The organism is Arthrobacter sp. NPDC080031 (genome assembly GCF_040702485.1).
In the GTDB taxonomy this organism is placed as follows: Bacteria; Actinomycetota; Actinomycetes; order Actinomycetales; family Micrococcaceae; genus Arthrobacter.
In genome coordinates, this window is sequence record NZ_JBFBLA010000027.1 from 1,758 (window position 1) to 59,428 (window position 57,671).

The window sequence follows — 57,671 nt, forward strand, 5'->3', positions numbered from 1 at the left end:
CGTACAAGGGCCAGACCATCGTGCTCCGGTTCAATGTCCACCTCGACGGTGCGAACCCCGCTGATGACACCTGGATGTACCTCGACGACGTCACCCTCACCAACGGCTGATCGGCGCGAAATAGGCCCTGCTAGCTGGCTCCGGTTGGCTTTGCCGGCCATTCCGCGTCAACTGCTAGCTCCATCGTCGTGAGCCGCAGCCACGTCGTAGGCCTGGGCGACCTCCGGGTCGAGATCGATCTGGTCGCCGTCGGGCCCTGACGCTTAATGCGGAGCGGCGGGCTGCGAACTTGGTTCGCGCCTGCCGCGTCCCTGATGAGCGCTTAGCCGTTCCTGGTGGGGGAGAGCTTGGGTTCGTCGTTTCTAGTTGGCTTCGAGGATCTTCTTGAGGTTCTCCAGGTCCTTGCGCATGGCCGCGCGCATCATTGGCGCCATGACGATGCCTGCAAGCGCAGAGAACCCGGAGGGTTCGCCTGTGTTGCGGAGGGTCATGCGGGTCGCGCCATTCTCATCGGACCAGGTGTAGGTGGTCCGCATCGGAAATGGACCTTGGCTTGTGCGCATGGTGAGTTTCTCGCCGGGGACAAGCTCGGTGAATTCGTAGACATAGTCCAGATTCCGGCCCAGGAATCGGGCGGTGAAGGCAACCCGGGATCCGACCGCCAGGGGCCGCGGCGTCTGCCACTGCGCAGATCGTATGTTCGCGTACCAGACCGGCGCGTTGTCCGGGTCGGAAGCATAACTTGCCACGATCTCGCGGGGCCGCTGGATCAGTATTTCGGTCTGGACGTTCACCATGTACCCAACTATCGCAGAACGTGCCTACCGGGCGGTAACCCGCAGCGAAGGAACTCAGGGCAGGCTGTCAGGTACGCTGGCACGCTGCCCGGCCTCTCCGGGGTGGGGTTCCATCTCCACGTAGTAGATCGCCCCTGCGCGAGGGGCATGGAGGCGGTGTGTTGCATGACGGGTTGGCCGGTACACGTGTCCGAAGGGATCGCGAACAGTGACACGTTCAAGGTGATCCAGCCGCGCGAGGAGGCCATCGACGTCCCGGAGCGTCGCGGGATGGGTCTCTTCTCCCGCTACATCCAGTATCCAGGGCGAACTGGTGGCGCTGCTGGCGAGTTCCAGGCTCAGGGTTTCAAATATTCCAGTCAGAAGGGCATCCAGAGTTGCAGGGTAGAGACGGAGCAATCGATGCGCTTGCGGTTCGCGGCGCCGGTTGTTGATCCAGGTCTGGCGGAGCCACGTAAATTCGACCCGGCCGAACGAGGATCCCAAGGTCAGCTTCCGGTCCGCCTCCAAGGTCAAGTGGAAGTTGTTGCCCGCCCGGTCCAAAATGCTGGCTGCTTCGTCAACATACTCAAGGTCTTCGAGCATGGCGGTTTTGGACGGATAGTACGTGAAGTCACCAAGTTCATCGACGACGACGTAGTCTATCGGGGTCGTGCCGGAAGGCTCGGAATCGTCTGCCGTTCCTTGGTTGAGGGGAGTGCGATTCATGGTGGTTTCAGCTCCTACGGAGGGTCAGCCCAAAGCCTCGATTGACTATCTTCATCAGACCACCAAACCGAGCGGTCGTCGTCGGTCCTTAATGGTTTCCTTACGCGGACATGTAGGTTGCAGTATTGGTCAAGGTTTTGCGGCCTGAAGATGGGTGGCGCGGTAGCCTCTTCGTCGTCCGTTCTCGTCGAGCAGTGTTCCGACCAGTTTTGTGGTGCGCATTACCACGGACCGGTCGGTGATGCGCACGCCGGGCAATTGTTCTTCTATGGCTGCTTCGAGCCGGGAGATGTCTTTGAGCGTCCTCATCCAGACGGTCATTGCGATGTTGTACCTGCCAACTATCGACACCACGGAGCGGATCTCATCAAGCCGGCTTAGTTGCCTGGCAATCCGTTCTGCCTGGGCAGCGGGCAAGGACAAAAAATACCAGGCGTTGACCGGCCAGCCTGACGCTGAGCGTATGACGTCGGTCCTCAGCCGAATTGTCCCCGCCGACAGCTGGCTGGCAATTGACTCGCGGACTTTTCGCGGGTTGGCTCCAATAGACGTTGCGATTTCCTTGGCAGTCGCGCGCCCGTTATGGAACAACTCCTTGGCAACCGCCGCGTCAAATTCCGTGGGCCGCCTCGTCCGCGCCGTCTCCGGCTTGAACGCCCGCAGGGTTTCCACTTGCTTCGTATCGAGCGCCCTCAGGCGCCATTGGCTGGCCTCTGCGAGGACATCGGAAATCGGATACGAATAAACCTTGGCTACGAAATCCAGTCTTTCCAGCCGCTCCAGCACATACCTGTAGAGAGCCTCGCTTGTAGGAGCGATCACGGAAAGCACCAGGTCCCGTGAACCTGCGGTGATGTCCACCGTTGCCACCTCAGGGTCCGGCAGCAAGGCCTCGGCCAGATTCATGAGCTTGCCAGGCGTCGCCTCGACTTCCACTATGGCCCCAGCCTGCAGTTTGGCGTCGGAGTAACCGGTCACCCATGCCAGGCCCTCGTTCGAGATCCGTTCCCAGCGGCGGCCCAAGGTCACCGGGTCCACCCCCAAGACCCGGCCCAAGGCCGCCCATGACGCTCGGGGCTGAATCTGCAGTGCGTTAATCAGCATCAGATCGAGTTCGTCGAACACCGTTTCCTGCACCAGAAGCATCCTTAGGGGTAATTTACTGCATTCCGTATCATTCCGTGCGTCCCAATCCTACTCTGGAGCAGTCATCCTGTGCGTGACCGGAGTCACCCATCTTTTCCTGGCGTCTGGGTTGACTGTGATGATTTTGACCCCCGGGAACCTCGGGGTTTCCGACCTTCCTCAAATTCCGTTCCCCTTTTTTCAAACTGATGAGGAGTAGCGTGGCTACTACAGTTGTCGATCCCGGCTCGACGGATATCCAGCCCCTGATCCATCACCCGGTGCTGTGGATTTGTGCCGCCGGCGTTTTCCTGGTGATCATTCTTCAGTCCGTGATTTATTTCAGGGCGATCAGGCAAGCCGCAGGCGATGCCGATCTCAGCCCCTCCCAGGTTCGGGGTTCTGTACGCACCGGAGCAGTAGCCGCGATCGGGCCGTCACTGGCTGTGGCTCTTATCGCGATCTCGCTGCTGCCCTTGTTCGGCACTCCCGCGGTGCTGACCAGGATTGGTTTGGTCGGCTCGGCGGCCTTCGACGTCGCGGCGGCAGGACTGGCCGCCGGAACGCAAGGTGCGCAACTCGGGGGTCCTACCTACACGCAAAAGATCTTCGCCTTGGGTTTTGCTGCGATGACCATGGGCGGGCTTCTCTGGATGCTCGCAACCTTGGTCCTCACGCCGATCCTGAGTAAGGGCGACGCCAAGCTCCGCCAAGTCAACCCAGCGGTGATGACAATCGTTCCTGCTGCCGCGCTCCTGGCAGCGTTTTTCACTTTGACATTCCAGGAAACCCTGAAGTCCCCCGTGCACCTGGTCACGGTGGTTTCGTCGGCCGCAGTTATGGGCCTGTGCCTCCTGGTCTCTAAACGCTTCCATCTCCCGTGGCTTCGCGAATGGGGCCTCGGCATCGCCATTTTCATCTCGCTCGCCGTCGCATACCTAGTGACCAATCCCGTGTCGGTCTCCTGATCCAAAGAAAGAAGCGTTCGATGTCAGCATCCCCCCATACCCGCCGCGGCTTTGCCGCCTTTGACCGGACCACTTCAATCTGGGGTCCCGTAACCCTCGGGCTCGGGCTCTTGATTTCCCTCGTGTCGGCGCTCTACGCAGCCTTCGGGACAGGACTCGGCATCACAGGTCTGGAACTGTGGGCAGCGGTCGGGGCCGTAGTGGCCACCTTCGGTCTCTTCGCGATCGTTGAACCCGTATCGTATTTCCCCATCCTTGGCCGCTCCGCGATGTATCAGGCGTTCCTGATCGGAAACATCTCCAACAAACTCCTGCCGGCGGCAATCGTCGCCCAAGCACAGCTGAATGAAAAGCCAGGCACCCGTCGGGCAGAGCTGATCGCAGGAAGCGCCATCATCGGAGCAGTCCTCGTCCACATCACAACACTCATCCTCTTCGTAGGCGTCTTGGGCACCCTCATCGTTGGACTGCTGCCCCCAGCGGTCATCAACACAGCACGGCTCTACATCCTGCCGGCCATCTTCGGGGCAGTCGTCCTCCAAAGCGTTCTGGCGCTAAAAAGCATCCGCACCACTATCGTCGCGGTGGCCATAGCCGGGCTGGTCGTGTTCATCGGACTGCCACTGGCTCCGGGAATCACTTTCCTTGCTACCGCCATCGCCGTGATCCTCACAATCACAGTTGCTTGGTTCACGCGTTCGAAAACGCAGCCAACCAGTGAGCCCGAAGTCCCCACAGCCGTCCCCCACTAAATGCGCCTTGCCACGCAAGGCCCGGCAGGCATGGACCATCTTTGCCGCACATGCACGCACTGAACCTTTATGGAAGGGAACGAACCATGGAACACCTGAATCCTTTAATTGAAGACGTCGAGGCCTTGGCCCCGGAATTCACCGCACTGTCCGACGCGATCTGGGACGAGCCCGAGCTGCGCTGGGAGGAACATACCGCGGTCACCCGACAGGTTGTCGTGGCTAAGAAGTACGGGTTCTCCATCACACGTGATGTCGCCGGGATACCGACTGCTTTTTATGCTGAAAAAGGCTCTACAGGCCCCGTCATCGCCTTCCTTGGAGAATACGACGCCCTGGCAGAGTTAAGCCAGGACAGCGGCAACCCCGAGCGCTGCCCCGACCCCGACAACCACTCCGGAAACGGGCAGGGCTGCGGCCATCACCTGCTCGGCGCCGGCTCGCTCCTCGCTGCCGTTGCCACCGCCCGGTATCTGGAAAAAAACGGGCTGCCAGGCCGGGTACGGTACTATGGGTGCCCCGCTGAGGAAGCAGCGGCCGGCAAGAGCTTCATGGTCAAAGGCGGAGCATTCGCCGGTGTCGACACCGCAATCACCTGGCACCCCTTCGCCAGCACGCTGTGGAAGCAGAACCTGATGCTCGCCTACACCCAGGTCTACTTCCACTACAAAGGTGTCGCAGCGCACGCCGGCGCATCACCACACATGGGCCGCAGCGCACTCGACGCGGTAGAACTCCTTAATGTCGGCACCAATTTCCTGCGCGAACACATGCCCGACACTGCACGGATCCACTACGCAATCACAGACGCCGGCGGACTATCACCCAACGTCGTGCAACCCCAGGCGTCCGTGTACTACATCATCCGGGCCACAGACGGGCAGCAAATGCGTGCCCTCTACGACCGGGTGCTCAAGGTCGCGCAGGGGGCTGCGCTGATGACAGAAACAGAACTAACCGTTGAATTTGATGGCGCATGCTCGGAGATCCTTCCCAACGCCGCCCTTGAAAAGGTTCTCTATCAAAATGTGAAGGAACTCGGCGGCGTTCCTTTCGACGCATCCGACCAAACAACCGCCGCCCGCTTCGCTGCAGGACTGGACCGCCGGGAGGTGCGCACAGCCAAGACCGCCATCGGATGGAGTGCGAACGAGGAGAAAGCCCTCCACGATGAAATCCCTGAACCCGACACGCTACCGCGCGCGCAACTGACCGGCTCAAGCGATGTCGGTGACGTTAGCTGGTCAGTGCCCACCGTTCAAATCATGGCCGCCAGCTTCGCCCTGGGCACTCCATTACACACCTGGCAGGTCGTCGCGCAGGGCAAGGTGCCCGCAGCGCACAAAGGCATGATCTACGCCGCAAAAGCGATGGCCGGCACCGCTCTCTCCCTCTTCACCGACCCTGCGCTCATGGCCCAGGCCAAGTCCGAGTTCGACGACCTCACAGCAGAAACTCCCTACATCTGCCCCATACCCGACGACGTCCTGGCACCACCAATCCGCCGCGCCAAAGCCGACGAAATCCAAACCGAGCTCGAAATGCAGAGCGTCTAATAACCGAGATTCATTCCCAAGCCCGTCAGGATACATTCTGCGTGGTCTAGAGTGCGGGGTCCGGGTGGGGAGTATGAATTCCCTATCTCTCACCACGGGCCCTCGTACTCTGCCCTTTCCACATCGCTAACTGCGAAAAGGGCGCACAGCGCCAGGAAACCCCCGACGTATTTCATTCTCCCGCCAGATTCAGCTACACCCCAGCCTGACGTCAGGAACAGCCGGAAATACTGTCAGATTAGAGTGGCCTTAGAGTTTTCTTGACACAAGTTGCCAGAAGACTTGGATTTCAATCTGACACTCTTCCTTGGGAGTCGAACATAGTCGTCCAACCTATCGGATACGTCAGGGTCAGCGGCCTGGACTAGAACAGCCAGGGCCAGTTGGAAGGCGTCCATGTGGGCAGGGTGTCCACGGACAAAGCGTCCGGCAAGGACGCTGATCCTCGATGACCTGCGCTCCGTCGTGGGACATCCGCAGAAATCGAGCGTTCCCTCGTCAGCGAACGCCAACCGAAGGCATCACCCTAGCAAAAGCGCTGAACCCGCCGAGGGCGCAATATGCCCTTTCAACGGCTCAGGCGGCAGAACTTGCAGGACGCGCCGCTGCAGGAGAACGTTTGTAACAGTCGACCCCAGCGTGCCCAGAATTACGCAACAGCGGCATGTTGTTATTACAGTAAGGATTGCCTTGCCTATCTCGCTACCGTTCTCCCGAGTCGTCGGGCTTGCTCTGCATGAAGGGTAGGGCTGCCCACAACTAGTCCGGTCCCGGCCGGAACCCTTGAAAGGCCCCCATGAAATTCGGCATCAAACCTGCTTCGGCCCTTGCCGCCGCCACGGCCACGCTGCTGGCACTCTCGGCGTGCAGCGGCGCACCAAGCGGTACCGCAAGCGGCGGTTCCACGGCCGGCGCGTCCGGCGACGGCATCGTCGTATACAACGCGCAGCATGAAAACCTCACCGGCGCATGGGTGGACGCCTTCACCAAGGAAACGGGCATCAAGGTTACGCTCCGTAATGGTGACGACCTTGAAATGAGCAACCAGCTCAGTGAGGAAGGCAAGAACTCCCCGGCGGATGTCTTCCTCACGGAAAACTCCCCGGCCATGGTCCGCATCGCGAGTGCAGGATTGCTCGCCCCCGTGGACCCGGCAACCCTCAGCCAGGTCCCTGCGCAGTACCGGCCCTCCACAGGCGACTGGACGGGCATCGCGGCCCGCTCCACGGTGCTGGCCTACAACAAGACCAAGCTCGGGGCGGGCCAGCTTCCCAAGTCCTTGATGGACCTCGCGGACCCGTCATGGAAGGGACGCATCGGTGCCTCCACTGGCGGAGCTGATTTCCAGGCCATCGTCAGCGCGATGCTTGCGCTCAAGGGAGAAGACGCTACGCAGAAATGGCTGGAGGCGGCCAAAACCAACTTCAAGTCCTACAAAGACGACACCCCGGTGCTCGCAGCTGTGAATGCCGGCGAGGTCGAAGCGGGAGTCCTGTACCACTACTACTCCTTCGTGGACCAGGCCCAATCCGGAGAAAACAGCAAGAACGTCGATCTCCACTACTTCAAGAACCAGGACCCGGGTGCGTTCGTCAGCGTCTCCGGCGGCGCTGTTCTGGCATCCAGCAAGAAACAGGCCCAAGCCCAGCAGTTCCTGAAGTTCATCACGGGCAAAGCGGGTCAGCAGGTCCTCCAGAACGGTGACTCCTTTGAGTACACGGTTGGCTCCGACGTACCGGCGAACTCCAAGCTTGTGCCCCTTAAGGATCTCCAGGCACCTTCAGTGGACCCGGCCAAGCTCAACAGCGAAAAGGTCACCGAGCTGATGACCAAGGTAGGGCTCCTTTAAGGCTTCCGGACCTCCGGCACGTTTTGACGCCGTCGAAGGGGCGGCCTCGAACCCCGCCCCTCCTGGGGTATCGCCCCTATAGCACTACGGCATACAAGCTGTTTGAAGGCCGCGGCCACTACACCTGCGGCGAGCAGGCCTGGGAGGCGGCCGACTTCGCCCTCGACTGGGCGCAGAAGCCCGTGGCCGGTGATCTTGGGGTGAGCTGAGAAATTAACAGTCCCGGCTGTCACACATTCCATCCGGCCGGTGTCTTCATGCCGTAAGGCAAGGAAACCGACCCCAGGAGGAATCATGACCACCCGGATCCCAGCCGCAGAGATCACCGGACTTTACGGCACCCTCATAAAGAAGTTCAGCGCGAAGATGTTCGGCAAGGTGCCGGAATCGCTGGGCGTCATGTGGCACAACCCGGCCGTGCTCAAGGCTTCCATGGGCATGGGGCAGAAGCTGCAGAAGTGGAACAGCTGCGATGAATCGCTGAAATCCTATGCCCACATGGCGGTGGCCTCGCTGATCGGCTGCACCTGGTGCCTGGACTTCAACTACTTCATGGCGCACAACAGGGGCCTTGACCTGGACAAGGCGCAGCAGATCCCGCGCTGGCGCGATTCCAGCGTCTTCACACCGCTGGAACGCGACGTGCTGGAGTATGCCGAGGCCATGAGCACCACGCCAGTGACCGTCAGTGACAAGCTCGCCGCCCGATTGCTGGAGCAGCTCGGCGCGGCGGCGTTGGTGGAGCTCACCAGCGTGATCGGCTACGCCAACCTCACCACCCGCGGCAACGTGGCGCTCGGCATCGAGTCCGAGGGCTTCTCTGATTCCTGCGGGTTGAAGCCCCTCGCGGCGCCGAGTCCCTCGCGGTCCCAGGCAGGCGCGCGGTAGCGTGGCCGGTATGCACAGCAGCGGCAGTTCCGGCACCACAGACCGCCTGGATCTTTTCACCACCCACCGCAGCCTGCTCTTCACCGTCGCCTACGAGATGCTCGGCTCCGCTGCCGACGCCGAGGACGTGGTGCAGGAGGCCTGGCTGCGGTGGGCCGGCCTGGATGCCGGGGCCCGTGCGGAGGTCCGTGACCCGCGGGCCTACTTTGTCCGCATCGTCACCCGCCAGGCGCTGAACCGCCTGCGGACCTTGAGCCGACGGCGGGAAGAGTACGTGGGCGAATGGCTGCCCGAGCCGCTGCTCACTGTGCCGGACGTCGCCGAAGACATTGAACTGGCCGAGAACGTCTCGATTGCCATGCTCACTGTCCTCGAATCGCTGACCCCGGTGGAGCGGGCGGTCTTCGTCCTGCGCGAGGTCTTCGACGCACCCTACGAGGAGATCGCGCAGGCGGTGGACAAGTCGACGGCGGCCGTCCGGCAGATCGGCAGCCGTGCCCGCTCGCATGTGGCGGCACGCCGCCCCCGGATGCAGGTGGACCGCAGCGAGCAGCAGGCCGTCGTCGAACGTTTCCTCTCGGCAGTCACCACCGGTGACGTGCAGGGCCTGATGGATGTCCTGGCCCCGGACGTTGTTCTCGTCGCGGACGGCGGCGGAATTGCGCTGGCCGCACGGGTGCCGGTGTACGGCGTGAAGAAGGTGATCAATCTGCTGCGGCCGTTCCCGCAATGGGCGGTCAATCCGAAAGTCGCCCTGCTGTGGCTCAATGGCGGCCTTGGCATCCGGATCGACGACGAAGCAGGCGGGCCGTCGCTCATCAGTGTGGTGGTCGAGGACGGGCGGATTGCGCGGATCTTCGCCATGCGGAACCCGGACAAGCTGGGCCGTGTGGATGAAGAGACCAGGCTGGCGCGCTAGCTTCCCCATCGAGATTGCGGCAACGCAACACGGCACGTCGGACTTCACTTCGGGGCTGCCGGTGCCGTGGAGGCGCTCCTGACCATTCTGAGCGTGGAGCACGGAGTCGTAGCGCCAACACGAAACCTCACAACCTCCGGGCTGGATCCGCTTATGGAGTTGGACGTGGCAACTACGCGGCGGGACACCAGCCTCCGGGCAGCCCTTAGCAATTCCTTTGGTTTCGGAGGACAAAACGTCTCGCTCCTCTTCACGCCCGCATGACTACGCCGTTGGCCTTGAAGAACACGATGTCGCCGGGATGACGAAGATCGGTCAGCGAGCGGATGACCGCAGCCCCTCACTGATCAGGGAGCAGCCAGCCGTCTGCGATCAGCAGTTCCCGGAGCGCGGGCCGGCTGAGTGGTTGCGGCCCGTTGTGGGCTTTGCGGCGGACAGAGACGAGGAGTTTCTTCACACCGTCGGCGCTGATGCCCAGGCTCGCGCCGACGTCGGCCATTGTCCCGCCCGAGCCGCCCAGGTACAGCGTCACGGCTTCGTGTTCACGCGGGGTGAGGCGGATCCGCGGCCCGGGGACGTCAAAGACGCCGGCAAGCTCTGGCAGGACGAACTTCTCGCCGCGCGCCGCGGCCAGAACGGCTGTGGTGAGCACCTCGGCCCCCGACGTCTTGGGTATGTAGGCCAGCGCGCCGGCGTCGAACGCTTGGCGGATCACCAGTGGCGTCGCGAGGGAACTGCAGACCACCACTTGTGATCCGGTCGAGAGAATGGCCTGGATCTTGGAGCGCAGCGGGATCCGGTCACCGAGGATGATGTCCACCAGGACAACGTCAGACAACTGTCCCAGCGAGGCGGCAAGCTCAGCCCAGGAGCCGAACCTGCCCACCACTTTCACGGTTCCGGCGTTGGCTTCAAGCCAGGAAGCAAGACTCTCCCGCAGCAGTGCGTGGTCTTCGAGGATGTCCACGTGGATCTTCGGGGCTGCCGCTTCGAACCGGCGCCGGAACAACCCCACCTGGTGGTCTCCTTATGGCCGACGATGCTGATCGTCAACCACTCTGCCGTCCCAGTTTCAAGATCCCGCACTGAAGAGGAACAAGAAATCCTCAAGATTCGGGCACCCGGAAACACTGAGACTTCCGGTGATCCTTGCGCCCCCGAACCCTACACCGTAGGTTTGAGGAAGCGGACGTATGCGTCCGGGGGCATCGGGTTTGAAGCCGATGGTCAGTCAGATTCAGAGAAGGAACATGGCCGTGGCAACAGGTATTGTCAAGTGGTTCAACGCCGAAAAGGGTTTCGGCTTCATTGCCCCCGACGACGGTTCGGCGGACGTTTTTGCCCACTACTCGGCGATCGCCACGAGCGGGTACCGATCACTGGACGAGAACCAGCGGGTCCAGTTCGACGTTGTGCAGGGCCCGAAGGGCCCCCAGGCGGAGAACATCCAACCTCTCTAAAGAGGGGACCACTTACGAATCAAGGCAGTTCTGCAAGCAGCCGGCCCCACTTGGGCGCCAGTAAGGGCGCTCCGGCAAGCTGGAGGCAATGCCACAACGTCACGGCTACGGAATCAAGCACCGGCACTCCGGTGGCTTCCTCCACTTCCGCGGTGATGTTGGCGCCGTAAAGGTTCGTGCACAAGTAAATGAGCGCGTCCGGGTTCGAGGCGGCAAGTTCCAAGGACCCGGGCAGCATTTCCTCGTCCGTGACCCGGGCGAAGGATTCGTTGTTGCTGAGGTCCAGATGGCGGTGGTCGACCGTCTTGATTCCTTCGCGCGCATACGACTCGATGACGGCTTCGTTCACGTCTCCGGTATACGGCGTGAACAAGCCGATCCTGTCGGTGCCGAACGCCTTGAAGGCCTCCAGGTAGGCCAACGTGGAGGTCGTGGCCGGGATCCCGGTGGCCTCCGTGATTTCACGGACCAGGGCCTCGTCATGCGCGGCGCCGAGCCAGGAACCCGAGGTTCCGTTCCACGCGATGACGTCCACGTCCGCCGTCGCAAGCAATGCGGCGGCCTCCCGCATGACGGCCGAATCAAACTGTTTGTCCGAGGAATCATCAAGCGCGATCCGGGTGACCGGAATCCGCGTGAAATGGATGGTGACGTCCTGGCGGTCACCCAGGATCCGGTAGCTCTGCGGCTCCAGGCACGTGTTGGACGACGGCACGATCATGCCGATACGGGTGGGGCGGTGTGCGGAAGGCATGGCTCTCCTAAGCAGAAACGGTGGCGGGAACGGACGGCGATTTTCGAACGGACAGTGCATCGCGGTGGGCGGCGAAGCCGTTGCGGGCAACGAAACGGCCCACCGGGCCGGGATCGTGGAAACCGCCGTCGTCGACCACCACGCGTCCGGCTGACACGACGACGGCGGGCCAGCCGCTCAGCGTCTTCCCTTCGAACGGCGAGAAGTCAGTTTCCATGTGGAGCGCGCCGCCGTCGACCTCGCGTTCTTCGGCGGGATCAAAGATGACGAGATCGGCGTCGAACCCTACAGCGATGGCGCCCTTGCCGGGCACGGAATTGATCCGCGCGGGGCCGGCCGAGAAGACCTCGACGAAGTCCTCCACGGTGCTGTGGGGCGCCATCGCCGTGAAGGTGACGGGCATGCGGGTTTCGACGCCGGGCAGCCCGTGCGGCATGAAGCGGACGTCGTCGGTGCGCTCGCGTTTCTGCGAGAGGTCGTAGCAGGAGTGGTCCGAGGACACGGTGTGGATCGCTCCGGTGGCGAGGCGTTCCTTCAGCGCGGCCACTGTTTCCGCGCTGCGCATGGGCGGGCAGCAGGCGTACCATTCGGGGAAATCGCTGCCATAAACCGTGTCATCCAGCGTCAAGTAGTGCGGGCACGTCTCGGAGTAGGCTTCCTGGCCGCGCCCGCGGGCCTCAGTGACAAGATCCACCGCGCCCGGAGTCGACTGGTGCACAAAGTAGACGGGCGCTCCGGTGTACTCGGCCATGGCGAGCGTCTCTTTGACGGAGATTTCCTCGGCGAGTTCGGGTCGCGTGGAGTGCAGGTGCTCGATGCCGATCCGGCCGTCCGCGGCGTGCTGTTCGGTGCAGTCGGCAATGATGGGATCGTGTTCGGCATGGATGTACGTGAGTCCGTCCAGGCGAACCATTTCGCGCATGACTTTCAGGATGGTGTCGCCGTCGGCCATGGTGGAGCCGCGGTTGGTGGTGTACATCTTCACCGAACGGACGCCCTCGGCGGCGAGCTGCTCGAGCTGCCAGGGCACGGTCTCGTCCCAGCTGACAACGGAGCCGTGCAGCGCGACATCGCAGCGCGACTCGGCGGCAAGTCGCTTCTTGTTCAGGACGGCATCCAGCGGGGATTCCTGGGCATCACGCGGGATACCAAAATCGATGATGGTGGTGGTGCCGCCCCACAAGGCCGCGGTGGAGGTAGTGCGGTAGTCGTCCAGGGTGCGGAATCGGCCGGTTACTTGGGCCACGTGGCAATGGCCGTCCACGCCGCCAGGGATGACCAACTTGCCGGAGGCATCGATGATGCGGGAGGCGGCGGGGACCGGTTCTGCGGCGTCAATGACGTGGGTGATGCGGCCGCCGTCGACCACGACGTGGGCTGCTTGCCGGGCCGGCCTAGCGGATTGACGGCTGTTGACGACGGTGCCGTGGGCGATGACGAGATCGGGAATGGTCACGGTGGTCCCTACTTTCCGGCCGGAACGGCGTGGGCAGTAACGCCGGCGGCGGTCTGGATGGCGGTCAGGGCGGCGTCGAGGTTTTCGGACAACCCCCGGCGGTTCTTGACGGGTGGCGGCGCAAAAGCGCCTTGGCGGTGGAAGCCGGACTGCAGGGCCACAACCGCTTCTGTCATGCGGATGCCGGCGGAGATTCCGTCCACCACTGGCACGGGGATCTGTCCTTCAAGCTCGCGCGCGAGTCCGGCAAGCGGGGCACCTGCGAGGATGACGACGTCGGCGCCGTCCTCCGCGACCGCCTGCCGGCTCAGCGCCAGGAGGGTTTCCTTGAAGTCCTGTTGTACGGTGGCGATGCCGTTAAGGCTCTGGTTGATGGACCGGATCGAGGCAAGCCGGTTGCCAAGTCCGAAATGCTCCACGCAGTCCCGGTACCAAGCGGTGATGCGGTCCGAAATGGCAATGATGGAGAAGCGTTGGCCCTGCAGGGCCGCGGCGACGAGGGCGGCCTCGGTGATGCCGATGACCGGCACGTCGGTGAGTTCCTTGAGCGCAGGCATGCCGGGATCTCCGAAGGCAGCCACCACGACGCCGTCTATCTGGTCCGCTGCGGGATCGCCGCCGGAGTGCTCGGCGATGATTTCGGCGACGGCCCCGGCTGCGATGAGTGCTTCAAAGCGGGTCTCGATGTATTCGACGCCATGGCCGGCGGTCCGGACGATCAGCTCGGTGTCAGTCCCCGCAGACCGGCGGGCTTCGGCGTCGATCAACGCAGTGACATCGGCGCTGATGTTGGGATTGATGACTAGCAATTTCATGTTCGTCTGCCTTGCAACTTGAGTTCGGGGGCGGGCGCGTCCTGAGGGAACTGCTCGCGGTATTTACCAATGTGCGACGCCGATTGCGTTGCGGCGCGCTCGGGATCGCCGCTGGCGATGGCGGCGTAGAGATCGCGGTGCTCCTGGATCAGCTCCGGCAGGTCGTCCACGTGGCGGAAAAGCCAGTGCATGCGGCCTTGGAGAGGTTCCAGCGCGGTGCGGAGAAAATCGTTGTTGGCGATGGCCGTGATGGCATCGTGGAATTCGCTGTTGGCGCGGTGAGCCTCAAGGATTGAGCCTTTCGCGAGGAAGCGATCCGCCTCGTCGAGGAGCCCCGCCAGGTGTTCGAGGTCCCTGTCGGTGGCGCGGGCCGCTGCCAGGCGGCAGGCGAGGACTTCCAGTGACTGGCGGACGTCGAAGAGGTCCTCGACGTCTTTGGGGCTCAGCCCTGCCACTTCGGAACCGCGGGAGGCCCGGTCCTGGATGAGGCCTTCCTGCCGCAGCATCCGGAGGGCTTCGCGGATGGGGAGCCGCGACACGTTGAATTCGGCGGCGAGGTCCCGCTCCACCAGCCGGGTGCCGGGCGCGTAGTGGCCCTCGAAGATTCGCGAACGGATGGCGTCCCGCACGGATTCCCGGAGGGGGCGGTCCGTGGTGGGGGTTTCATCTGCAATCAGCATCTTTGCTCCATTCGTGTTCTCTTTGGGTCATTGCGCCCGGCATTCCCGGAGGCGTACGGCCGTGCGGCGGTTCAGGACCGCACGGCCAGTCCGGTCAGGCGAGTTAGACCGGAAGCCGCTTGTTGTAGTTCAGGGTCAGGACGGAGACGCCCATGATGATCGCGGAACCAACAAAGTATAGGAGGGCCCAGGTGTAGGATCCCGTGGCCCCGACAATCAGGCCTACCACAATCGGGGTGACGAAGCCTGCGATGTTGCCGCTGAAGTTCATTGCACCGCCCAGGACGCCGGCGTTGGTGCGGCCGCCCAGGATGGCGGGGATGCTCCAGAACAGCCCTACCCAGCGGAGGAAGAACAGGACCACTGAAAGGAGCACGACGGCGGTGATCGGGTCCGCGACGACCGTTACGCCAACCAGACCTCCGACTACCACGACGCTTGAGATGCCCAGAAGGGTGCGCATAACCAGGTTGGCCGAGGCACCGGCTGCGCGCCACTTGTCGGCTATGGTTCCGCCGAGGATCTCGCCGACGAACCCTGCACCGAAGATCACGAACGTGGACCAGCCGATGGTGTTCAGGTTGAAGTGCTTGGCCTGGGCCAGGTAGAGCGGACCCCACGTCAGGAGGCCGTAGAACACTCCGTTGAATCCAAGCCAGCCAAAGCACATGGCCCAGAAAGAGCGGAACTTCAGGTAGGGGAGGAGGGCGCGCTTGCCCTTGACGCCGTCCTTCGTGGCCTCGGCGTCTTCCTCGGCGTGGGATGCCTCGATGTATTCGGCCTCGGCGTCGTTGACGGCCTTGTGGTTCCGGGGATTGTCGCGGACGTACCACCAGACGGCCAGGCCCATGAACACTGTCGCGGCTCCGGCGATGATGAACGAGTAGCGCCAGCTTCCCGTTGAGGCGATGAGCCAGGTGATGAGGATGCCGCCCAGGCCGGCGCCGAGCGGGGCGCCCGCATCAAGGATCGTGGCGCCGCGGCCGCGTTCCTTCTTGTGCATCCAGATGGCGTTGAGCTTCCCGCCGGCCGGCATGACTCCGGCCTCGGCGACGCCGATGCCCAGGCGTGCGATGAACATGCTGAGGAAGCCGCCGGCCAGGCCGGATGCTGCCGTGGCGGCACCCCAGCCGATGCACGAGGCAGTGACGACCTTGCGGGGGCCGAACTTGTCGATGAGCAATCCGACGGGGATCTGCATGAGGGCATAGGTCCAGAAGAATGCCGAAAGCAGGAGCCCGACGAGTTCCGGCGCGAGGTTGAATTCCTTTTGGATGATGGGCAATGCCACGGAGATGGAGCCGCGGTCGATGTAGTTGACGGCTACCAGGATTAGCAGCAGGACGAAGAGCCTCCAGCGGACACTCGTGCGTCGCTGCACGCTGTCCTTGCCGGCTTTTTCTTCTGCTGTTCCTTCGACGGCATGCGCCGCTGTTTCGGTGTTTTGGAGAGACACAGTTTCTCCTTCAGGGGGAGTTTGAGGAGCGAGGAAAGTCTTGAATTGTTGAGCTGGGTGCGGGTTCGTTGGGTTTGTTTTGGGATCCCGCTTTGGGATCCCAAAATCAAAATTAGATGTGACCCGGGGCACTGTCAAGGATTTTGGTATACAAAGCGAAGTAACAGAATGTGACCGAGGCCTGCATCCGGTGATTTGTTGGTCTTGGCGTCCGAGTCGGCGCCGGGATGGGATACCGAGCAGCTTCAGGGAGACCGATGGTCGAAAGTGGGATACCGGGCAAAACGGAGTCGGGGACGTGTCGCCAGGCGGTTAGTCCCGGCGGCTGTGCGCCAGGATTTCCGCAAGCTCGGCAAGCCGATGCGCGCGTGCTGATTCCGCCGGTGTGAATGGCTCGCCCGGCCGGGAGAACAGGAGGGGCCCGTCCCAGGCGGTGGGAATCTTGAGGAGGGTCGTGGAGGGCCCGACGGCGGCGCCCGCCTCGACGGCCGGACCTTCGGCTTCGGGGGTGACGATTTTCGCCGAAAGGAGTTCCGCAACCGCCAGCGGCAGTTCGTCCGGGTTGTCGGCGATCCGGGCAGCCAGGCTCAAGGCCTTGGTCTGGCCGTCAGCCATTGCGAGTGCGGTGGTAGGCCACACGCGCGAATCCCGGCCGCCGCCGTCGTCGAGCGCCGTCAGCAGCTCTTGCTCGCCGAGGTGGCCCGGAGCGGAAAGGACGAATTCATCCATGACGGCTCCGTCCATGGGGTGGACATGGATGCTGAGGATGTTGATGTCGGTCCGAGCCAGTGATTGGGTGATGCGTTGGAGGGAACCCGGCTGGTCGCGGAGCACGGTCCTCGCCCGCCAAAGAGCCTGGGAGGTATGAAGCTTCCTGCGGTGGCGGAGGGCAGGCGCGTGGATCCAGCGCCGCAGAATCCGTGCTGCGGAGGGCTCGGCGACCCAAATGACCAGGACTGTTGCGGTCACGGTCAGGAGGAGCACCTTGGCCAGGTAAGGCAATTGCGTTTCAACCACAATGGCGTGGACAAGAAGTTCGATGGGCAGCATCACTGCGATTTGGGCCACGGTGACGCGGGCCTTCGGAGCCTCGGGCATCTGGCCGCACACTTCGCAGGAGAGCTCGGCGGTAGCGGAAGTCCTCTTGTTCGGCTTCATGGCACTATCGTGCCCGAGCCCTGTTTCAGGTGGGTTGCGCCTGCGTCACGATCTAAGGCAGCACTGATGGGGGCCAGTTCGGCGCCGACCGGATGCGCCGAACTGGCCGTAATGTCCGAAATTTAGCGGGCGTTCTCGTTGCTCTTGTTGGCGGCGGCGAGCTCGGTCAGGAGGTCGCGGATTTCAACAAGCAGGGCGGTGTCAGCCGGAAGCGGTTCGTCTTCGGGCTCTTCGATCGAGGCGCGGCGCTTGGTCAGTTCGTTGATCTTGTTCATGGGCGCAACGAAGATGAAGTACACCACGGCGGCCGTGATCAGGAAGGTCACGAAGGCGGTGATGACGGCGCCGAAGTTGACGAAGGTCTTCGCGTTGTCGGGCCAGATGGAGAAGCCCAGTCCCTGCGCGTTGACTCCGCCGGCGGCGGCGATGACCGGGTTTACGATGTTGGTGGTGAAAGCCGCGACCAAGGCTGTGAACGCGGTGCCGATGACCACGGCGATGGACAGTTCGATGATGTTGCCGCGAAGAACGAAGTCCTTGAAACCTTTGAGCATGGAATTTCCTCCGGTGAATGGTTTGGGTGATGTGGCCGGATCGACGCCCGGCCCGGCTGGAAACAACCGGAATGAGACTATCAATCGAAGGTGGCGAGGCGTCATACTCCTGCGCGGCGGTTTGCCATTCAACGGAAGCTGATCGGACTGCCTGGAACCACCCGACGTAAGCTCGTAGCGGATGCCAGTGCCGCCGTCGGGCAGTATTAGTTGAGCAGTACAGCGCTCAAGAGAAGCAAGCGGAGGCAGGCAATCCATTGAACGCCCTGGCAGAGATGTTCAGGATCGGTCCCGGCAACAAGGACCATCACCCGGCTGTCCGCTGCGCGGTGGGCGTCTTCCTGCCACTGATCACCCTCGTGCTGTTCGGACGGCTGGACCTTGTGGTTTTCGCCAGCTTTGCTGCGTTCACCAACATCTATGGCCGCAACGAGCCCCACAGCCACCGTTTTCGAAGCCAACTCCGGGCCGGTTCGCTGCTGCTGGGCATCATCCTGCTCGCCGCCCTGACGGCCAGGTTTGGACAGGGCTCGGACGTGTACGTGTGGATCCTCACGGTTGGCACCACCTTGGTTGCTGCGTTTTGCTCCATAGTGACTGCGCTATGGCGGCTTCGCCCGGCTGGTTCCCTCTTCCACATTTTCGCTTTCGCCGCGATCGCCTCCGTGCCTCAGCAGCCGCCGCTCTGGGAAGGGATGCTGACCGCCGGTTTGACCGTTGTGTTGGCGTTGCTGATCGGAATGTCGGCACGGATGGTCCCGAGCCACCGTACGCCCTGGAAGCGACCGCCGGCGGACCGGTTGTTGCCGCAGGAAGTCCGGGCTGCGTGGCTGGAAGGCCTGGGCTACTTCGCGGCCGCCGGGCTGGCCGGAACGCTTGCCACCTTGGCTGGGCAGTGGCTCGGGTTCGGACACGGCTACTGGGCCATGGTGGCGGCAGTGGTTCCCTTGGTGGGGCGCAGTACCCGGCATCGGGTGCAACGGGGAATCCAGAGGATCGTTGGGACGCTGCTCGGTTTGCTGGTGTTGGCCGGAATCCTCTGGCTGGGCCCGGCGCCATGGCAGATGGTGTTGGTAATTGCCGCATGCCAGTTCGGGGCTGAGCTCTTCATTGTGCGCCAATATCTTGTGGCACAGATCTTCGTCACGCCGCTCGCGCTCATTTCCACCCTGCTGGTTGCCAACGTCCCGCCCGGGCTCCTGCTGCGGGACCGCATCGTCGAGACGGTGATCGGGGCCGCCGTCGGCGTTGCGGTGGTACTGGCACCCGCCGCATGGTCCCGGTTGCGGGCGGAGCGCGCGCGGCGCTGACGCTGCGCCGGGGCAGATTTCTTCGGCGTTGCCGCTGCCTGACAAGTCCCGCCTTCCGCTAGGCGTATCCTATTGGGGCGCAGTATGGGACGGTGGAGGGAAGGGACTTATTATTTCCATATGCCCCCGTCAGCATATTCACTTGGAGAACGCGCCATGCTCCCTGAAGATTCCGCCCCGACCACCAATGACCAAATCCAGAACCTGATCCTGGAAAGTGCCGATTTTGAGGAATTCCTCAACGAATTGGCCCGGTTTTCTGCCCACCAAATGGCGGGCGACGGCGATGATGCACTCTGTGGGATCACGCTGCTGCGCGAGCGGAAGGCACTCACGATTGGGTGGAGCAGCGATGTGGCCCGCGAAGTGGACGAGATCCAGTATTCCCTGGCCCAAGGACCATGCCTGACGGCTGCCAAGGAGGAGCGGGAAGTCTACGTTCCGGATCTCCTGGAGGAGAACCGCTGGGGCCCCGACTACGCTACTGCCGTTGCATCGTACGGCCTGAGATCAGTGCTCTCCTTGCCTTTCAACCTTGAGGGCGAGGCCAAGGCGGCCCTCAATCTGTATTCCGATGCCCCACACAAGTTCAACGAAAGGGCCGCGGACCGGGCCCGGGGTTACACCCGTGAGGTATCGCAGGCCTTGCGTCTTGCCGTCCGGTTCGCTGTTCATAAGGACAGCGCCAACAATCTCCGCGCGGCAATGGAATCCCGCACGATTATCGATATAGCCGTGGGAGTTGTCATGGCACAGAGCCGCTGCAGCCAGGAGGACGCGGTCCGGATCCTGACGGAAGCCTCGAGCAACCGCAACGTGAAATTGCGCGATATCGCAAAATCCGTAGTGGACTCCATCGACGCAGCGGGCACCCTGACCCACTTCGAAGAACCCGTCCAGGAGCCGGGCCGCAGCCGGGCCGGATGAGTGCGGCCCTCTGACGGGTCAGCGCACTGGGTGTAATGCCGAGCTCAAGTTGCTCGCGGCTTGAGTTCCCGTGCCTCATCCATTTGTGCCCGCGTGGATGAGTCTTCCAAGGCCTGTGCGCATTTGGCCAGGGCCTGGTCTGCTTCGTTCGAGCCGGGGCCCTGGAACGTGTCGCAACCCCGTATTTTGGCGAGCCAGTTGATGAGTTTGGCGTGGCTGAGCGCGCTTCGGGAGGGCACATCATCGGTTTGTATCCGGAGCATGCCTGCCTACCCTCCGGACGGGCTCCCGGGTGCCGCTCGGCTGGCGAAGCGTTGAGCAGTCTTAACCCCGCGTTCACCAAAGCATGACGCCCTGTTAGCCCCCTGAAGTCACGATCATTACGGCATCGATCTAACGACCGTTAGATTTGTCTTCCAACGGCGCATATTCCGAAGAGAGCACTCTGTGATGAAACTGAAGAACAAATCCGCGATGATTGCGGTTACTGCCATGGCAGCTTGCGCGGCCCTGAGTTTGTCCGCCTGCGGGGGACAGGCGGCTGGAAGCGCGGCTGGCCAGGCTTCCTCAACGGCGACTGGTGCCGCGGGCTCCGACCAGGCGCCTTTCGTCCTTTATTCGGCGATGGGGTACGACGCCCCCGTGGTGAAGGCCTTCACGGCGGCGACCGGTATCCAGGTCAAGCTGGTGGATGACAGCACGGGACCGCTTTTGACGAAGATCGCGGCTGAGAAGAACAACCCCCAGTGGACTGCTTTCTGGGCCGACGGCGACACGGCCTTCGCTTCCCTGGACCAGCAGGGCCAGCTGCTTCCCTACACTCCTGCCGCCTCGTACACCCCGGCCGGACAGTCTGTAGTACCCGGGGACCACAGCTACATCCCCACCGGCGTGACGACGGTCCCGGCGGTGATTTACAACGCCGCGAAAACCGCTGCGGTGCCCACCAGCTTGGCCGACCTCTCCGGGTCCCAGTACACGGGCAAGGTCGGAATGAACGATCCCTCCCAGTCAGGTCCGACTTATCCGCTGATCGCCGGGGTAATGAACCAACTCGGCGGAGTTGACCAGGGAAAGAAAATGTTTTCGGACCTGAAGTCCAACGGCATGAAGGTGTACCCCACCAACGGAGACACCCTGCATGCCCTGGAAACCGGGCAGATCCAGTACGGCATGATCCAAAGCTCGGCGGCCCTCGCTGAAGTTCTCAAGGTAAAGCCGACTGCAGATTTTCAGCCCAAGGTTGCCAGTCTCTCAGCCTCGACCCTGCTTCCCGGCGTCTTCGGCATAGACAAGAACGCTCCGGCTACGGCCCAAGAGCAGGCGAAAAAGTTCGCGGATTTCCTTCTTTCTCCGGCCGGTCAGGAGGCCATGAAGAACGGCAACCCCAACGGTGACTCGTTGTTCTGGCCCATCATTTCCGGAATCACTCCGGCTGCTGGGGTTCCGTCGTTCCCCGCCGGGTACCAGCACATCGACCCCTCCACATGGGGCCCGCGGCAGGCCGACATTGTCAGCTGGTTCGACTCGAACATCAAATAGATGACCGAGCGGCTAAGGCAACCGGTTCCGCCCTTCAAGGCGGGACCGGGTGCTGTTCCCGTAGCCGGGACTGGGGTTCCCGGTCTCGCGTCCGCCGGGGCCTCGCGTCGGTGGCGCTCGCCGGAGGGCCGCAAGACGTGGTCCGGTAGGTCCGCGCCCGTTCTGGCGTTCTGGCTCGCTATTGTCATGGTCCTGATCCTGCCCATCGGTGCCTTCCTGCTCGCTGCTTTCAGCCCCCGCCTGCTCGGTCAGGGCGATGAATGGTTTACCCTCTCAGCCTTCAGCGCCGCATTCAAAGGCACACTGCTTCAGGCGCTGGCCGACTCGACCGCATTGGGACTGGTTGCGGCGGCCGTTGCCGTGGGAGTCAGCCTCGCACTGGCGTGGCTCGTTGTCCGCACTGACGTCCCGGGACGGAAAATCTGGACGGGCGCTGTCTTTGCCCTGCTGTTGACACCCTCCTACCTGCTGTCCATGGGCTGGCAGCGCCTGCTCGAACCCTCCGGAGTCCTGGCTGTGGCCGGCATCGATTGCTCCTGGGCGCGCGATATCTACTACGGCCCGGTCGGTATCGCCCTTATCCTCAGCATCAAGGGGATCCCGTTCGGTTTCCTGGCTATCTCCGCCGCCATGCGCGGGTTGGGCAGCGAGTTCGACGATGCGGTCCGGGTTCACGGCGGCACCTTCATCGATTCGCTGCGCGTGACGGTCTCGCTTCTGGGGCCGGCCGTCTGGGCCGCTCTTGCCATCGTTTTCGCCGAGTCAGTCAGTGACTACGGCGTGGCCTCCACGCTGTCCAGCACTTCGCACTTCCCCGTGGCGACGTACGCGATCTTCGACGCCGTGGAAGCATTCCCGGTGCGATTTCCGGTTGCTGCGGCTGTCAGCTGGATGCTGTTGGGCCTGATCGCGGTAGCCCTGCTGCTCCAGTCCAAGGCGTTGAAGGGACGCAGCTACCGCGTGCTGGGCGGCAGGAGCCGGCCCGGGCGTACGTTGAGCCTCTCGCGCGGATGGAAAGCGGCGGCCGGAGGATTCCTGACCTTTCTGATCCTCATCGCACTGGGTGTTCCGGCCTTCGGCGCCGTGTCGGCGTCGATGATCGATGGTCTGGGATCGCTGCAAAGCGACCACCCCCTGTCCCTGACCAACTATGACCACGCCCTCCACAGCCCGAACCTTCTCGGACCGTTGGTCTTTTCCACCCAGATGGCTCTGATCACCGCCACCGCGGCCGCGGTGCTTGCGTTGCTGTGCGCCAGAATGCTGACGGCTCGCTCACTCACCGCCAGTGCCAAGGTGCTGGACTTCATCCTGCTGGCAGCTATCGCTCTTCCGGGCATCGTCTTCGCCGCCGGGTATATCTTCACCTACAACCTTCCGGTGACGGCGGCACTGAATATTCATCTTTACGGCACGGCTTCGCTGCTCGTACTCGCCTACGTTGCCTCGGCGCTTCCTTCCACCACCCGCCTTCTGGCAGGAAGCATGAGCCAGCTGCAGGAATCGATGCGTGAGGCCTCCCGTGCACACGGTAGCGGACCGGTATGGACCTGGCTGTCGGTCGTTCTTCCGGTGTTGGCCCGGCCAATCCTCTCGGCCTGGCTGTTGACCTTCTCGGGAACGATCCTTGAGCTGCCCATTTCCCAGCTCCTGTATCCGCCGGGTTCTGCCCCGGTGGCGGTGGGGATCAATCAGGCCTTGAGCACGTACGACTTCGGCGGCGGAACCGCCGTGGAGGTTCTCGCCGTCGCGTTTTCGCTGGCCGTCGTAGGACTGGCCTCGCTCATATTCCGATTGGCCACCCCTGCAGGGTGGCGAAAGACAGGACCACAATCATGATCACCACGGTCTTCGGACGCAACAGCCCCCGTTCTGCCGTGTCCCCGGCGAACGCGAACGGCCCCGCAGAACACCCGGGGATGTCAGGGGGTCTCATTGAGGTCAAAGGAGCCGCCAAGTCCTACGGCAGCACGCCCGCTCTGACCGGGGTTGATCTCAGGATCGAGCCGGGCCGGTTCGCGGTTCTGCTCGGACCGTCGGGATCGGGCAAATCAACGCTCCTGCGGTCTATCGCGGGCATTGAGCGGCTCGACAGCGGAAGCATTTCCCTGAACGGAACAACCGTCAGCAGCGCGAGCATGAACGTGCCCCCGGAACGGAGGGATCTGGGCATGGTCTTCCAGGACTACGCCCTCTGGCCGCATATGACGGTGGCACAGAATGTTGGCTACGCGCTGCGGCGCCGCAAACTCCGCACGGCTGCGGCAACCAGGCTGATCACGGAAATGCTCGAACGGGTCGGGCTCACGGGTAAAGCCTCCAGCTATCCGCCCGAACTCTCCGGAGGCCAGCAGCAGCGTGTTTCCTTGGCGAGGGCCCTTGTTGGACGTCCGTCGCTGATCCTCTTCGACGAGCCGCTGTCGAATCTTGACGCCGATCTGCGTGAGCGGCTGCGGCTGGAAATATCCACGCTCACCCGCGAGACGGGAGCGTCCGCCCTCTACATCACCCACGACCAAAGTGAGGCATTCGCGCTCGCCGACGAGATCGGGGTGTTGCGAGAAGGCACCCTGGAACAATACGGGCGGCCCGAGGAGATTTATAACAACCCGGCGACCCCGTTCGTCGCCCGGTTCACCGGCGTGGGAGGGACCCTCGCAGGGATCGTCACCCAGGGCCACGGCGACAGGGTCACCGTCCGGCTCGGAGACTCCGAAGTGTACTGCCGCCGCGCCGGGAACCTGAAGCCCGGAGACGACGCCATCGTCCAAGTCCGGCCTGCGGCGACCCGACTCAGCCTTCCCGAACATTCCCGTCCCGGCCAGGCACCGAACCACGCGTCCCTTCCGGGATCCGCCGGCACACTGGCCGGGCGAGTCCTTGACGTCGCGTACCGGGGGCGGACCTATGACCACGTGGTGGAAGGTCCCTGGGGGCGGCTCACCTCCGTGTCTGCCCCGGCGGGACTTCCGCGCGGCGCGGACTGCCTCGTCACGGTGGATCCGGAAGCCGCGATCGCGTTCGGGACAACGTCCGGCGCGCACTAGCCAAGCCCAACGAATTTTTGTCACGACAGTCCACCACTGAAAGAGAACACCCTTGAATACCACCGCGTTGCTCCTATCCGTCTTCCTGGCCTGCCTGGTTGAAGCCGTGGAAGCCACCACCATCGTCCTGGCGGCGGGAACGGCCCGCGACTGGCGATCGGCCCTTTCCGGCGTCGGCGCAGGCCTAGTAGTGCTGGCCGCCGTCATCATCGTCTTCGGCCCCGCGATAGCCCTGATTCCCATGGATGTCCTTCGCCTGGTCGTCGGCGGATTGCTCCTCACTTTCGGGCTGCAGTGGATGCGCAAGGCCATCCTCCGCGCCAGCGGCCACAAAGCCCTCCACGACGAGGACGAGATCTATCGGCGTGAAGTCGCAGCGGCACAATCCGCGTCCAAGGAGTCGCGCCTCGGAGTCAGCGACTGGTACGCCTTCACCCTTTCCTTCAAAGGCGTCCTGCTCGAAGGACTTGAAGTCGCGTTTATCGTGGTCACCTTCGGCAATATCCAGGGCCAACTCAGCCTCGCCGCCTGGACTGCGGTCGCGGCCGTCGTTCTCGTGGCCATCGCCGGCATCGTTGTGCGCGGGCCTCTCTCACGGGTACCCGAGAACACCATGAAGTTCATCGTCGGCATCATGCTGACAGGCTTCGGCATCTTCTGGGGTGCCGAGGGTACCGGCGCCGTTTGGCCTGCCGCCGACCTCTCCTTGCTTGTCATCATCCCCGCCCTGGCCGTCATTGCACTTGCCATAGTCGCTGTCCTTCGACGCCGTCCGTCGGCGGCCTCGACCGCTGCCACTTCTGAACCAAGCGACTTCGCGGTGGGATTCGCCGGCAATCGTCCAGAATTGGAAACGATCGTGCCTTCCGCGCAAGAAACCGATCCCGGTATGCACACCCGCTCGGTGGCCGTGGAGACGGCCCCCGACGCGCCCCGCGAACCGTCGGCCGGCAACTCCCTGAAAAAGTTTGGCCTGTTCTGGTACGACTTCATCGTCGGTGACGACTGGAGGGTAGCCCTGGCGATCGTCGCATCTTTCGCCGTCACCGCCGCGCTGAACACCGCGGGGGGCAACGGAACCTGGTGGATAGTCCCGGCCGTCGCAGTCCTGACCCTGCCCATGGCCCTGTCCCGAATCGTCCGCAAGCACTGATCTGGTGACCAAGGATCTGTCCTGGCCTGCACGACCCGTCGACCAGGACAGATCCCTCCACAGGCACCCGCGCCGAACGCTGGAAGGCCGAACGCCGAAGTCATCGCCGGGTGTACAACGAGGCTTCCAGAGGCTACGCTTTTTGAGGTTGAGCCGTCGGCCATAGACGCCCTTTTTTGGAGTACCTATGGACCGCAGATTGCACGCTCTCGTAAAATTCGATGTCTCTACGGATGCCGTTGAGATAGACGTGCGCGGGAGCCTCAACGAGGATTCCCGCCCCGCCCTCGTTCACATCGTCCGCCGGATCCGGCGAATGGGCATCACTTCGCACATCAGGGTCGGGTTTTCCCGCGCGGCGCTTGTGGAATCGCAGGCCTTGGCCGGACTCCGTAACGACCTCAACTCGATCGACGGCGGCGGCACCGAAGTAGGACCAGCCAAAGGCTCCGGAGTTTCGCTGGAATTCATGGATCGGCCTGCCACCCTTCCCGTCGAGGCCGCGGCGGGGTCGAAATTCGTCGAGATCACCGGCGAGTTCGCAGCCTCGATCGATGCCGACGGATTCCAGCCGCTGGACAAGTACTCCGATGACGAACTTCTCGCCGCCAGCGATTTCGCTTTTGGACTGCTGGACCAGCCCACGTATGCCGGCCCGGAGCTGCTCGCGCACTACGACGCGATTGGCATGGAAATATCGCGGCGGAAAACCCAGGACCTCAAGGCGGATCCCCTTGAGAAGACCCTTTCGGAAAGCGGGCACGCCACTCCGGCCGAACCCGTGTAAGCTAGAGCGGCCCATTCAATGGAATCCACAGGAAGGCGGGAAGCGCTCCGTGGCCAACTCGGCATCCGGCGATTCCGTCGTGGACCGAATCGTCCGGATCATCGAAGCTTTCCCCGAAGGCTCTACTTCCCTGCGGCTTTCCGAACTCGCGGAGACCGCCGGCTTGCCGCTCACGAGCACCCATCGCCTGGTCCGGCAGCTCGCCGAACACGGACTCCTCGAACTCGGGGTCGGCGGAAATGTCCGCATGGGCCTGCGGTTGTGGGAACTCGTCAACCGGAATTCACCCACCCTGGCCCTCCGGCAAGCGGCGCTGCCGTTCATGGAGGACATCCAGCAGGTCCTGAACCAGAACGTGAACCTAGCCGTACTCGACGGCTGGGAGGCCTTGTTCGTTGAGCGGCTGTCCCGCCGCGGATCCGTGGCCAACCGCGCCCGCGTTGCCGGCCGCATGCCGGTCCACATCTCCTCGGCCGGGTTGGCGTTGATGGCTAGCCAACCACGGGAACTGCAGGCCGAGTACCTCAAACAGTTCAGCGACCCCGCGGGAAACGTGACGGCCGACGTCGTCCGCCGCCTTTTGGCCGAAACCGTCCAGCAAGGGTACGCCCAGCTCGCCGGCGTGGTGGATCCGGATACATGGGGAATCGCGGTTCCGGTCACGGACGGCAAGCGGCTTACGGTAGCCGCTCTCGGCGTCGTGGTTCCCCTCGCTGAAATGCGCCTGCAGGCGTTGGTGCCCGCCCTGCAGACGGCGGCCCGCGGAATCGCTCGCCAGCTCGGGGAGCAGCGGAACGCCTAAGAATTTCCGTTGAACGGAATTCACCTAACGCCGATCATGCGGTGGCGGCCACACTGGTCAGCAGAACCTCCGCAGCCGCTCAGGCGCGGTTCCGCAATGAAGCGAGGCAGACCATGGCACGTAAGACCATCACCACCCAAGTGGCCATCATGGGCGCCGGCCCGGCCGGCCTCATGCTTTCCCACCTGCTGGCGGAGTCGGGGATCGAATCCACCGTCGTCGAAGTCCGCAGCCATCAGCAGATCGCCGAAACTGTCCGTGCGGGCATCCTGGAACACGGCTCCGTGAACTTGCTCGTGGAAAGCGGCGTTTCGGACCGCGTGCTGCGTGACGGCGACCGGCATGACGGGATCGAACTGCGCTTCAACGGCGAAAGCCATCGGATCGACTTCAAAGAGCTAGTGGGGGAATCGGTGTGGCTCTACCCGCAGACGGACGTCTTCCTCGACCTCGCCGCACGGCGCAAGGACGACGGCGGCGACGTCCGGTACAGCGTCACGGACACCACCATCCACGACCTCGAAGGCAAGCCGAAAGTCTGGTTCACCGATGCTGCGGGCCAGGAATCCGAGATCCAGGCGGACTTCCTGGTGGGCGCCGACGGTTCGCGCAGCCACTGCCGCTTCCAGATCCCCGAGGTCAACCGCAAGTGGTACTTCCACGAATACCCCTTCGCCTGGTTCGGCATCCTCGCCCAGGCCCCCCGGAGCTCGGATGAACTGATCTACGCCAATTCCGAGAACGGCTTCGCCCTGATCAGCCAACGCACGGAGAATGTGCAGCGCATGTACTTCCAGTGCGACCCCAAGGAAAACGTGGACGACTGGGACGACGAGCGCATCTGGTCCGAATTCCGCAAACGCGTCAACGGAAACGGCTTTGAGCTCAAGGAGGGGCCGGTCCTCGAGAAGATGGTCCTGCCGTTCCGCAGCTTCGTCCACACGCCGATGCGCTACGGGAACTTGTTCCTTGCCGGAGATGCCGCCCACACAGTCCCGCCGACCGGTGCCAAGGGCCTCAATCTGGCCCTCCATGATGTCAAGGTGCTCTTCGAAGGACTTGAATCCTTCTATTCGAACGGTTCCGATTCCCTGCTCGAGTCCTACAGCGACCGCGCCCTGGAACGCGTCTGGAAGGCCCAGCACTTCTCCTACTGGATGACGTCCATGCTGCACACCGTCCCCGGTTCGGACGATTTCAGCCGGGCCCGCCAACTCGGGGAGCTCCACTCCGTGGTCTCCTCCCGGCATGCCCGGGCGTACTTGGCGGAGTCGTACACGGGATGGCCGACGGGGAGGTAGGGTGGCGGCTGGCTATTTGCGCGTCGTCAGGTACCGGATGCCCCAGCTGGCTGCCCATACCTCGCCGGGTTCCAGCCAGCGCAGGCCTTCGCCACTGTTGAAGGCATTGGCAGGCGCCGTCATCGGTTCAATCGCGACGGCGGTCACCATGCCGCCTGCGCTGGCGAACTCCTTGGTGGTGAAGGCTTGGACATAGCCGAAGGAGGCGTCCATGAACAGCTGCACTTGGCTGCCATCGGGGGCCTCCAGGTAGTGCAGCGAGCTTCCGTCGTCCTCGCGCCGGACATCGCCCCAAGCGTCGTCGAGGTCAACAGCGCCCACCAGTTGGCCGGTGCGGAAATCGTTCCCTGTTCCCTCGACGTCCGTGGTGATTCCAGTCGGAATCAGGCGTTCGTCCACTTCGATGTGGGTACCGGCGTTGATGTAGAGCGTGAGTTCTTCGGTCGGCACGCTGCCCAGTTTGAGGAAGGGATGCGCACCGAGGGCGACAGGCGCGGACCGGGGTCCGGTATTTTCCAGGCGGTGGGTGACAAGAAGCCCGTCCTCCACGAGCTGATAGCGAACCGACGTCGACAGCTCGAAAGGGTATCCCGGCTGTGGCGGGACGCCGGCGTCGAGCGTGATGCTGTCAGCGGTGTGGGCACTCACCCCGTAGGGAGTGTGGGACAGCAATCCGTGCAAGGCATTGCCGTTGGCCGGTTCGGTGATGTCCAGTTGCTGGGCGACGCCGTCGTAGCGCCACGTGCCTCCGGCCACCCGGTTCGGCCACGGGACCAGGACCCAGCCCGCGCACCACGGCGGTTGGGCGTCGGCAGGGTAGTCCTGGATGAGGGCGACGCCGTCGACCTCGAGCTCCCGCAAGCTCGCGGCGACTTCCGTCAGCACAACGCGCTGGTGGCGGCCGCCGATGCTGGCCGTGAGTTCGAAGTGTTCGCTCATGGGCGATGGTGCATGGTGGCGCGGTTCCCGACTAAGGGAGGGTTCCTGATTGAGCGAGGGCGCCTGATTCAGCATGGTCGGCCTGACTAAGAGTAGGGATAGGGAAAGCGCCGGCGGGGTCCGCGAGGAACTGCGTGAAGGCCAGTTCAGCGGCTCCGATCATCATGAGATCCGAGCCGAGGGCGGCCCGGTAGATCTTTACCTGTCCTGCCGGTCCGGCCATCGCCTGGGACCGGAGAAGGCTGTCCAGTGTCCCGGGAGACAGGGCGTGCAAGACGCCGAGGAAGCCGTCCAGGACGATCGCCTCCGGGTTGAAAGTGTTCACGGCATTGCGCAACGCGATGCCAAGATACTCGAGCTGGCGCGCCACTTCGGTGCCCACTGCTTCGCTGTTGTTCGCCCGCAGCGCTTGCTCGAGTTGGCCCGCGTCGCCGCCACCCAGCCCGGCAAGTTCGAAAAGCTGTGACTGGGAGACTTCGGTTTCAAGGCAGCCCGTCGCCCCGCAGTGGCAAGATTTGCCGGACGAGCGGACAAACGTGTGTCCAAGTTCCCCGGCATAGCCGGATGTTCCGCGAAGCAATTCCCCGTCAGCGATGATCCCGCCGCCGATGCCGCTGGCTCCACCGTTGAGGTAGACCAGGTTCTTCTGTCCCGCGCCGGCGCCGAACAGGAGCTCGCCTTCGGCGCCCAGTGATGCGTCGTTGGCCGCGTGGCAGGGGTAGCCGGTGGCCTCGCCGAGCATTCGGGCGACGGGTTCATCGCGCCAGCCCAGATGCGGGGCGTGCCGGACTACGCCGTCGTCGCGGTTGACGAGCCCGGGCACTGCGATGCCCACACCCATGACCCGGTAGGAAGTGTCCAGCTCGGACCGCATTCCGGCGATCACTGCGGCCGCGATGTTCACGGCCTCTTTGGCCGTCGGTATCCGCTCCGTGTCGAAACGGATCTTCTTCTGGACCTTCCCCCCAAGGCCGACAAGGCCGATGGTGACGGCATCGATCTCGGGGTTGACCGCAAGGGCGGCGATGGAGGGCCGCGGACGGACGATCGGGCTGGGCCTGCCCACCTGTGCTTCACCGGAAGGCGCCGTCTCGTAGACCACGTCCAAGTTCACAAGTTGCCCTATCAGCGTCCCTACCGTGGACCGGTTCAGGCCAGTCCGCTTGGTCAGCTGGGCGCGGCTGAGACCACCGTTGTGATGGACAAGGGAGGTCAGCAGCGCCAGGTTGTTTCGCCGCGACGGATCGGGCTCGCTGACGGTGAGGGGATTCGGGGTGGGGGAGGGCATCATCGCGACAATATCAGCTCCCAAACACCGTGCGGTCCAGGAAGTCGTTGCGGAACTTTCCGGAAGGATCCAGGCGCTCGGCCAAGGCGATGAAGTCGCCGAAGCGCGGGTACAAGGGCGCGACGGCGGCAGCACCGGCGTCGAACAGCTTGCCCCAGTGCGGCCTCGCCGCGAACGGAGCCAGTTCCGCCTCAAGGAGCGGCAGGATGGCTTCGACCGCCGGCTGGTCCTGGCGCCAAGTGAAGTGCAAGCCGATGCCGTCACGGCCGTAGTTGGCACTCAGCCAGAGCTGGTCGGCAGCCACCGTGCGGATTTCGCCAATCAGCAACAGCGGAGTCACGACGTCGGAGAGCCTGCGCATGGTGCGGAGGGCGTCCACGGCGTGTTCACGGGGGATTAGGTACTCGCTCTGCAGCTCGTCGCCCTGGCTAGGAGTGAATTCCATCCTGAAATGGGCCAGCCGGTCCGACCACGGCCCGGCAATGCCGAGCTGCTGCGTGCAGTTACTCCCTGACACCCCGGGAAGGGGGTGCAGGGCTTCCGTCGCCGGGGTGCCGCCGAAGAATTCCGGCGTTCCGGGCGCGGGATCGCCGCTGCGCCTCTTGAGCCACGCCTGGCCCACAGTCTCTCCGCTCCAGTCGGTGAAGAGGCTGACGCTATAGGCAGAGGAGGTTATCCGGTCGAAGCTTTCCAGGACGAGATCCCAGTTGAGGTTTTCGAAGACGCTCTGGGCGACGTCGAAGCTTGGCTGGACGTCCAGGGTCAGTTTTGTGACGATGCCGAGGGCGCCGAGTCCAACAACCATTCCGTCAAAGCTGGGGTCGCCCCGGCGCACGCTGAGAATACTGCCGTCCGCAGTGACCAATTCAAGGCCCGCGACGGCGGTGGCCAGGTTGCCGTTGGCGTCCCCGGAGCCGTGCGTGGCGGTGGCGACAGCTCCTGCCACCGAAATGTGGGGGAGCGATGCGAGGTTGTGGAGGGCGAAGCCCTGGCGCTGGAGCTCAGCCGCGAGCGTTCCGTAACGCGTGCCACCGCTCACCGTGACGGTCATGTTCGCCGCATCCACGCTGATGCCCGGATCCAGGCGGTCCAGCTCGACGAGTGTGCCGGCCGTGTCCGCGATGGAGTTGAAGGAATGGCGGGACCCGAGCGCGCGGATATTCGAGGCGCCTGCCACGAGCCCTTGGAGCTCCTCCACGGTGGCGGGATGGGCGAGCTGCGGTGCCTGGTAGCTGTAGTTTCCTGCCCAGTTGCGTTCCGCCACCAGCTGATCAGTCACGGTTGAATCCTTCGTTTGGGAGCCTCGCGGCCTTATTTGATGTTCACAACAACATAACGGCTGGACCGACCCATCGCCAGATCTTTTGCGAACCTTTCGTTGAGTGGATAAAAAAACTCGATGTTTCCACGTGGTTGACATCACAGAGATTCGTAATATGTTGGATAGCGAAACAAATCCGCAAACCCACCCGGAGCACTCAATGACGATTCAGCCCACCCGTGAAGACAAGTTTTCGTTCGGCCTTTGGACCGTGGGATGGGAGGCACAGGACCAGTTCGGTTCGGCAACCCGCCCGCCGCTGGACACCGTGGAAGCCATCAACCGGCTCAGCGACCTTGGCGCCTACGGCATCACTTTCCACGACAACGACCTGTTCCCCTTCGGTTGCTCAGCCGCTGATCGCCAGCGCGAAATCGACCGTCTGCAAGGGGCCCTCAAGGCCACCGGGATGATCGTACCCATGGTCACCACCAACCTGTTCAGCCACCCCGTCTTCAAGGACGGCGGTTTCACGAGCAACGATCGCGGCGTCCGCCGCTTCGCCCTACGCAAGGTGCTGGACAACATCGATCTCGCCGCTGAACTCGGCGCCGAAACCTTCGTCATGTGGGGCGGCCGTGAAGGCAGCGAATACGACGCCGCCAAGGACATCCGCGGCGCGCTGGAACGCTACCGCGAAGCCGTGAACCTGCTGGGCGACTACGTCACGGACAAGGGCTACAACATCCGCTTCGCGATCGAACCGAAGCCGAACGAACCCCGCGGCGACATCCTCCTGCCCACCCTGGGCCATGCCCTGGCCTTCATCGAAACGCTTGAGCGCCCGGAGCTCGTGGGAATCAACCCCGAAACAGGCCACGAGCAGATGGCCGGGCTGAACTTCACGCACGGCATCGCCCAGGCCCTGTATCAGGGCAAGCTCTTCCACATCGACCTCAACGGCCAGCGCAGCATCAAGTTCGACCAAGACCTGGTATTCGGCCACGGCGACCTGCAGAACGCCTTCTCTTTGGTGGACCTGCTCGAAAACGGCGGTCCCGACGGCGGACCGGCCTACGACGGCCCGCGCCACTTCGACTACAAGCCCAGCCGCACCGAGGACATCGACGGCGTGTGGGATTCCGCAGCCGCGAACATGCAGACCTACTTGCTGCTCAAGGAACGAGCCAAGGCATTCCGGGCCGACCCCGAAGTCCAGGAAGCCCTCCAGGCGTCCCGTGTGGCGGAAATCAACGAACCCACCCTGAACCCGGGCGAAGGCTACGAGCAGTTGCGTGCCGACAAGTCCGCCTACGAGGACTTCGACGCCGATGCCTACTTCGGCGGCAAGGGTTTCGGATTCGTGAAGCTCCAGCAGCTCTTCATCGAGCACCTCCTCGGAGCGCGCTGATCCCGTGGCCGCTGCTTCCTTGAACCTTGTTGCCGGGGTCGATTCCTCCACTCAAAGCTGCAAAGTGGTGGTCCTGGACGCTGAAAGCGGAGCCCTCGTCCGCGAAGGCCGGGCGAGCCACCCGGACGGAACGGAAGTCCATCCGGACGAGTGGTGGCGGGCTCTGTCCGAAGCGTTCGACGACGCCGGCGGCCTCGCCGGCGTCAGCCCGCTGTCCGTAGCGGGCCAGCAGCACGGCATGGTGCTGCTGGACAGTGACGGCAATGTGGTGCGGCCGGCTCTGCTGTGGAACGACACGCGCTCGGCCGGAGCCGCGGAAGACCTCACCGCAGAAGTAGGGGCCGAGGACTTCGCCCGGCGGACCGGGCTGGTGCCGGTGGCTTCGTTCACGATCACGAAGATCCGCTGGATCAGGGACCACGAGCCCGAAAACATGGCGAGGGTGGCCGCCGTCGCGCTCCCCCATGACTGGCTCACGTGGCGTCTTCGCGGTTACGGTCCGGCCGGCTCCAGTCCGCTGGGGCCGGACCTGGACGAGCTGACAACTGACCGTTCGGATGCCAGCGGCACCGGCTATTGGAGCCCGCTGACCGGACGCTACGATCTGGACCTGTTCAAATTGGCGTTTGGCCAGGATGCCCGGGAAGCCTCGGGCGGGTCAGCGACGGCGGCGCCCGGCGTCGTCGTTCTTCCCCGCGTGCTGGGCCCCGGCGAAACCGCAGGCCGGGTGCATCCGGAGTGTTTCGGGGGCCCCCGCGCAAGTGAGGCTGTTGGTGACGGGATCCTGCTCGGTGTCGGGGCGGGGGACAATGCCGCCGCCGCGCTGGGGCTCGGAGCCAAACCCGGCGACGTCGTGGTGTCCGTGGGTACCAGCGGCACCGTGTTCGCCGTCGACTCCTCGCCAGGACATGATGCGAGCGGGACCGTGGCGGGCCTCGCGGACGCGAGCGGGGAGTACCTGCCGATCGCCGTGACGCTGAACGCCGCCCGTGTGCTCAGCTCCGTTGCCGCAGTGCTCGACGTCGACTTCGACGGGCTTTCCCGGCTAGCCCTCGAGGCCGAACCTGGTGCGGGAGGTGTGGTGCTGGTGCCATATTTCGAGGGGGAACGGACACCCAACCTGCCTCATGCGAAGGCCAGTTTCCACGGCCTCAGCATTGCCTCCACGACCCGGCCGAACATCGCCCGGGCGGCCATCGAAGGCATGCTCTGCGGCCTCGCCGGAGGCCTGGATGCGCTGCGTGACCAGGGCGTCCGTGCAGAGCGATTGCTCCTGATTGGCGGTGCCGTACAGAACCCTGCTGTCCAACGGATCGCGGCCCAGGTATTCGACCTGCCCGTGGTGGTTCCGAGCCCCGGTGAATACGTGGCCCGAGGCGCAGCGGTGCAGGCGGCATGGGCGCTCGCAGGGCACCGCCCGGACTGGCCCGTGGCCGTGGATGCCACGCCTGAGCCGGATTTCAGGGCGTCCATCGGCCAGAACTACAGGAAGGCCAGTGCCCGCATTGATACCGGCAACTGAACCGCTGCTCGTCAGGACACCGCTGCTCGATTCCCTGAATCCGGATCCGGTGCCTGCATCCGGCAGGCCCGTCCGGTGGGGAGTCATTTCCACCGGACGGATCGCCGCCACAGTCATCAGCGACCTTGCTCTCCTGCCCGACGCGCTTCTGCAGTCCGTCCGTTCCCGGACCCAGGAAAATGCGGAGGCGTTTGCCTTGGAGCATGGCTTCCGGAGCGCCTACGGTGACGACGGCGGGATCCCGGGTTACCAGCGCCTGCTCCGTGATCCCGCGGTAGAGGTGGTTTACGTGGCAACACCGCACACGAGCCATTACCCGGTGGCGAAGGCGGCACTCGAAGCCGGGAAACACGTTTTGTGCGAGAAACCGTTGACCATCAATGCGCGTGAAGCAGAAGACCTGGTCAGCTTGGCCCGGGAGAAAAGCCTGTTCCTGATGGAAGCCGTGTGGACCCGATTCCTTCCCAGTGTGCAGCGGGCGGCGGAAATCATCGCATCCGGGGAACTCGGCGAGATCCGGTGGCTGCAGGCGGACCTTGGATTTCCAGCGCCGTATCATCCGGAGTCCCGTTTGTGGAGACGCGACGACGGGGGAGGCGCCTTGATGGACGTTGGGGTGTATCCCCTGACCTGGGCGCTGATCAGCCTCGGACGCCCGCAGTCGATCACGGCCACGGCTCATCTCACGGATGGCGGAGTGGATTCCGAGACTGCACTGACGCTGTCCTATTCCTCCGGAGCGCAAGTCCAGGCAATGACGTCGTTGACCGCGGCAACCCCGCAAACGGCCACCGTATGCGGCACCAAGGGCATGCTGCGCTGCAACGCGCCACTGTTCAGTCCAAGCGAGCTGACCATTGTCTCCAGCTCCGGCGAGCAGCGGTTGGAGAAATTCACCCCGGCCGGCCATGGCTACACATACCAGCTGCGCGAAGTCATCCGTTGCCTGCAGCAGGGCCTTCTCGAGAGCCCAACCATGCCATTGGCAGATACCCTGGCCACGATGTCCCTACTGGATGAAGCACGCAGCCAAGTGGGAATCCACTACCCGGCGGACTAGGGGCGAAGGAGTGCTGGCCGGCTCAGGCTTCGAGCGGCAGCCTGCCGTCTTCTTCCGGGACAGGCCTTCCGCTTGGCCCTAAAGTGCTCTCGCGGAGGATGAGGCGGGGCTTGAGCGTCAGGACGCGGTGTTCGTGGTCGGGATTCCGGATCTCGTCGAGGAGAAGGCTGATTGCTTCGGCGCCCATGCTGTGTCCGTCCTGGGCCACAGTGGACATGGAGATCGCGACTTCGGTGGCGAAGTGGTTGTTGTCGTAGCCGATGACGGCGACGTCTTCGGGCACGCGCAGGCCTCTTGCCATGAGTTCGTGGATGACCCCTGCCGCGATGCGGTCTGAGGGCGAAAGGATTCCGTCCGGCACGCGGTCGGCAGGCCGGCCGGTCACTTCGGCGGCGATTTTGCGCCCTTCATCGCTCTTGAGGCGACGGGAGGGGATGATCTCGAGGGTGGCATTGCCGGCCTCCATCACGGCCCGGAGGGCGCCGTTGCGCCGCTCCTTGATGGCGTGGAACTCCTCGGGGCCGCCGGCGAACAGCAGACGGCGCCGGCCGAGCTCAAGGAGGTGCCGTGCGGCCATGTAGCCGCCATACTCCTCGTCCGAGAGGACTGCGCAGCAGTCTTGACGGCCGCCGGCGTAGTTGACCAGGACGATCCGGCGTCCGTGCCGGCGGACCCGATCGACACCTTCCAGGCTTGCGTTCAAAGGCGTGAACAGGATGCCCGCCACCCGTGCCTCGTCGAAGATGTCCAGGTACGACTCCTGGCGCTTGAAGTCGATGTCGCTGTTGGCCAGCAGGAGGGCGTGGCCCGAGGTGCGGGCCTCGTCTTCGGCGCCCCTGGCAATGTCGACGAAGAGTGAGTTGTCGATGTCGGTGAGGACCAAGCCGACGGTACTGCTGCTGCCTGCCGCGAGCGAACGGGCAGCGCTGTTCGGGACGAAGCCAAGCTGCTCGACGGCGGCGAGGACCTTCTGGAGCGAACGCGCCGAGACTTTCTCCGGCTTGTTCAACGCATGCGAGACGGTCCCAAGTGACACTCCGGCAAGGCGCGCGACGTCCTGCATACTGGGGGCCCGGCCCCCGTCTGCGGTCTGACTAGTCACGCGGTTCGTCCCTCAATCCTAAAGCGCTTCATTTATGGCTTCAAGCAAGGATAGAAGGCCGCGCTGACACGGTCAAGCCCAGCGAAGTCGAGCGGGATCCGAATTAAATCGTTTCAAAATCTATTGACGCACATCACGTCGCACCCCTATTCTAAATCCAGATGAAGCGCTTCAATTAGCAAGCAACGTTTTCTACTCGATGGAGAGGTTCCCGTGATTCGTTGGTTCAGCACCCCGGTGCCGGCATTGCCGGAAGGGACGCGATGAGCTCGGCAGAGGGCCAGTCGGTGGCGGTGGCCGAGGCTGCCGCGCCTGTTCCGCCCCTTGACCGCCGCACCCGGAAGTTCACCGCACGACGCATCGGTACAGTCCCGTGGTGGTTCGTTGTTCCGGCCCTCCTGTTCTTCCTGTTCGCGGTCCTGTGGCCAAGCGTGCAGGGCGCCGCCTACGCGTTCACCAACTGGGACGGACTCTCGGCCACCAAGGACTTCGTGGGCCTGGCCCAGTTCGAGCGCCTTCTCAAGGACCCCGGAGGCGTCGGCGCGGTGGTCCACACCCTGCTGATCGCCTTCGCGATCACCGTGGTGCAGAACCTGATCGGGCTGCTGCTGGCCCTGGGCGTACACAGCAAGATCAAGAGCCGCAACATCCTGCGCGTGGCCCTCTTCACGCCGGCAGTGATTACGCCCGTTGCCACCGGCTACCTGTGGAAGTACCTCATGACCCCCGACGGGGCGATCAATCAGATCCTGGGGTTCTTCGGCCTCGGTGCCCTCCAGCACGATTGGCTGGGGGATGCCGACATCGCCCTATGGTCCATCGTCGCGACGGTGGTCTGGCAATTCGCCGGCTACTCGATGGTGATTTTCCTGGCAGGCCTGCAGGGAGTTCCTGAAGATGTCCTCGAGGCCTCCAGGATTGACGGCGCAGGCCCGTTCCGCCGGTTCTGGTACGTGGTCCGCCCGGAGCTGGCTCCGGCGATCACGATCAACCTGATGCTCTCGATCATCGGAGGCCTGAAGCTGTTCGACCAGGTGTGGGTCATGACTTCCGGCGGCCCCGGAACCTCGACGGACACCATGTCGACCCTGATCTACAAGAACGCGTTCCAGTTCGGCGACTTCAGCTACGGCATCGCCATGGCCCTGGTCCTGACCGCGTTCGTCGCGATCCTCTCCACCGCTCAATACAAGCTCCTCGGCAAGCAGGGAGGCACCAAGTGAACCGCTACACCTGGCGGACGTTCATCCTCGAGGCCGTCATGGTCCTCGTCGGCGTCCTCTTCTTCCTCCCCGTCTACATCCTGGTCAACCTGGCACTGAAGACGCCGGACGACCAGTCCTCGCCCTTGGCGCCGGTCACCAACATCACGTTCCAGAACTTCTCCGACGCGTGGAGCCAGGCCAACCTGGGCCAGGCCCTGCTGACCAGCGCTTTCGTCACCGTGTTCAGCGTGCTGATCATCGTGGCCATCTCGGCGCTGGCCGCCTACCCCCTGGCCCGGGTGACGAAGAGATGGTCGAAGTGGTTGTTCTTCGTCTTCATGCTGGGGCTGCTCCTGCCCTTCCAGCTTGCCCTCATCCCGCTCTACACGACCATCCGGGACCTGGGGCTGCTCGGCAACCCGATCTCCCTGGTCCTGTACTACGCAGGCTTGCAGGTTCCGTTCTCGGTCTTCCTCTACACCGGCTTCATCCGGGCGGTTCCCCTCGACTATGAGGAAGCCGCCGCGATCGACGGCGCGGGCCCGCTGCGGAGCTTCTTCTCGGTGATCTTCCCGCTGGTGCGTCCCATCACCGGCACGGTCATCATCCTGAACGTCCTTCACGTCTGGAACGACTTCCTGACCCCGTTGCTGTACCTGAGCGGCAGTAGCCAGCAGACCGTGCCGGTTGCCCTGTTCTCGTTCGTCAGCCAGTACGTCTCGCAGTGGAACCTGGTCTTCGCCGGCCTGGTCATCACCATCGCGCCGATCCTCATCGCCTACTTCGCGATGCAGAACACCATCATCAAGGGCTTCGCCAGCGGTCTCAAAGGCTAGTCCCCTCACCTCATCTGCGTGAGGGCGTCCGGTCCTCACGTCTTTACCTCGGCAGCGCCCTGGCTGCAGTTCAAAGGAGAGCAACATAATGCACAAGAAGAGCCTTCTGGCCCTCTCGGTCGCCGTCGCCGCGGCCCTCGGCCTCACCGCATGCAGCGGAGGCAGTTCCAACGCCGGCGCCGGACCAGGGGACGGAAAGACCCTGACCCTCGCGGCCACGACCAACGAAAAGCCCGCCCTCGACGCCGTCGTGGCGAAGTTCAAGGAGCAGAACCCCGGTGTGGACGTGAAGTACACGACGTCGGCCCTGGACCAGTACCAGACCACCACTCGCACCCAGCTCTCCTCGGGAACCGCTCCTGACGTCGTCTTCGTCTGGCCGGGGGACGGCAACCCCATGGCCACCCGCGTGGTCGGCAAGGCCGGTTTCCTGGAAGACCTTTCCAGCCAGTCCTGGGCGAACAGTTTCCCGGCCGGCATCAAGCCGGTCACCCAGTACAACGGCAAGACCTACAGCGCCTCCGTCACGTTCTCCGGCATCGGCGCGGTCTACAACATGACCGCCATGACCCAAGCAGGCCTGACCCCGCCGACCACGTGGAGTGGTCTGCTGCAGTTCTGCTCCGCCGCGAAGGCCAAGGGCAAGACAGCTTTCGAGCTGGGCGCGCAGACAAACTGGGTCACCCAGCTCATCCCATACGCGCTCACCCCCACCCTCGTCTACGGCCCGAACCCGAACTTCCCGCAGGACATGACCGACAAGAAGGCCACCTTCAGCGACTCGAAATGGACCGACGCGTTCAACAAATACCTCGAGATGCAGAAGGCCGGCTGCTTCCAGGCCAACCCTCTCGGCACTGACTACAACGCCAGCCTTGCCGCCGTCGCGAAGGGCGACGCGCTGAGCGTGGTGCAGGTGAACTCGGCCGTGGCCGCGATCAGCACGCAGGCACCGAAGGGCACCGAGTTGAACATGCTCCCGGTCCCTGCGAGCGACAACCCGGCCGATACCCGCATGGCCGGCGCCGCAGGCTCGACCTACGGGGTGAACGCGCATGCAAAAAACAAGGACCTCGCGATCAAGTTCGTCAACTTCCTCGAAAGCCCTGAAGGCATGAACCTGTACGCGCAGACCAACAAGGCCCTGCCCGCGGTCCCGAACGACGCCTTCACGGTGGACCCGGCCCTGAGCACGCTGCAGCAATACCAGAAGGGCGGCAAGACGGACGCGTTCATGGACCAGAACTGGCCCAACGCCCGCGTCCAGCAGACCCTCTTCCAGGTAGTGCAGGATCTCCTGGCCGGCAAGACGGACGCTAACGGGGCCCTGAAGCAAATGGACAGCGCCTACACCTCAGGCTCCTAGGCCCTCCCGGCCCGCCGCGCGAGCCGTTACCCGATCACCTGGCAGTGGCGGTCCCCAGGACCGCCACTGCCCTCACACCTCGAGAGCACTTGGGAAGAACCACATGACACTCCCGGCAACAGCCACAGCGACAGAAGAGACCACTGCAGCCACCGCCCGGGTGGTCCGCCTGCAGGCCGAACACCGGACGGTTGCCCTCGGCATCGGCGAAGCACGCCCCCGGCTTTCCTGGCAGACACAAGCCCCTGCCGGGTGGCAACAGCGCAAGTACGAGATCGCCGTCGAGCGGGCAGGGAGGGCACGGGTGACAACGGAAGTCTTGTCTCCGGAGTCCGTGCTCGTGGAGTGGCCGTTCCCGGCACTGGAGTCCCGTGAGCGCGTCGAGGTGCACGTGCGGGTCTGGGGAAACGACGACAACCCGTCTCCGTGGAGCGAACCCCTCACCATCGAGGCCGGCCTCCTTGTCTCCGAGGACTGGACGGCCCTGGCCATCACTCCGGACCTGGAGAACGACCGCGAGGAAGACGACCCGCCGGCCCTGCTCAGGCGATCCTTCAGCACGACGGCAAGCATCGCTTCGGCCAGGCTTTACGTGACCGGGCAGGGTGTGTACGAGGTGGAGATCAACGGCCGGCGGGTCGGGGACGAAGTTCTCGCCCCGGGCTGGACGAGTTATGACCACCGTTTGCTCTACTCAACGTTCGACGTGACAGACTTCCTCGTCGACGGGGAGAACGCCGTCGGCGCGTGGCTGGCCGACGGCTGGTTCCGCGGACGCATCGGTTTCCAGGGAGGTACCCGCAACAGCTACGGGGACCGGACTTCCCTGCTCGCGCAGCTCGAAATCACCTACGCGGACGGCCAACGGGACATCATCACCACCGACGATGGTTGGACAACCTCCAACGGGCCCATCACCTTCGCGGGCTTCTACGACGGCGAACGCCACGACGCCCGCCTTGAGCAACCGGGCTGGTCGCAGCCCGGCTTTGATGACGGCGCGTGGTCCGGGGTGCGGATCGCCAACCTGGACAAAGCCACCCTCGAGGCCCCGGCAGGACCGCCCGTCCGGTGCACCGAAGAGCTCGCCCCGCAGCGCGTCTGGACATCGCCCTCAGGCAGGACCCTCATCGACTTCGGCCAAAACCTCGTCGGCAGGCTCCGGCTCACCGTCCAGGGCAAGCCCGGCGACATGGTGACCATCCGCCACGCCGAAGTCCTACAGGACGGCGAGCTGTACACGAGGCCGTTGCGCCTGGCCGCCTCGACCGACGAATACACCCTTGCGGACGATTCCGAGCACGCGTGGGAGCCGCGGTTCGCCATGCACGGCTTCCGTTACGCCGAGATCACCGGGGCCGTCGACGCCGTCAAGCTTGAGGCCCTGACAGCCCGGGTCCACCACACCGACATGGAACGCACCGGCTGGTTCGAATGCTCGGACCCGCTCATCAACCGCCTGCACGAGAACGTCCGGTGGAGCATGCGCGGGAACTTCGTCAGCATCCCCACGGACTGCCCGCAGCGCGACGAACGCCTGGGATGGACCGGAGACATCCAGGTCTTCGCCCCCACGGCCTCTTTCCTCTACGACTGCTCCGGGATGCTCACAGGCTGGCTCAAGGACGTCGCCGACGAACAGCTCCCGGACGGGACCGTCCCCTGGTATGTCCCCTGGGTGCAGGCCGGTTCGTGGGACGAGACGATCCCCGGGGCCGTGTGGGGCGATGTGGCCGTGCTCACCCCATGGACCCTGTACGAGCGCTTCGGAGACAAGGGCGTGCTCGCCGATCAGTATGCCAGTGCCAAGGCATGGGTCGATCTCATGGACGAACGGGCCGGTGAAACCCACCTTTGGGACGAAGGCTTCCAGCTCGGCGACTGGCTTGACCCCGCCGCGCCCCCGCACGACCCCGCCGATGCGCGCACCGACCGCTACCTCGTCGCCACCGCCTATTTCGCCTGGTCCGCACGGCACCTCTCACGGATTGCCAGTGTCCTCGGCAATACCGACGACGAGGCCCGGTACGCCGAACTGGCCGGAAAGGTCAAGCAGGCATTCGCCCGGCGGTACATCCGCGAGGACGGAACCATGACAAGCGACGCACAGACCGCCTACGCCCTCGCGCTCGTATTCGACCTCCTCCCAACAGAAAGTCAGAAGCGCCGCGCGGCCGACCGCCTCGCCGAACTCGTTGCCGAATCGGGGAACCGCATCGCCACCGGATTCGCCGGCACCCCGGTCATCAGCGACGCACTCACCCTCGGCGGACACGTCGGGACCGCCTACGACCTGCTCAAGGAAGAGGAATGCCCCTCATGGCTGTACGCCGTGAAGCAGGGCGGAACCACCATCTGGGAACGGTGGGACTCGATGCTGCCCGACGGCACCATCAACCCCGGGGAGATGACCTCGTTCAACCACTACGCCCTCGGCGCCGTGGCGGACTGGATGCACCGGGTCATCGGCGGTCTCGCACCCCTCGAACCCGGCTACAAGAAGATCGGCATCCGGCCGCAACCCGGCGCCGGGATCACCCACGCGACCACGCGCCACCTGACCCCCTACGGCATGGCCGAAGTCGCATGGCGGATCGAGAACGGGACCATGCACCTCGACGCGACAGTACCGAGCGGAACGACGGCGACAGTCGAGCTCCCCGGCGGCCTCCCCAGCGAACTGGGCCCGGGAAAGCACCGGCTGACGGTTCCGGTCACGTGAGCGCTCCTGCGCCGGGAGCCCTCGGCGGCGCAGGATCGTCGCCAGGCCGCACGGCACGGTCCAAATGGCCTTGAACCGCGGATCCCTGATTGATGATGTAAGTCACGCAGTCAAGACAGGATCCTGGAGGAAACATGCCCGCTACGCCGTCGCCCGGGAGAGTGGGCGATGTCCGCAGGCAGAACCTGGCACTTGTTCTCGCCGGGATCCAGAGGAACGGTGGGGCCACGCGTGCCCAGCTTGCCGCGGAAAGCGGTCTGACGAAGGCTTCCGTTTCAAGCCTCGTCACCGACTTGATCGAATCCGGCCTGGTGCGGGAAAGAAGTGTCACCCACGACGGCGAACGCGGACGGCCGGGAACCGGCCTTGTCCTCAATCCGGCTCGCGGTGCCCTGGCCGCGGAAATCAATGTCGACTACCTCGCGGTCGGAGTCCTGGATTTCACAGGGGAACTGACCTTCCACGAAACCGTTGAGCGGCACAACCGCGGAAGCCGGCCCTCCGACATCCTGCCCCTCCTCGTCGCCATGGCGCAGCGGGCAGCAACAGAGGCTGCGGGCATCGGCGTCGAACTTCTTGGTGGGGAACTGACCGTGCCGGGGTTGGTGGATACGGAACGCAACGTGGTGCTGGCTGCACCAAACCTCGGCTGGGCCGACGTCGGGCTCTCCGAAGAGCTGCCCAAACTCCTTCCCGAAGCCCCCTTCGGAGTGACCCTCTCGAACGAGGCCAATAGCGCAGCGCTCGCGGAACTCTGGTTTGGCCACGGCGCAAATCACGGCACCAGCGACCGGTTCCGGCACTTCCTGTACATTTCCGGTGAAGTGGGCGTCGGCGGCGGGCTGATCATCGATTCCCAGCTGTTCTCCGGCCCGCAAGGCCATGCCGGTGAGATCGGGCATGTGGTGGTGCATCCCGACGGTCCACTGTGCGCCTGCGGTGGCCGCGGTTGCCTTGAGACGCTCGCAGGCCAGCAGGCCATATATTCCGCAGCAGGAATGGATCAGGATTTGACCTCCCGGCAGATGGAGCAGCTGCTGAACCGCGTTGCCGACGGCGATGAGCGCGCCGTATCAGCGGTGGAGCAGGCCGGGCACTACCTCGGAATCGCGGTTGCCTCGACCGCGCGGGTGGTGAACGTTTCCGCCGTCGTGCTCGGCGGTCATTTCGCCGTACTGGAGGAAGGGATCGCTCCCGCGCTGCGCAGGAGCTTGGACCACCACGCACCGGGACTGATCCCGGAAGGAAACCTGGCCTTCTCCGGACTGGGGCAGACGGGGGCCCTCAGGGGCGCCGCGGCAACCTCAGTCCGGAGAATATTGGGCCAAGCCTACGAGCTGATTCCCTGAACCTCCGCGAGCGGGGCAGCCAAGGCTGTCAGCTCCACAAGTTCCGGCCGTGCAACCGTGCTTTCGATCGGCACCGCTGAGCCGCTGTGGGCAGATGCCAGTACAGATTCCATGACCTCCAGCGCGTGGAACGCCAGTTGGCCGCCGGCACGTGGTTCGGTCCCGGCCGGGGTGGCAGCAAGGTCGGCGATGCCGAAGCCCCGGCCTGAATCGATGTAGCCGGCCGAGACCGGAAGTGTCTGCCAGGATTCGCCCCCGAGCGTGAAAAGCTCAACGTCGCCGTCGAAGTGGTTCGGGTCAGGAACCACCAGGGACCCTGTCGCGCCGTGGATCTCGATGTTGGCCGACTTCGTTTTCACCGCGTCAAAGCTCATCACAAGCGTGGACAGGGCGCCGGAGTCATGGACCAGGACCCCCGTCACGTGCGAATCGATGGTCACCGGAATCACCTCGCCCTCGCGCGGGCCCGAACCGATGGTGCGCGAGTCCCGTGTGTGGCTTGCGGCTCCGATGACCGAGACCACCGGACCCAGCAGCGTGACCAAGGCGCTGACGTAATAGGGACCCATGTCCAGCAGGGGTCCGCCGCCCGGTTGGTAGTAGAAATCAGGATTGGGATGCCAGCGCTCGTGTCCGGGCGTCACCATGGTTGCCGTGGCCGAGATCGGGGCGCCGATCAGGCCGTCGTCGATCGCTTTGCGGGCGGTCTGGATCCCGGTGCCGAGCACCGTATCCGGCGCGCACCCGACCACGACGCCGGCCTCCCGCGCCGCGTCGAGCACTTGCCGTGCCTCCGCGGTGGTCGCAGCGAGCGGCTTTTCCCCATACACGCTCTTGCCGGCGGCGATCGCCTTCAAAGCGATCGGCGCATGCGCGGCCGGAATGGTGAGGTTCAGGACGAGCTCGACGTCGTCCGCCGCCAGGAGCTCGTCGACGGTAACCGCGCGAACGCCGTCGTAAGAATCCGCGACTGCTTGCGCGCGTGCGGGGTCGAGGTCGGCGACGGCTACCAAGTCAATGGCGTCCAGCCGGCCGAAGTTTGCAAGGTACTGGGCGATGATGGCGCCGCAGCCGATGATTCCTACCCTTATTTGCTTTCCTGCGTCTAGCGGGTTGCCCACATCATGCCCCTTTCGATGATCGTGCGGACGTTGCTGTCCTGGAGGATTTCCACTCGGTGTCCGGGGGTGCACACGAAGATCCGCCCCTTCCCCCACTGCCTTGTCCAGATGGCGGGGGACGTGACCTCCCGGTTCCACTGGTCCCAGTCCCTGACCTTCTGGGTTGTGGTGGCGAGAACGTCGATGTAGTCGTCCGAAAGCACCCAGTACTGCTCGGTGACCAGTTCGAAGTCGCTTAGCCCTTGCGTGATGGGATGGCTCGCGGCAGCCGGGAGCATGTTCACCGTGTACGGCACATAATTGTCCGACTGTTCGCCGATGCATTCATCCGGGTGCTTGCCGGGATGGCAGGCGAACTGGCCGCCGATCATATGCAGGTAGTCCGAGTTGTTCCGGTAGGAATCAGCGATGCCGCCGTGCCATCCGGCAAGCCCGGTGCCGTTTTCGACGGCGGTGCGGAGCCCCTCGAATTCGTCCTTCTCAATGGTGGACATCGTCACGCATTGCACGATCAAGTCCACCCCGGACATATATGCCGAATCGGCATATATCTTGGGCGATTCCTCTACCCGGACGTCAAAGCCGTTGTCCTTGAGGAACGGGATAAAGAGTTGTGTGGCCTCGAATGGCTGATGGCCATCCCAGCCGCCACGGACCACCAGGGCGGTCTTCTTGTCAGTCATGGTTTCCTTTGCGTAGAAATACGGCCGGACAGCCGAAAATCGGAGGTAGTCAGCGGCTTGAGAAGGCCGCGTCGAAAGCGGCGATCGGCGGGGCGATGGCAGCGAGTTCCCGGACCATGGCCAAGGATTGCGGTGCTCCCACGAGTCGGTCCATGCCCGCGTCTTCCCACTCGACGCTGGTTGGCCCGTCGTAACCGATGGCGTTGAGGGTCCGGAAGATCGGCTCCCACTTCACGTCCCCATGGCCTGCGGTGACGAAGTCCCAGCCCCGGCGCGGATCCGCCCATGGCAAGTGCGATCCGAGCCGGCCATTGCGGCCATTGAGCTGGCGGATGGATTCCTTGACGTGCATATGGAAGATCTTCGGCGCGAAATCCTGCAGGAACATCACCGGATCCAGGTCCTGCCAGATGAAGTGGGACGGATCGAAGTTCAGCCCGAAGCTCTCCCTGTGGCCCACTGCTTCCAGGGCACGCTTAGCGGTCCAGTAGTCGTAGGCGATCTCGGAGGGGTGGACTTCCAAGGCGAAGCGGACTCCCACCTCGTCGAACACGTCGAGGATCGGGTTCCAGCGGTCCGCGAAATCCTGGTAGCCACGCTCGATCATCGATTCCGAGGCGGGCGGGAACATGGCCACGGCCTTCCAGATGGAGGAGCCGGTGAATCCCGTGACGGTCGTGACGCCAAGGCGTGCCGCGGCCCGTGCCGTCACTTTCATGGCCTCCGCAGCGCGTTGACGCACCCCTTCGGGATCACCATTGCCCCAGACTTCATCGGACAGGATGTCCCGGTGGCGTTCATCGATGGGGTCGTCACATACCGCTTGGCCGCTGAGGTGGTTGGCGATCGCGAAGACCTTAAGGCCGTTCTTTTCGAGGATGTCGAGGCGTTCCTGCACGTAGCCGTCGTCGACGGAAGCACGGTAGGGGTCCAGGTGGTCGCCCCAGCAGGCGATTTCCAGCCCGTCGAAGCCCCACTCGCCCGCGAGCCGGGCGACCTCTTCGAAGGGCAGATCGGCCCATTGGCCGGTGAACAGTGTGATGGGTCTTTTCATCGGGGTTCCCTCCTAGACTTTCTGCCAGCGGCTGGACTCTGCGGCGCTGGCTTCCACGGCGGCCAGCACCTTTTGCACTTGCAATGCGTCAGCGAACGACGGCGAGGGTTGCTCGCCTGCGCCGAGCGCGGTCACGAGGTCCACCACTTGGTGCGTGAAGCCATGTTCGTATCCGAGGCCATGCCCGGTGGGCCACCAATGGCCGACGTAGGGGTGCTCGGGTTCGGTGACGAAAATCCGGCGGAACCCGGCATCGGGCGATTCGGCGGCGTCGTAGAAGGACAGGACGTTCATTTCTTCGAAGTCGAACGCGAGGGATGCCTTCGTCCCGTTGACTTCCAGTCGCATGGCATTCTTCCGTCCCAGCGCGAAACGCGTGGCCTCGAAGACCCCGACGGCGCCCGATGAAGTAGCGCCGCCGTCGAACCTTGCCGTGAAAATGGCGGCGTCATCGACAGTGACCGTGCCACGCGGCGCATCCGCGCGGACGTCGCCGTGTCCGCCGAGGCCCACGAGGTCACCGGCCAACGGCCGCTCGTGGACGAAAGTTTCCAGGAGCGCGGAAACGCCTGTGATCTTTTGCCCGGTCACCCACTGCGCTGCGTCGATGCTGTGTGCCCCGATGTCGCCCAAAGAGCCGGACCCGGACTTGGACTTGTCCAGTCGCCACGTCATGGGGGCGTTTTCGTCGCTGAGCCAATCCTGCAGGTACTGCGCCCGCACGTGCCGGATGTTTCCCAGGCGGCCCTCTTCGACCATCCGCTTGGCGAGGGCCAACGCGGGAGTGCGGCGGTAGCTGAACCCGCACATGGACAACACGCCACGAAGAGCTGCGGCCTGGGCGGCTTCGGTCATGCGCTCTGCCTCCGCCACCGAATTGGCCAAGGGCTTCTCGCACAGTACGTGCTTTCCGGCGTCGAGGGCCGCTATCGCGATCTCGGCGTGCGTGTTGCCCGGGGTGCAGATGTCGATGAGGTCGATGTCGTCCCGTTCGAGCAGCCGGCGCCAATCGGTCTCCACCGATCCCCAGCCGAGCTTGCCCGCGGCGGCCCGGACGCCGTCGTCGTTCCGGCCGCACAGCGCGGTGAGCTGGGGGTCCAGCGGGAGATCGAAGAACCGCGGCGCTGTCCGCCAGGCGTGGGAGTGGGCGGCACCCATGAAGGCGTAGCCGACCATGCCGACGCGCAAGGGCTTTGCGGTGGTCATTGTGTTCCTTTCGCGTATTTCAATCGGGCGTTGGCTATTTGCTGAATCCGGCGGTCAGCCCGCTGAGCAGCTGGCGGCGGGCCACCACATAGATGACCAGCAGCGGCAAGGTGGCGAGCACCACGGAAGCGAGCACCGCGGGGATGTTGACGCTGAACTCGCCCTGGAAGGTCCACAAGGACAGCGGAAGCACGCGGGTGGACGGGCTCTGGGTCAGGATCAGCGGGAAGAGGAAGCCGTTCCAGACGCCCAGCGCGTTGTAGATGCCTACGGTCACGACGGCGGGCCGCGTCATGGGCAGCGCGAGGCGCCACATCATGGCCCAGTCCGAGCAGCCGTCGAGCCGCATGGACTCGAACAACTCGTTGGGAACATCTCGCATGAAGTTGCTCAGGATGAGCACGGATATGGGAATGGCGAACGCGATCGAGGGGAGGATCAACGCCAACAAAGTGTCATAGAGATGGGCCTTGGTGATCATCCAATAGATCGGGATGATCGTGGCGTGCAAGGGAATCGCCAGGCCAAGGAGGAACGTGTTGTTCGTCCACGTCAGGAAGCGGCCCTTGCCCCGGACGATGGCGTAGGCGGCCATGAACGAGACCAAGAGTGCCGGCACGACGCTGCCCACAGTGACGATCAGGCTGTTGGCGAAGTACATCGCGAAGTCGTTGTCCAGGACCAGCTTGTAGTTGTCCAACGTCGGTTCGGTGGGCGGCATCATCGGGTTCGAGGTGAAGAACCCGGCTTGGTTCTTCAGGCTGGTCACCACTACGTAGTAAATGGGAACGATGATGATCGCCAGCCAAAGCCAGCCGCCGAGGCCGCCCAGGTAGTTGGGACGGAGCCGGCCGGGCCCCTTGGCCCGTTTTGCTCGGGGGCCATGATTGTGGCCTTGCTTGTTGCTTGGCGCGGTGCGTCTTGCCGGCGGTGCGGGAATCTGGGTTGTGGAAGCCATCAGGCACCTTCCAATTGGCTTGCGTTGCGGTTCTTGCCACCGAGTCTTTGCAGGAGGAGGGCCAAGGCAAGGCCGATCACCACGAGGATCACGCCCAGGGCGCTCGCCGCTCCCATGTCGTTGGCCTTGAAGCCGGTTAGGTACATGTGCAGGGGCAGCAGCCTTGTGGAGTAACCGGGGCCACCTCCGGTGAGGACGAAGACGAGGTCGAAGTAAGCCAGTGAGCCCACCACCATGAGGGTGGAAGAGGTGATGATGGTGTACTTCAACTGGGGCAAGGTGATGGCGAAGAACTGCTGGACGCGCCCGGCACCGTCGATTTGGGCCGCTTCATACAGTGACGCCGGGATCTGGCGTACGCCGCCTTGGTAGATGAGCGTGTGGAACGGGACAAACTGCCATGCGATGACGAACACGACGACGAACAGCACCAGGTCCGAGTTGCCGAGCCAGTCCTGGGCCAGGAACGGAAGGCCCAGGCCCGGGCCAAGGCCGAAGTTCGGGTCCAAGAGGGCCTTGTAGGCGATGGCGACGGCCGCGGAGGACAGCAGCAGCGGCACGAAGTAGAGGACGGCGAGGGCCGCGCGGTATTTCTGGGATGCGGACGTGAAGACCCCGAGGAGCAAGCTGATGGGAGCCTGGACGATGAACGAGAAGAACATGATCTTGGCGGTGACCCACAGCGCATTGCCGGTGACGGGATCAGTCAGGACCGTGGTCCAGCTCGACAAGCCGTCCAGCTTGATTTCGCCCAGCCCGTCCCATTTGGTGAAGCTGAGGAAGAGCACGCCGAAGAGCGGGATGATGGCGAAAAGGAGGAAGAAGACGAGGGCTGGTGCGGCCAGCCACCCCGACGGGCCCTTTTCAAGGACCCGCCGGGAAGAACCGGTTGAGGTAGACACTGGTTACTTTCCGATCGTTGCGTTCATGGTTGAGACGAACTGATCGGGGCTGGTCTTCTTCAGGAAGATCTGGTCCAGGTTCGCCAACATGGCGTCCCCCTGGGCGGGGCTGAGGGCCTGGTCCCAAGAGAGCGTGAAGCTGGGGGCGTTCTTGGCCATGCCGTACACATAGCTCAGGAAGTCCTTGTCCGGCGATGCGGCCAGCTTGCTTTCGATGCCCGTGGTCACGGGAACAGCGCCGGAGTCGATGAGGGCCTGCGTGTCAGCGTCGGTGAACATCCCGCTCTTGACGTAGTCGAGTGCTGCCTTCTTCTGGCTGTCAGTGGCCTTGGAAGAGATCGACCAGAAGTTGGAGGGGTTGCCCACGACGTTGGCCGGATCGCCCTTGCCGCCGGAAACGCTCGGGAACGTGATGTAGCCCAGCTTGCCGTTTTTGACGAAGTCCGCGGCATCCTTCTTCATGCCCTGGTAGATCCAGCCGCCCTGCAGGATCATGGCGGCCTTGCCGGTGTAGAGGAGGGCCTGGTCCGCGTTGCTGTCGGCGGCGATGGAGGAGAAGCCGTTGGCGAATCCGCCGGCGTCCACCAGTTCCTGGATTTTGCTCAGGGCTTCCTTGACGGCGGGATCGGACCAGGCGCCGGGCTTGTTGGCGGCGATGTTCGCGAAGACGTCGGGTCCGCCGATGCGCTCCACCAAGTACTCGAGCCACATCAAGTCTGGCCATTTGGACTGGCCGCCCAAGGAAAAGGGAGCGATGCCTGCTGCCTTGAACTTCGGCACCAGGGCCATCAGTTCGTCCCAGGTCTTGGGTGCCTGCGCGCCGATCTTGTCGAAGACTTCCTTGTTGTAGTACAGAACGACGGGCTGCACGTTGTTGTTGGGCAGGGCATACGTCTTGCCGTCGATCACGCCGTTCTTGAGCACGGACGGCAGGTAGCGGTTCTTGACATCGGGGTTTGACGCTACGAAGTCCGAAAGATCGGCCACTTGGCCGGCGTCGACATAGGACTTCAGGACGCCGCCGCCCCAACCGTAAATGAAGGTGGGCCCCTGGCCGGCGCCGACGGCGGTGCGCACCTTGGTCTTGTACGCGTCGTTCGCGAAGAAGTCGAGCTTGACGGCCTCGTCCGGGTGAGCCTTGTTCCATGCATCGATGGACTTCTGGAGTACGGGCTGGTTACCGCCCGTAAGGCCCCACATGGTGGCCGAATCGGCGTTTCCTGCCGAACTTGACGGTCCACTTGATCCGCAAGCTGCGAGGGAGATCGATACGGCCGCAGCAGTGACGGCGATCGCTGCTGAGCGCAACGCGAGTTTTACCATTTGCAATTCCATTCGTCCTCCGGGCTCGACGCTGATTGCCCGGCTATTGGTTTCGGGAGTCCGGCCTTCGGGGAGCGAGGCTGCACTGCCGCTGAATATGCTTGATCCGAATCATCGAAATATTTCGAGAACATTTTCGGTCCGTTAGGCAAATTTAGCTGTGGCGTGGGTCACCGTCAAGGCGATTCGGATAATAAAGTTCAACTCTCTTACGAAATAGAGATTGACTCTGCTTGCCGTGCCGGTCAAACTTGTCTCGACGAAATATTTCGAAAGAGTTGAGGTTGCATGGCCAGCAATGAAGGTCCCGCCAAGGTGACATTGGCTGCCATCGCCCGGGAGGCGGGCGTCTCGATGCCGACGGTATCGAAGGTCGTCAATGGGCGCGAGGACGTTGCCGCCGGCACGCGCGCCAAGGTTCTGACCGCGCTCGAGCGGACGGGATATAAGTCACCGCTTCAGCGAAAAAACGTCGCCGCCCGCCGGCCCGTCGTGGAGGTCGTGCTCGACACCTTGAACTCGGCGTATGGAGTGGAAGTGCTCAATGGCGTACTGGAGCACGCGGCCGCCTCCGACGTCGAAGTCCTGCTCAACATCACCAGCCAGCAATCGGCGTCGACGCTAAGCCCCGAGCAGAGGGCGCAGCGAATTGTCGACGAAGGCCGGAGCGGCATGATCGTGGTGACCTCGGCGTTCAGTTCGGCCCAGCTGGATCCATTTCGACGGCGGCAGATACCTATCGTTGTCATCGACCCGCTGAACCCGCCACCGGGTGACGTGGTCAGCGTCGGCGCCAGCAACTGGGCCGGCGGCAAGGCTGCCACGGCCCACTTGCTGGATCTAGGACACCGCAGGATCGCCTACCTGGGTGGGCCGGAAGCCGCCGAATGCAACCAGGCCCGGCTGCACGGCTACATGGCCGCATTGATGGCGAAAGGGGTGGCTGTCGAGGAGCGTTACATCCTCTCGGGACCCTTCCGCTCCGAGAACGGTGTGGCGGGAATGAAAACCCTGCTTCAACTTCAAGAGCGCCCAACGGCCATCTTTGCCGCAAGCGACAGTATTGCCTTGGGCGTGCTCGCCGAGGCGCGCCGTCAAAAGATCCGCATCCCTGAGGACATCAGCGTGGTGGGATTCGACGGAACCTACCAAGCGGAGGAATCGGTCCCTCCGCTGACGTCCGTGTCCCAGCCGCTGCAGGAAATGGGCCGCGCCGCCCTGCGATTCGTGCTCCGACAAATGCGGGGTGACGCAGTGGACTCTCGACGGGTGGAGCTCGCCACGCACCTTGTGGTCCGCCAATCTACGGCGCCGCCGGCGTAGGGAGCTCCCGCCCGACCCTCGCTCACTTTTGGGGGTGTTTTCGCCGACGCGCGCTCACCTTTGGGGTGTTTTCGCCGACGCGCGCTCACATCTTCAAGCCCAACCGCGGAAATGATCCGTGATCAGATGCAGCACTGCTTCGGCCTGGACGTGGGCAACTTGGGCGCCGCCGATGCGTCGGTGGCTGCTCCCCTGATGACCTCTGCGTCCCGGGCGGCATATTCGACTGCTCGAAGGTAGTCATGGGTCTCTCGGAGGGCTTGCCCCTTGGCTCGCTCGCCGGCTTTCCATGTGGCTGGTTCATATGCCCAGATCAGAGGCCAACGCTTTTCAACTGGAATGCGCTGGAGCCCCAGGTCCTTTAGGGCTGCTGTCCATAACTCGCGGATGTCGTTAGGAGCCCCGTGGTCGGCGCCGGCAAGCTTGCGAAGGTTCTCCGAATCCATGCCATCTGCCAGCCCCCGTAAGGCGATCCCTTAGCGTGCTTCCGAACAGCTTCGAACGTGGTCACCTGATGTCACGCCGGCTTGAACCGCGAGGCTACCGACTCACGCGTCCTCGCCACATCAACGTCGCCGGCTGTCTGCTCCATAAGCACTTTGGCCAACCGTTTCGGCCAAAGCACGTGAACGCCACGAGTCGAGAACGCGCCCCCGATCAGGGGCCAGTCTGCTTCGATGAAGCACAGCGCCCCGGTGACCGGAGCATCCCCGACGAGGTCGCGCACGACGTCGACCTGTTTGAGCACCCCATCAACCAGTTTCGTGCAATCACGCCGGCCAACGAGGAGCTTCTCGACGCGTGGGCGAAGGATGCCACCCTCGATCTTCAGTTCAGGCCGTCCCTTGTACCGCTTGGCATCGATCACCCAGATTCCACCGGGAGTGATGGCGATGTGGTCGATGTTGGCCTTCGAGCCGGGGATGCGCCGGTCGTGAAGGACAGCGAGGTCATCGGTGGCCAGGGCATTTAGCCGAGCGCCGAGGCGTTCCTCACCGATCGCACCTCGGTCCCAGGACTTGGTGTGCTGCCGCTCGTCAGAGAGGGCGACTGCGAGGCCGCCGAAGCGACCCCATTTCTCGCGGAGCTTTTCTTCGTCCTTCGTCTTGCGGCGCTCATATTCGCGTCGGGCGGACGAACCGGCTACTCCGGGCTCAGTGGACAACGACGCATTAGAAGGTGGTTCCAGGTCGGGGTACATGTTTTCAGCAGCCCCGGCGGCACATCCCAAGCAGCGGACGGTCTTCGTCTCGCTCTCGTAGATCGCTTCTGTCCCGGCCGGAAGAGAGGCACCGCACAGCCGACACGCTCCGGCGTACCGGAGCCTCATCTGCTTCATGAGGATGCACTTTGGATCACAGGCACGGACCGAGTCTGCTTGTAGTTCACGGCGCCGGTTAGGCTGCGGTTGCGTGCTGTCATGGCTCAATCCTCAACTACGGCGGGAGCTTTTTCTGGGTATGCCGCGCGTAGCCGCATCCAACGACCGATTGAACTCGCCATCCTTGAGCGGACAGGCGCAGGGTCGTGCGATATGAGAACGCCAAGTTCAAGCCAGCAACAGGCGCCCGCGAGAGCACCAAGAGGGCACCGAAGGACGCGTCCCGCTAGGCTAGCCGGATGACCGACGTTGCTTGCTCTGCTGTCACTTACGTTGGGCTTCCAATTGGGAGTGGGGGTGCCCATTCGCTTGGCCGCATGTCGCGGCGGGTCGCTTACGAACGAACGACGTCTTTTCTGGAGACCTGTACCGAACTGGTGAAACCTAACAAATACACCTTCGAGGTGCACGAGGTGCCAGAACTTCCCCGGCAGCTTGATCTTGAGGTTGAACTAGAGCGCCGGTTCGGTCAAGGTAAGCGGGTCGCTGTCCCGGCCAATCGGGTTTACGAGGCCCTTGAACTGCTCGACGAAATCTATCCTCAGCCTACGAATCAGTGGGGGATGGCGCCGATTTGGTTCCGCGCGCAGTCGAGTTTCCGGATCGTTGACCCGGGGACGGGACAGGTCTTACCCGGCCAGGACACTGAGCGATTCGCCGGGGCTGAATATGTGTGGAGCGTTCCCCTAGGAACCAGCGATCTTAGCCTAATACTCGATAACAGTGCCCGACTGGGGATCGATCTTTGCATCCCAGACGCTGACGGTGAACTGCTCCAGCGGACGGTGCCGTGGTTGCAGGATCACCTGCCATTCAAGATGTCAGCCAAGCAGTGGCGGTCTTGGACACCGACAAAGTCCGGATCCTTCAGATCTCGTCGGATGGCAGCTCCCAATTCGGCGGTATAACTCTCCCGGATGTCACGCCTCGTCGCCGCCCGCAAGTCCGCCCCCCCCCGCGACAACCCCGGTTTGACGTGCGGTTCTGCGGTGTGAATCGCAACGCTAAATGGCGGTCTTTTGCAGCGCTATCTGGCGCTCCTAAGAGTCGGCACCGCGTCGGTCTTCAGATGGTGCGCCTTTGGATCTCGCGGTATACCGTCGTCCGTGACACCCGAAACAGCTCGGCCAATTCGGCCTGCGTATGTTCGCCGGCGTCGTGCAGTGTCAGAAGATGCTTCCGCTGCGACTTGGACAATTTGGGCTGCTTACCTTTCAACCGCCCCTTCGCCTTGGCGACGGCCATCCCTTCGCGAGTCCGCATCCGGATCAGATCCGCCTCAAACTCGGCCACCATTCCCACGACGTTGAACAGCAGCCGGCCTACCGGGTCAGTCGGGTCGTGGCTGTTGCCGCCGAGACTAAGAACTACCCCTTTGGCCGTCAGCTCGTCGGCAATGTCCCTGGCATCAGAAGGGAGCGCGCCAACCGGTCGAGCTTGGTCACCACGAGCGTATCGCCGGCTCGGCACGCCGCCATCGCTTCACGGAGCCCAGGGCGCACACGGTTAGCTCCCGTCAGTCCGTGATCGACGAATATCTGCTTCTCTTCAACACCAAGGGCCAGGAGAGCGTTTCGTTGGGCGGTCAGGTCCTGGTCGTTTGTCGAGACGCGGGCATAGCCGATCTTCATTTAAACGCCCCTTCCCGAGCCACTCCCCTATGAGGCCGCGCGGGGCAGCGGTGACGATGCTAGTTCCTTCCCGCCGGTAATCGAACTGCTGCTGCCCGGACATGCGCCTGAACTACAAACGGAAGGCGCCGAGTCCTTTGATAAGAGCCTCGAGGCCGAGCCGGAAAGCGGCGTCGGAGCGCTGCTCTGTGGTGCGACCGGACTCGTGGTAGGCCTGGACCGCGGTGAAGGTGGGAGCTTGGTGTGCCAAAGTGCCGGGGTTAAATATTCCTTCAGGTGCGTTCACGTCCAAGGCTGCGCCGAAGATGAAGGCTTCTATTGCGGCGATGATCGGGATGATACGGTCTTCGCGAAATCCCGCTTTGAGGAGGCCGGTAGTGACTTCTTCATACATGGCGAGGGTCTTGGGTGCCCCCATCACCGGGAGGACTGCAATGACCGGGATCAGCGGCGTGTGCTTGGCGAAGGCATCCCGATAGCTCCGGGCCCAGCAGTAAATGGCGTCTTCCCAATTTGAGCTGCGGAAGGCGGAGACTTTGACCTGGACGATGAGGTGTTCTTCGAGCAGCCGCAAGACGTCCTGTTTACAAGTCACGTGGTTGTAGAGGGCTGACACTGACACGTTGAGGTTGCGGGCCAAGGCAGCCATGGTGAGGCCTTGATAGCCGGAGTCGTAAATTAGGGCAAGAGCAGCTGCAGTGATTTTTGGGGCGTTCAGTTTTCCGCCTGGCGGCCGTCCCATCAGGCGCCTGTTTTCCAGGGCTTCCTTGGATGCAGCGGTCCGGGGAAGCTGGCGCTGTGTGGTGGGACCTCTAACTTCGGTCACTGACGGCTGCCGTGGCGGATAGTTTGAGCTTCATACCCTGGGATTCCGAGAGTAAGGGCCGCCTCGATGTCCTTCCGGGCGCTGAGCAGAACTTTCGCAGCATCGTCTACATCCATGCGCCCGTCTGGGGCGACGGCACTAAGTGCTCCCAGGCATTCCGTACCTCGGAGGATGGGTACGGCGACGGCTTCAACAATGTCATCCATCCATTCGCCGCGGTGATACGCAAAGCCTTTGCTCCGGATGGGTTCCAACTGGTCTTCAATTGCGCGGATGAGGCTTTCGGGTGCACGGGGATCGAAGGCAATCAACACCCGTCCGGAGGCCGATTCAGTCACCTTCATATGCCGCTCTGCACCTGGCTGGACGGCGAAGGATCGGCGGGGCTCGTACCGCTCGATAATTACGGCTTCTTCGCCATTCAATACCGCGAATGAA

51 protein-coding genes and 2 pseudogenes (1 of these 53 only partly in view) are annotated in these 57,671 nt (G+C 63.6%); 26 read left to right on the top strand and 27 right to left on the bottom strand.

Features of this window, described 5'->3' with window-relative positions:
• Positions 1-362: 362 nt before the first annotated feature.
• The 3 genes from AB0323_RS19365 to AB0323_RS19375 form a co-directional block, all read right to left on the bottom strand.
• Positions 363-797 carry an SRPBCC family protein gene (locus AB0323_RS19365; protein WP_366178764.1) on the bottom strand — a complete coding sequence of 145 codons (435 nt, stop codon included), beginning with the start codon at positions 795-797 and terminating at the stop codon, positions 363-365.
• A 54-nt stretch (positions 798-851) separates the two neighbouring features.
• Complete coding sequence (locus AB0323_RS19370) at positions 852-1,505, bottom strand: hypothetical protein (protein WP_366178765.1); 654 nt, start codon at positions 1,503-1,505, stop codon at positions 852-854.
• Positions 1,506-1,634: 129 nt separating this feature from the next.
• Positions 1,635-2,642 carry an Lrp/AsnC family transcriptional regulator gene (locus AB0323_RS19375; RefSeq protein WP_366178766.1) on the bottom strand — a complete coding sequence of 336 codons (1,008 nt, stop codon included), beginning with the start codon at positions 2,640-2,642 and terminating at the stop codon, positions 1,635-1,637.
• Between the two features lie 197 nt (positions 2,643-2,839).
• Between AB0323_RS19375 and AB0323_RS19380 the strand changes: the two genes are divergently transcribed.
• The 7 genes and pseudogenes from AB0323_RS19380 to AB0323_RS19410 all read left to right on the top strand — a co-directional run.
• Positions 2,840-3,598 carry a DUF5058 family protein gene (locus AB0323_RS19380; RefSeq protein ID WP_366178767.1) on the top strand — a complete coding sequence of 253 codons (759 nt, stop codon included), beginning with the start codon at positions 2,840-2,842 and terminating at the stop codon, positions 3,596-3,598.
• 20 nt (positions 3,599-3,618) lie between these two features.
• Positions 3,619-4,350 carry a hypothetical protein gene (locus AB0323_RS19385; protein ID WP_366178768.1) on the top strand — a complete coding sequence of 244 codons (732 nt, stop codon included), beginning with the start codon at positions 3,619-3,621 and terminating at the stop codon, positions 4,348-4,350.
• An 86-nt stretch (positions 4,351-4,436) separates the two neighbouring features.
• Positions 4,437-5,906: an amidohydrolase gene (locus AB0323_RS19390; protein WP_366178769.1), complete on the top strand. Its 1,470-nt coding sequence runs from the start codon at positions 4,437-4,439 to the stop codon at positions 5,904-5,906.
• A gap of 796 nt (positions 5,907-6,702) precedes the next feature.
• Entirely contained in the window at positions 6,703-7,755 is a 1,053-nt protein-coding gene (locus AB0323_RS19395; RefSeq protein ID WP_366178770.1) for an iron ABC transporter substrate-binding protein, read from the top strand.
• Between the two features lie 294 nt (positions 7,756-8,049).
• Positions 8,050-8,643: a carboxymuconolactone decarboxylase family protein gene (locus AB0323_RS19400; RefSeq protein ID WP_366178771.1), complete on the top strand. Its 594-nt coding sequence runs from the start codon at positions 8,050-8,052 to the stop codon at positions 8,641-8,643.
• Between the two features lie 10 nt (positions 8,644-8,653).
• A complete protein-coding gene (locus AB0323_RS19405; RefSeq protein ID WP_366178772.1) occupies positions 8,654-9,562 on the top strand; it encodes an RNA polymerase sigma-70 factor in 909 nt (302 codons plus the stop codon).
• A 48-nt stretch (positions 9,563-9,610) separates the two neighbouring features.
• Positions 9,611-9,826 (top strand): annotated as a pseudogene (locus AB0323_RS19410) (beta-ketoacyl-ACP synthase); the annotation flags it as partial.
• A 76-nt stretch (positions 9,827-9,902) separates the two neighbouring features.
• On the opposite strand, the gene AB0323_RS19415 reads toward AB0323_RS19410, so the two are convergent.
• Positions 9,903-10,577, bottom strand: a complete 675-nt coding sequence (locus AB0323_RS19415; RefSeq protein WP_366178773.1) for a hypothetical protein — start codon at positions 10,575-10,577, stop codon at positions 9,903-9,905.
• A 241-nt stretch (positions 10,578-10,818) separates the two neighbouring features.
• On the opposite strand from AB0323_RS19415, the gene AB0323_RS19420 reads away from it, so the two are divergent.
• Positions 10,819-11,022 carry a cold-shock protein gene (locus AB0323_RS19420; RefSeq protein WP_306860887.1) on the top strand — a complete coding sequence of 68 codons (204 nt, stop codon included), beginning with the start codon at positions 10,819-10,821 and terminating at the stop codon, positions 11,020-11,022.
• Between the two features lie 19 nt (positions 11,023-11,041).
• On the opposite strand, the gene AB0323_RS19425 is transcribed toward AB0323_RS19420, so the two are convergent.
• From AB0323_RS19425 to mscL, 7 genes are all read right to left on the bottom strand, one after another.
• Positions 11,042-11,776, bottom strand: a complete 735-nt coding sequence (locus tag AB0323_RS19425; protein ID WP_366178774.1) for an aspartate/glutamate racemase family protein — start codon at positions 11,774-11,776, stop codon at positions 11,042-11,044.
• Between the two features lie 7 nt (positions 11,777-11,783).
• Positions 11,784-13,232 carry an amidohydrolase family protein gene (locus tag AB0323_RS19430; RefSeq protein ID WP_366178775.1) on the bottom strand — a complete coding sequence of 483 codons (1,449 nt, stop codon included), beginning with the start codon at positions 13,230-13,232 and terminating at the stop codon, positions 11,784-11,786.
• Positions 13,233-13,240: 8 nt separating this feature from the next.
• Positions 13,241-14,047, bottom strand: a complete 807-nt coding sequence (locus tag AB0323_RS19435) for an aspartate/glutamate racemase family protein (RefSeq protein WP_366178776.1) — start codon at positions 14,045-14,047, stop codon at positions 13,241-13,243.
• The gene (locus tag AB0323_RS19440; protein WP_366178777.1) at positions 14,044-14,727 is read right to left on the bottom strand and encodes a GntR family transcriptional regulator; all 684 of its coding nucleotides are present in this window, start codon (positions 14,725-14,727) and stop codon (positions 14,044-14,046) included. Before AB0323_RS19440 ends, AB0323_RS19435 begins: the two co-directional genes overlap by 4 nt.
• Before the next feature lie 103 nt (positions 14,728-14,830).
• Positions 14,831-16,183, bottom strand: coding sequence for an MFS transporter (locus AB0323_RS19445; RefSeq protein ID WP_366178778.1), 1,353 nt, complete (start codon positions 16,181-16,183; stop codon positions 14,831-14,833).
• Between the two features lie 312 nt (positions 16,184-16,495).
• Positions 16,496-17,341, bottom strand: coding sequence for an ACT domain-containing protein (locus tag AB0323_RS19450; RefSeq protein ID WP_366178779.1), 846 nt, complete (start codon positions 17,339-17,341; stop codon positions 16,496-16,498).
• 122 nt (positions 17,342-17,463) lie between these two features.
• Complete coding sequence (gene mscL, locus AB0323_RS19455; protein WP_366178780.1) at positions 17,464-17,895, bottom strand: large conductance mechanosensitive channel protein MscL; 432 nt, start codon at positions 17,893-17,895, stop codon at positions 17,464-17,466.
• A gap of 257 nt (positions 17,896-18,152) precedes the next feature.
• Between mscL and AB0323_RS19460 the strand changes: the two genes are divergently transcribed.
• The 9 genes from AB0323_RS19460 to AB0323_RS19500 all read left to right on the top strand — a co-directional run bounded on the left by AB0323_RS19460 (position 18,153) and on the right by AB0323_RS19500 (position 28,764).
• Positions 18,153-19,205, top strand: coding sequence for an FUSC family protein (locus AB0323_RS19460; protein WP_366178781.1), 1,053 nt, complete (start codon positions 18,153-18,155; stop codon positions 19,203-19,205).
• A 156-nt stretch (positions 19,206-19,361) separates the two neighbouring features.
• Positions 19,362-20,132, top strand: coding sequence for a GAF and ANTAR domain-containing protein (locus AB0323_RS19465; protein ID WP_366178810.1), 771 nt, complete (start codon positions 19,362-19,364; stop codon positions 20,130-20,132).
• A gap of 450 nt (positions 20,133-20,582) precedes the next feature.
• Positions 20,583-21,674, top strand: a complete 1,092-nt coding sequence (locus AB0323_RS19470; RefSeq protein ID WP_366178782.1) for an extracellular solute-binding protein — start codon at positions 20,583-20,585, stop codon at positions 21,672-21,674.
• On the top strand, positions 21,675-23,513 hold the full coding sequence (locus AB0323_RS19475) for an ABC transporter permease subunit (RefSeq protein WP_366178783.1): 1,839 nt from the start codon (positions 21,675-21,677) through the stop codon (positions 23,511-23,513). It begins immediately after the preceding gene.
• Positions 23,510-24,721: an ABC transporter ATP-binding protein gene (locus AB0323_RS19480; RefSeq protein ID WP_366178784.1), complete on the top strand. Its 1,212-nt coding sequence runs from the start codon at positions 23,510-23,512 to the stop codon at positions 24,719-24,721. The genes AB0323_RS19475 and AB0323_RS19480 overlap by 4 nt, the downstream gene beginning before the upstream one ends.
• 52 nt (positions 24,722-24,773) lie before the next feature.
• A complete protein-coding gene (locus tag AB0323_RS19485; RefSeq protein WP_366178785.1) occupies positions 24,774-25,874 on the top strand; it encodes a hypothetical protein in 1,101 nt (366 codons plus the stop codon).
• Positions 25,875-26,061: 187 nt separating this feature from the next.
• Positions 26,062-26,661: a hypothetical protein gene (locus AB0323_RS19490; RefSeq protein WP_366178786.1), complete on the top strand. Its 600-nt coding sequence runs from the start codon at positions 26,062-26,064 to the stop codon at positions 26,659-26,661.
• A 49-nt stretch (positions 26,662-26,710) separates the two neighbouring features.
• Entirely contained in the window at positions 26,711-27,463 is a 753-nt protein-coding gene (locus AB0323_RS19495) for an IclR family transcriptional regulator (RefSeq protein WP_366178787.1), read from the top strand.
• Between the two features lie 113 nt (positions 27,464-27,576).
• On the top strand, positions 27,577-28,764 hold the full coding sequence (locus AB0323_RS19500) for a 4-hydroxybenzoate 3-monooxygenase (RefSeq protein ID WP_366178788.1): 1,188 nt from the start codon (positions 27,577-27,579) through the stop codon (positions 28,762-28,764).
• A gap of 12 nt (positions 28,765-28,776) precedes the next feature.
• On the opposite strand, the gene AB0323_RS19505 is transcribed toward AB0323_RS19500, so the two are convergent.
• Genes AB0323_RS19505 through AB0323_RS19515 form a run of 3 tightly spaced genes read right to left on the bottom strand, consistent with a single transcriptional unit; the run spans position 28,777 to position 32,270 of the window.
• A complete protein-coding gene (locus tag AB0323_RS19505; RefSeq protein ID WP_366178789.1) occupies positions 28,777-29,703 on the bottom strand; it encodes an aldose 1-epimerase family protein in 927 nt (308 codons plus the stop codon).
• A 31-nt stretch (positions 29,704-29,734) separates the two neighbouring features.
• Positions 29,735-30,994 carry an ROK family transcriptional regulator gene (locus AB0323_RS19510; RefSeq protein ID WP_366178790.1) on the bottom strand — a complete coding sequence of 420 codons (1,260 nt, stop codon included), beginning with the start codon at positions 30,992-30,994 and terminating at the stop codon, positions 29,735-29,737.
• Positions 30,995-31,004: 10 nt separating this feature from the next.
• Positions 31,005-32,270: an FAD-binding protein gene (locus AB0323_RS19515; RefSeq protein ID WP_366178791.1), complete on the bottom strand. Its 1,266-nt coding sequence runs from the start codon at positions 32,268-32,270 to the stop codon at positions 31,005-31,007.
• Positions 32,271-32,472: 202 nt separating this feature from the next.
• Here AB0323_RS19515 and xylA point away from each other — a divergent pair, with 202 nt between their 5' ends.
• From xylA to AB0323_RS19530, 3 genes are read left to right on the top strand one after another with little or no spacing between them, the layout of a single operon-like run.
• A complete protein-coding gene (gene xylA / locus AB0323_RS19520; RefSeq protein ID WP_364536818.1) occupies positions 32,473-33,663 on the top strand; it encodes a xylose isomerase in 1,191 nt (396 codons plus the stop codon).
• 19 nt (positions 33,664-33,682) lie between these two features.
• Positions 33,683-35,185 carry a xylulokinase gene (xylB, locus tag AB0323_RS19525; RefSeq protein WP_366178811.1) on the top strand — a complete coding sequence of 501 codons (1,503 nt, stop codon included), beginning with the start codon at positions 33,683-33,685 and terminating at the stop codon, positions 35,183-35,185.
• Entirely contained in the window at positions 35,160-36,245 is a 1,086-nt protein-coding gene (locus AB0323_RS19530; protein WP_366178792.1) for a Gfo/Idh/MocA family oxidoreductase, read from the top strand. Before xylB ends, AB0323_RS19530 begins: the two co-directional genes overlap by 26 nt.
• Before the next feature lie 22 nt (positions 36,246-36,267).
• On the opposite strand, the gene AB0323_RS19535 is transcribed toward AB0323_RS19530, so the two are convergent.
• Positions 36,268-37,347 carry a LacI family DNA-binding transcriptional regulator gene (locus tag AB0323_RS19535; RefSeq protein WP_366178793.1) on the bottom strand — a complete coding sequence of 360 codons (1,080 nt, stop codon included), beginning with the start codon at positions 37,345-37,347 and terminating at the stop codon, positions 36,268-36,270.
• A 263-nt stretch (positions 37,348-37,610) separates the two neighbouring features.
• On the opposite strand from AB0323_RS19535, the gene AB0323_RS19540 reads away from it, so the two are divergent.
• The 5 genes from AB0323_RS19540 to AB0323_RS19560 all read left to right on the top strand — a co-directional run bounded on the left by AB0323_RS19540 (position 37,611) and on the right by AB0323_RS19560 (position 44,825).
• Positions 37,611-38,570, top strand: coding sequence for a sugar ABC transporter permease (locus AB0323_RS19540; RefSeq protein ID WP_366178794.1), 960 nt, complete (start codon positions 37,611-37,613; stop codon positions 38,568-38,570).
• A complete protein-coding gene (locus AB0323_RS19545) occupies positions 38,567-39,388 on the top strand; it encodes a carbohydrate ABC transporter permease (protein WP_366178795.1) in 822 nt (273 codons plus the stop codon). Before AB0323_RS19540 ends, AB0323_RS19545 begins: the two co-directional genes overlap by 4 nt.
• A gap of 88 nt (positions 39,389-39,476) precedes the next feature.
• Positions 39,477-40,754, top strand: coding sequence for an extracellular solute-binding protein (locus AB0323_RS19550; protein ID WP_366178796.1), 1,278 nt, complete (start codon positions 39,477-39,479; stop codon positions 40,752-40,754).
• A 103-nt stretch (positions 40,755-40,857) separates the two neighbouring features.
• Entirely contained in the window at positions 40,858-43,476 is a 2,619-nt protein-coding gene (locus AB0323_RS19555) for a glycoside hydrolase family 78 protein (protein ID WP_366178797.1), read from the top strand.
• A gap of 134 nt (positions 43,477-43,610) precedes the next feature.
• Positions 43,611-44,825, top strand: a complete 1,215-nt coding sequence (locus AB0323_RS19560) for an ROK family transcriptional regulator (RefSeq protein WP_366178798.1) — start codon at positions 43,611-43,613, stop codon at positions 44,823-44,825.
• Here the strand turns inward: AB0323_RS19560 and AB0323_RS19565 are convergent.
• The 7 genes from AB0323_RS19565 to AB0323_RS19595 are packed head-to-tail and all read right to left on the bottom strand — an operon-like array spanning position 44,807 to position 52,072.
• On the bottom strand, positions 44,807-45,946 hold the full coding sequence (locus tag AB0323_RS19565) for a Gfo/Idh/MocA family oxidoreductase (protein ID WP_366178799.1): 1,140 nt from the start codon (positions 45,944-45,946) through the stop codon (positions 44,807-44,809). The two genes, AB0323_RS19560 and AB0323_RS19565, sit on opposite strands and share 19 nt — an antisense overlap.
• Positions 45,931-46,629, bottom strand: coding sequence for a ThuA domain-containing protein (locus AB0323_RS19570; protein WP_366178800.1), 699 nt, complete (start codon positions 46,627-46,629; stop codon positions 45,931-45,933). The genes AB0323_RS19565 and AB0323_RS19570 overlap by 16 nt, the downstream gene beginning before the upstream one ends.
• A 49-nt stretch (positions 46,630-46,678) precedes the next feature.
• A complete protein-coding gene (locus tag AB0323_RS19575; RefSeq protein ID WP_366178801.1) occupies positions 46,679-47,683 on the bottom strand; it encodes a sugar phosphate isomerase/epimerase family protein in 1,005 nt (334 codons plus the stop codon).
• A gap of 12 nt (positions 47,684-47,695) precedes the next feature.
• Positions 47,696-48,889 (bottom strand): Gfo/Idh/MocA family oxidoreductase, encoded by a 1,194-nt coding sequence (locus AB0323_RS19580; RefSeq protein WP_366178802.1) that lies wholly within the window; start codon positions 48,887-48,889, stop codon positions 47,696-47,698.
• A 34-nt stretch (positions 48,890-48,923) separates the two neighbouring features.
• Entirely contained in the window at positions 48,924-49,847 is a 924-nt protein-coding gene (locus AB0323_RS19585) for a carbohydrate ABC transporter permease (protein ID WP_366178803.1), read from the bottom strand.
• A complete protein-coding gene (locus tag AB0323_RS19590; protein ID WP_059388769.1) occupies positions 49,847-50,749 on the bottom strand; it encodes a sugar ABC transporter permease in 903 nt (300 codons plus the stop codon). The genes AB0323_RS19585 and AB0323_RS19590 overlap by 1 nt, the downstream gene beginning before the upstream one ends.
• Positions 50,750-50,752: 3 nt before the next feature.
• Complete coding sequence (locus AB0323_RS19595; RefSeq protein WP_366178804.1) at positions 50,753-52,072, bottom strand: extracellular solute-binding protein; 1,320 nt, start codon at positions 52,070-52,072, stop codon at positions 50,753-50,755.
• Positions 52,073-52,360: 288 nt separating this feature from the next.
• Here AB0323_RS19595 and AB0323_RS19600 point away from each other — a divergent pair, with 288 nt between their 5' ends.
• The gene (locus tag AB0323_RS19600; protein ID WP_366178805.1) at positions 52,361-53,395 is read left to right on the top strand and encodes a substrate-binding domain-containing protein; all 1,035 of its coding nucleotides are present in this window, start codon (positions 52,361-52,363) and stop codon (positions 53,393-53,395) included.
• A gap of 122 nt (positions 53,396-53,517) precedes the next feature.
• Here AB0323_RS19600 and AB0323_RS19605 read toward each other — a convergent pair whose 3' ends face one another.
• From AB0323_RS19605 to AB0323_RS19625, 5 genes and pseudogenes are all read right to left on the bottom strand, one after another.
• On the bottom strand, positions 53,518-53,841 hold the full coding sequence (locus AB0323_RS19605) for a hypothetical protein (protein ID WP_366178806.1): 324 nt from the start codon (positions 53,839-53,841) through the stop codon (positions 53,518-53,520).
• Positions 53,842-53,912: 71 nt separating this feature from the next.
• Positions 53,913-54,734 (bottom strand): nuclease-related domain-containing protein, encoded by an 822-nt coding sequence (locus AB0323_RS19610; RefSeq protein WP_366178807.1) that lies wholly within the window; start codon positions 54,732-54,734, stop codon positions 53,913-53,915.
• 1,107 nt (positions 54,735-55,841) lie between these two features.
• A pseudogene (locus AB0323_RS19615) lies at positions 55,842-56,407 on the bottom strand (recombinase family protein).
• A gap of 112 nt (positions 56,408-56,519) precedes the next feature.
• Positions 56,520-57,149 (bottom strand): TetR/AcrR family transcriptional regulator, encoded by a 630-nt coding sequence (locus AB0323_RS19620; RefSeq protein WP_366178812.1) that lies wholly within the window; start codon positions 57,147-57,149, stop codon positions 56,520-56,522.
• An 80-nt stretch (positions 57,150-57,229) separates the two neighbouring features.
• On the bottom strand, positions 57,230-57,671 hold the 3' portion of the coding sequence (locus AB0323_RS19625; RefSeq protein ID WP_366178808.1) for a helix-turn-helix domain-containing protein. Its footprint extends 308 nt past the window's final position; only the last 442 of its 750 coding nucleotides appear in the window; the start codon falls outside the window, past its right edge; the stop codon is at positions 57,230-57,232.

Excerpts from the sequence above, each read along its gene's own strand:
- AB0323_RS19555 (WP_366178797.1), top strand. The coding sequence starts at position 40,858 with ATGACACTCCCGGCAACAGCCACAGCGACAGAAGAGACCACTGCAGCC.
- AB0323_RS19585 (WP_366178803.1), bottom strand. The coding sequence starts at position 49,847 with ATGGCTTCCACAACCCAGATTCCCGCACCGCCGGCAAGACGCACCGCG.
- AB0323_RS19490 (WP_366178786.1), top strand. The coding sequence starts at position 26,062 with ATGGACCGCAGATTGCACGCTCTCGTAAAATTCGATGTCTCTACGGAT.
- AB0323_RS19385 (WP_366178768.1), top strand. The coding sequence starts at position 3,619 with ATGTCAGCATCCCCCCATACCCGCCGCGGCTTTGCCGCCTTTGACCGG.
- AB0323_RS19570 (WP_366178800.1), bottom strand. The coding sequence starts at position 46,629 with ATGACTGACAAGAAGACCGCCCTGGTGGTCCGTGGCGGCTGGGATGGC.
- AB0323_RS19425 (WP_366178774.1), bottom strand. The coding sequence starts at position 11,776 with ATGCCTTCCGCACACCGCCCCACCCGTATCGGCATGATCGTGCCGTCG.
- AB0323_RS19440 (WP_366178777.1), bottom strand. The coding sequence starts at position 14,727 with ATGCTGATTGCAGATGAAACCCCCACCACGGACCGCCCCCTCCGGGAA.
- AB0323_RS19480 (WP_366178784.1), top strand. The coding sequence starts at position 23,510 with ATGATCACCACGGTCTTCGGACGCAACAGCCCCCGTTCTGCCGTGTCC.
- AB0323_RS19580 (WP_366178802.1), bottom strand. The coding sequence starts at position 48,889 with ATGACCACCGCAAAGCCCTTGCGCGTCGGCATGGTCGGCTACGCCTTC.
- AB0323_RS19475 (WP_366178783.1), top strand. The coding sequence starts at position 21,675 with ATGACCGAGCGGCTAAGGCAACCGGTTCCGCCCTTCAAGGCGGGACCG.
- AB0323_RS19505 (WP_366178789.1), bottom strand. The coding sequence starts at position 29,703 with ATGAGCGAACACTTCGAACTCACGGCCAGCATCGGCGGCCGCCACCAG.
- AB0323_RS19400 (WP_366178771.1), top strand. The coding sequence starts at position 8,050 with ATGACCACCCGGATCCCAGCCGCAGAGATCACCGGACTTTACGGCACC.
- AB0323_RS19605 (WP_366178806.1), bottom strand. The coding sequence starts at position 53,841 with ATGGATTCGGAGAACCTTCGCAAGCTTGCCGGCGCCGACCACGGGGCT.
- AB0323_RS19595 (WP_366178804.1), bottom strand. The coding sequence starts at position 52,072 with ATGGTAAAACTCGCGTTGCGCTCAGCAGCGATCGCCGTCACTGCTGCG.
- AB0323_RS19620 (WP_366178812.1), bottom strand. The coding sequence starts at position 57,149 with ATGGGACGGCCGCCAGGCGGAAAACTGAACGCCCCAAAAATCACTGCA.
- mscL (WP_366178780.1), bottom strand. The coding sequence starts at position 17,895 with ATGCTCAAAGGTTTCAAGGACTTCGTTCTTCGCGGCAACATCATCGAA.
- AB0323_RS19370 (WP_366178765.1), bottom strand. The coding sequence starts at position 1,505 with ATGAATCGCACTCCCCTCAACCAAGGAACGGCAGACGATTCCGAGCCT.
- AB0323_RS19380 (WP_366178767.1), top strand. The coding sequence starts at position 2,840 with ATGAGGAGTAGCGTGGCTACTACAGTTGTCGATCCCGGCTCGACGGAT.
- AB0323_RS19395 (WP_366178770.1), top strand. The coding sequence starts at position 6,703 with ATGAAATTCGGCATCAAACCTGCTTCGGCCCTTGCCGCCGCCACGGCC.
- AB0323_RS19390 (WP_366178769.1), top strand. The coding sequence starts at position 4,437 with ATGGAACACCTGAATCCTTTAATTGAAGACGTCGAGGCCTTGGCCCCG.
- AB0323_RS19575 (WP_366178801.1), bottom strand. The coding sequence starts at position 47,683 with ATGAAAAGACCCATCACACTGTTCACCGGCCAATGGGCCGATCTGCCC.
- AB0323_RS19560 (WP_366178798.1), top strand. The coding sequence starts at position 43,611 with ATGCCCGCTACGCCGTCGCCCGGGAGAGTGGGCGATGTCCGCAGGCAG.
- AB0323_RS19610 (WP_366178807.1), bottom strand. The coding sequence starts at position 54,734 with ATGAAGCAGATGAGGCTCCGGTACGCCGGAGCGTGTCGGCTGTGCGGT.
- AB0323_RS19510 (WP_366178790.1), bottom strand. The coding sequence starts at position 30,994 with ATGATGCCCTCCCCCACCCCGAATCCCCTCACCGTCAGCGAGCCCGAT.
- AB0323_RS19600 (WP_366178805.1), top strand. The coding sequence starts at position 52,361 with ATGGCCAGCAATGAAGGTCCCGCCAAGGTGACATTGGCTGCCATCGCC.
- AB0323_RS19405 (WP_366178772.1), top strand. The coding sequence starts at position 8,654 with ATGCACAGCAGCGGCAGTTCCGGCACCACAGACCGCCTGGATCTTTTC.
- AB0323_RS19435 (WP_366178776.1), bottom strand. The coding sequence starts at position 14,047 with ATGAAATTGCTAGTCATCAATCCCAACATCAGCGCCGATGTCACTGCG.
- AB0323_RS19540 (WP_366178794.1), top strand. The coding sequence starts at position 37,611 with ATGAGCTCGGCAGAGGGCCAGTCGGTGGCGGTGGCCGAGGCTGCCGCG.
- AB0323_RS19550 (WP_366178796.1), top strand. The coding sequence starts at position 39,477 with ATGCACAAGAAGAGCCTTCTGGCCCTCTCGGTCGCCGTCGCCGCGGCC.
- AB0323_RS19450 (WP_366178779.1), bottom strand. The coding sequence starts at position 17,341 with ATGAAGCCGAACAAGAGGACTTCCGCTACCGCCGAGCTCTCCTGCGAA.
- AB0323_RS19470 (WP_366178782.1), top strand. The coding sequence starts at position 20,583 with ATGAAACTGAAGAACAAATCCGCGATGATTGCGGTTACTGCCATGGCA.
- AB0323_RS19465 (WP_366178810.1), top strand. The coding sequence starts at position 19,362 with ATGCTCCCTGAAGATTCCGCCCCGACCACCAATGACCAAATCCAGAAC.
- AB0323_RS19365 (WP_366178764.1), bottom strand. The coding sequence starts at position 797 with ATGGTGAACGTCCAGACCGAAATACTGATCCAGCGGCCCCGCGAGATC.
- xylA (WP_364536818.1), top strand. The coding sequence starts at position 32,473 with ATGACGATTCAGCCCACCCGTGAAGACAAGTTTTCGTTCGGCCTTTGG.
- AB0323_RS19500 (WP_366178788.1), top strand. The coding sequence starts at position 27,577 with ATGGCACGTAAGACCATCACCACCCAAGTGGCCATCATGGGCGCCGGC.